Here is a 57671-nt window from a genome sequence, read left to right as displayed (position 1 = left end):
GAAGAAGCGGTGATCGGCCTCGTCCAGACCCGGGTCGATCAACGCCGACTCCGCGCGCAGGCCGAACGAGCCGAGCAGGGCGCCGCCGATCAGCGCCACCAGACCCATTGCGGTGAACGTGATGGGCAGGATGCGGCCCCACAAGGCGACCCGGTCCCGTTCGTCGCGCGCGCCGGCGACCTGGGATTCCACGGTCTGCTCGTTCGTGGTGACCTTGAAGTCGACGAACGTCACCTCGGGCTTGAGCGGTTCACGCGCGTAGTAGTGGTAGCCGTGCTCTTCCTTCTTCACGATCGTGCCCGACACCGGATCGACCCAGAGCGTGCGCTGCGCCGCGTAGTAGCGGGTCATCGTGATGGACTCGTCCGGGTCGCCCGGCAGGCCCCACAGGGAGGCGCGCGCGGTCACGGTGCTGTCCGCATCGTCGTCATAGAGCGACGAGTACTTGACCGGCTCCACCAGTTTGCCGTCAGCGTCGTAGCCGACGTTCTGGGTGAAGCGGTAGGTGGTCAGCCCGTTGACGTCTTCCTCGCCGTCGTAGTTCGCGTCGAACGCCTTCTGCGCGATCGGGTCGAACATCGGGTACGTCCGCTTCTCGGTGTCGAACGGGAACCGGTAGGTGAGCCCCTCGTGGGGCAGGGCGATGTTGGTCGGCGGGTTCTCGTCTTCGATGGCGCGTGGCTTCTGCACCGCTCCGCCGGGGTTGCTCTCGCTGGAGACAGCCATCGCGGACTTGCGGTTCATGGTCACGGTGTCGACCAACGCGAGCAGAAGCCCGTTGTCCTGTTGCTGATCGGTGCGTCGCAGCGTGCTGCCGACCTGCAGCGTCACCACGTCGGCGTTCGACGGGGATTCCACCGAGACCTGCTCCTGAAGCGCAACCGGGACGTTCTTGCTGACGACGAATTTGTCGGCGTTCAGTGACTCCGGGTCGAATGCGGTGCCGGTGCCTTCACTGACGAGCGTGGCGTCCACGTTCAGCGGGACCTTGGCGATCTTGCTCTTGGTATAGGTGGACAGCAACAGCGCGGCGATCAGCAAGGCAGCGCCCAGCCCCATGATCCCGCACGCCGCGATACGCAGCGCCACTGCGCGGTTCAAGCCGTGCCTCCTTCGGTCCAAAGACCCCATTTACAGTGCGTACACATGCCCCGACCAGGGCAGTGGACGCAAACCCGTTCGACCCTAACAGCAGAAACTAAGGCCATTGTTTACTACGAGTGCATCCACCGACGCCCGCTGACTACCCCATTTCCATGCGGTTTGATGCGCCCGGCACACTGGTCGGCGTGACGGAATCCGCGGTCGGTGGGACACGTAACTTCCTGCCCGCACTCGAGGGCATGCGCGCCTGCGCGGCCGTCGGCGTCGTCGTCACCCACGTCGCTTTCCAGACCGGGCACACGGGCGGACTCGCGGGCCGGTTCTTCGGCCGGTTCGATCTCGCCGTTGCGGTGTTCTTCGCCCTGTCCGGTTTCCTCTTGTGGCGCGGCCACGCCGCGGCGGTGAGGGGTTTGCGATCCGTGCCCCCGACCGGGCACTACCTGCGGTCGCGGATCGTGCGGATCCTGCCGGGCTATCTGGTGGCCGTGGTGGTCATCCTGACGTTGTTCCCCGACGCCAAGGCGGACCTGACGGTCTGGCTGGCCAACCTGTCGCTGACCCAGATCTATGTGCCGCTGACCTTGACGGCGGGCCTGACCCAGATGTGGAGCCTGTCGGTCGAGGTGACCTTCTATCTGGCGCTCCCGCTGCTGGCGCTGCTCGCCCGGCGTATCCCGGTGCGTGGCCGCATCCCCGCGATCGCCGCCGTGGCTGTCGCCAGCTTCGCGTGGGGTCTGATCCCGTTCGATGCCCCGGCCGGGGTGAACCCCTTGAACTGGCCGCCCGCGTTCTTCTCGTGGTTTGCCGCGGGCATGCTGCTCGCGGAGCTGACCGTGAGCCCGGTCGGATGGCCGCACCGGTGGGCCCGGCGCCGCCTGCTGATGCCCGCCGTCGCCATTGTCGCGTTCGCGGTGGCCGCATCGCCGCTGGCCGGTCCGGAGGGGCTGACGCCGGGCACGGTCGGCCAGTTCATCGTCAAGACGATGATGGGCGCGGTGCTCGCGGCGGCCCTCATCGCCCCACTCGTGCTCGACCGTCCCGACACCCCGCACCGGTGGCTGGGCAACACGACGATGGTGACGCTGGGCCGCTGGTCTTACGGCCTGTTCGTCTGGCACCTCGCCGCGCTGGCAATGGTGTTCCCGATGATCGGCGAGTTCGCGTTCAATGGGCACATGCCCGTCGTGCTCGTCCTGACGGTGGTCTTCGGCTTCGCGATCGCGGCGGTCAGCTACGCCCTCGTCGAGTCGCCGTGCCGGGTCGCGTTGCGGCGCTGGGAATATCGTGTACAACGCCCGGTGCCGCCCCTGGATAGTGCGGTCAGGAGTGTGCCCGAGCCCGTCGCTCGATGATCTCGTCGCGTACCGCGGAGCGGCGGGCCTTGCCTGCGTCATCGCGCAACGGCCGGTCGGTGAACTCGACAGTGCCCGGCTGCTTGTAACCGGCCAGCCGCCCGGACAGGAACTCGATGACGGCCGCCTCGTCCAGTCCGTCGGCCTGCACAATCGCATGCGGAACCTGACCCAGGTCTCCTTCTTCGTCGGGCACGCCGACCACCAAGCAGGACAGCACCTTTGGGTGTGCCGACAGTGCCGACTCAACCTCGGCCGGATATACGTTGCGGCCCCCGACGGTGAACATGTCCACCCGGCGGTCGTTGAGATAGAGGAAGCCGTCCTCGTCGAAATAGCCGAGGTCTCCCAGAGAATCCCAGCCGTCGCGCTGCCTCGCCGTCGCCCCGATGTAGCGGTAGGTGGGCGCGCTGCCCGGCGACGGCCGCATGTAGATCTCGCCCACCGCACCGGGCGGGCACTCGTTGCCGTCGTCGTCGAGCACCTTCATCTCGCCCGAGACGACGACGCCGACCGATCCGGGATGGCTCAGCCACTGGGCGCCGGAGATGAAAGTGAGCGCCTGTAACTCGGTGCCGCCGTAGAGTTCCCACACCACGTCCGGTCCCAGAATATCGATCCAGGCCTGCTTGATCACCGGTGGACACGGCGCGGCGAGGTGCCAGAACCGGCGGATCGACGACAGGTCGTAGGCCTCCGGATGCGCCCGGTAGACCGGCAACAGGCGTTGCATGATCGTCGGCACGGTCGCCAAGAAGGTGATGTGGTCCTCGGTGACCAGCCGCAGGAATTCCTGCGGTTCGAATCGTGGCATGAGCACCAGATGGTGGCCCTGCAGCAGGCCGATGGCGAACGTGGTGAACCCCGTGTTGTGACTCAACGGCACCGACATCAGGCTGACGTCACCCTCCTGCGCGCCGAGCGGGTAGCCGGCGGCGGCGGGCACCCGGCTGTCGCCGCCCGACTCGATCAGCTTGGGTCTGCCGGTGCTGCCGCCCGACGCCATCGACTTCCACACCGGCGACACCGCTTCGGGCAGCGGGCCGTCAGATAGTTCCGGTCCGGGAGCGAAATGCCTTGCCAGGCCCTGGATCCGACCAGTGGGATCGTCGCGCCCGAACAGCAGCTTGGGTGGGTGCAGTTCGAGCAAGGCATGGAGTTCGGCATCGGGCAGCCGCGCCGACAACGGCTGGGGCACGGCACCCAGCTTCCAGGCGGCGAGCACGGCCTGGACCCATTCGATCGAGTTGGGCAGCACGATCGTGGCGTAGTCGCCGACGCCGACACCGCGCTCGGCGAACGCGCGGGCCAGCCGGTTCGTCGACGCGTCGAGCTCAGCGCGGGTCAGCGTGCGGCCCTCGCAGGTGACGGCGGGCGCATCCGGTGACTGCGCGGCCAGGCGGGACACCTGCGTGCCGATCGGCGGGACCAGGCCGGTCATCTCAGTAGGCGCCCTCGTGCTCGAAGACTCGCCGCGGATTGTCGACGAGCATCGTGCTCAGTTGTCCGTCGGTGACGCCCCGCTGCTTCAGTGCCGGGATGACGTCGTTGTGGATGTGCAAGTAGTGCCAGTTCGGTACCGCAACCGGGACCAACTCCTCGGGCAGCCAGTCGATGAAGCACGACGCATCGTGAGAGAGCACCATCTTGTCGGCGTGGCCGCGTTCGCACATCCGTGCCACGGTGTCCACCCGATCCTCGAACGGCAGCATCAGATCAAGGCCGAACCGGTCCATGCCGATGAACGAGCCGTTGCCGATGATCTCCTCCAGATAATCCACATCGGTGCTGTCACCGCAATGCCCGATGACCACACGGGTCAGGTCGACGCCCTCCTCGGCGAAGATGCGCTGCTGCTCGAGTCCGCGGCGGGTCGGGGCGTGGGTATGGGTGGAGATCGGGACGCCGGTCCGGCGGTGCGCCTGGGCGACGGCGCGCAGCACCCGCTCGACGCCCGCGGTGACACCAGGTTCGTCGGTGGCGCACTTGAGGATTGCAGCCTTGATGTCGGTGCCGGCGATGCCCTGCTCGATGTCGCGCACGAACATCTCGACCATCGGCTCCGGGCCGTCGAGAAGCGTTCCCGGACCACTGAAGTGGAAGTGCATCGGCACGTCGTTGTAGGTGTAGACCCCGGTGGCCACGACGATGTTGATGTCGGTTTCCGCGGCGATCCGCGCGATGCGCGGGATGTAGCGTCCCAGGCCGATCACCGTGAGATCCACGATGCTGTCGACGCCACGGGACTTGAGTTCATTCAGCCGTGCGATCGCGTCGGCTTCCCGTTTGGCCTCGTCGCCCCAGACGTCGGGGTAGTTGTCGGTGATCTCGGGGGACAACACGAAAACGTGCTCGTGCATGAGCGTGACGCCGAGATCCGCGGTGTCGATGGACCCGCCGGCTGTGTTGAGTTGAGGCACTCCGCCGATGCTAGGCCGGATCTGCGGACGCATCCGCCGAATCGAGCAGAGCCGGCTCCGAAGGTGCCGCGGCGGGCGGGCGCACCGTGGCCACGTTCACCACCGACGCCGCGAGGGCCGCCACCGAGACCAGTGCCAGCAGCTGCACTCCCACGGAATGCCCGACGTAGCCGTCGACCGATCGCCATGGATTCTGGCTCAGCACCGCTCCGGCAAGGATCAAGCCACCCGCGGCAGATCCGACCGTGATTGCTTCCCTGAGCTTTTCGCGTCGGCGCAGGAGATGGCGCACGCCCACCGCCACACCGACCACCACCACGCCCGCGACTCCGGCGATGACGGCGCCCGTCGCCGCCGTCGCGACGCCCGCCGCCGCGGGGCCGGGTTGCCACGGTCGCGCCATCGCATCCGGCGGCCGCCGACGCCGGACGGGCAGGAACGCGAACAATCCCAGCAGCGGCAACAGGGCCAAACCGCCGATGAGTCCGGTGCGATAGAGCGTGTTGGAGGTGAATGCCAGGGTAACGGTGCCCGAAGTACCCGGCGGGAGCACCCAACCCTGCTGCCAACCGTTGACCGTCACCGGAGTCAACTGTGAACCGTCGGCCAGGCGGGCCGTCCAGCCGGGGTTGATGCTCTCCGGCACGACGAGCAGCCGCGATGCCGATGATGCGGGCACGGTCAGTTCACGGTGGTCTGCGCTCCACGTCCCGGTTTGCGCGCGAACTGTTGCCGCCGTAGGCAATTGACCGGCGAGCGGCCCCGCCAACTGGACGCCGTCCACGACGAATGCGGCGCCGGGGCTGACCAGCAACTCCTGTTGACCGGCGGGCAGGGTGATCGGCTCGGTGCGGCACGGGTGGGCGGGCACCGGATCGCCGTCGAGCAACGCCCGCACGGTGGTCTGCACCGACGTCTGCACGAACTGTCCCGCGACGCCGATGATCGGTCCCCGCCCGCATGGCAGGTCGATCGTCCTGGCCAGGTTCCGGGCGTTGTCGGCCGCGGCGATCGGCGCCCCACGCGAATCGAGGGCCGCCACCTCGGCCAGGCCCGGCGGCTTGAGCTGGTCGAAGCCGAGTGCAGTGCGGTCGATGACGTTGTTCCAGTCCAGCAGCGACACCTTGATGGTGTCGGTGACCAGCGGCTTGAGATCGATTCGCTGCGGTCCGCCGTCGGCGGTGAGCCGGCGTACCTGCGGGCCGTTGCCGAGATCCACCGCCAGCATCGTCGGATGTGCGGGCAGCTCAGCGGAACTCGGCGTGATCCGTAATCCGCCAACCTCGGTCGGGATGGGTAGTTTCAGCGTCAGGGTCGGTGGAGTCCGGTGCTGCACGACGCTCTGCGGTGCGGTCCACGCGGTTTCCGGATCGCCGTCGGCGGCGGCGTATGCGGAGCCCTGCACATCGATCGGATCGGCGTCGCCGGTGGCCCGCGCGGCTCCGGGCGCGGCGACGAGGTCGGCCAGGTTCGGTCCCTGCCGGGCCCGCACCCACACCGTCGGCGTGACGGCCGTCGGCTCGGAAACGTTCAGTGTGCGGCTGAAATTCACCGGCTCCTCGGGTGACAGCGCCATCGACGCCGCGCACCGGATTCCGTTCGGGCTCTCCGCGCACCCCTGCCGCCCCAGCAGCTCCGAGCCCAGATCCCATTGCACGACAGCAGATTTCGGCGGCGGTGCGGGAACCCGGACGGTGTGGCGCAGATTGACGGGATGGGCGAACCCGTTCGCGTCGTACTGCGTGATGGTGAAGTCGGTGATGCCGAACTGCACGCCGGGCGATCCGTCGTCGGTGCCGACCGCGGTGATTCGGACCCACGGCGTCTCGCCGTAGGGCAGTGCCGCGGTGAGCGGTTTGCCGGCCTGGTCGAATCGCAGCGTGCTCGTGCCGTTGACGGTGGCCACCTCGAGGCGGCGGACCTGAGCGCCGACGGCGGTGGCGCTGGGCGTGATGGTGATCGTGGCGTTGGTGACCGGGTGGTCGAAATCCACCTGCAGCCACTGACCGACAGCGGCCTGCAGCGCATTCGACACCCAACTCGTCGATGGATCGCCGTCGACGGTGGCCGGCGGCCCGGCGGCGGGGGAGACGTTGGGCAGCGCCGTCGAATCCGACGCCGAACTCGACACGCTTATCCGTCCACCGTTCCACTGGCCGGCGACGATGTCGCCGCCGGCTGCGGGATAGTCGAGCACCCGGTTGAACGTGTGCCGGGGATCGTCGGGTGCCCGGATCGCCGACGAGTGGTCGTCGACGCGGCCGTAGTCGGTCTCGCGGGCCAGCGGCGTATCGGTGACGGTGACAACCGGGACCAGCAGGCCGGCCCGTTGCGCGTCGGGGGTCAACAGCATCGGCCCCAACGGGGGTTGCCCCAATAGCCTGCGCCGTTCGTCGAGCCGCAGCAGCGCCTCCGGCCCGCCGTCGACGCGGGACATCGCATCGGTGTCGACGAGATACGGTGCCATGGGTTTTTCGGCGGTGTCCACGCGGTAGATCTCGACGGCCGGATACCGCGGCCGCAGCCCGCTGTCGGTGATGAATCCGGCCAGGGTGCCGGGTCCGACCGGATCGCCGAACTGCGCGACCTTCGACAGCCCCGGTGATCCCTCGATGGCACGGTGCACGAGTACCGGCCGTGCCGACCGGGATGTTTCGGGGTCAAGGTCGTTGCGGACGACGACGTACGAAATGCCCTCTCGGGCAAGTGTATCCGCGAGTCCGGCGGACGGCCGGCCCGCGGCGAACAACCGCTGCACCGAGTCGAGCGCGCGGATCGTCGCCGGCGGTGTTAGGGGAATCGAGTCCCGGACGCCCCATGCGCTGTTGCCGAGCACCTGCAGCGGCTCGTCGTGGCTGGTGCCCCACACCTGGGTGGCGAAAGGAGCGCCCGGAGCCACCAGTACGCGCCCGTCGGTGTTGTGCTCGTCGAGCCAGCCGGCGGTGTCGTGCCAGTACTGCGGGATCGCGTCGAAGGCACCCGGCGGGGTCAGCCGCCCGGTCCAGGCCAGTGACGAGGCGGCGGTCAAGGCCGCCAGCACGATGATCCCGACGGCCACCCGCTTGTCCTGTTCGGGGTGAGCGAAGGCGTGCAGCCACACCGGCCGCGGCGCGCTGCCCGGAAGCGGGATGCGGCCGAGTAGATGCGCCAGTCCCAACGCCAGCGGGATTCGCAGCAGCGGTTCGAGCTTGTGAATGTTGCGCAGCGGCGTGCCGCCCGCGTCGAGGAACGCCTGCACCTGATGGGCCAGCGGCGAGCCGAGTCCGCCGGAGTATCCGGCGGCAAGCAGCACGACGCCGATCAGAAGAATGGTGATGAGGCGACCGCGCGACGGCATCGTCCGCAGTGCGAGCCCGGCCAGACCGGCAGCCGCAACCAATGTCGTAGCCAGCACCGCGACCGAGCCGGTCACCAGCGGGGCGCCCGCGGTGGCGTTGGGCGCCACGAACGGTGTCCACGCGTCGGTGCCCCGCAGCATCTCGGTCAGCGACATCCATCGAGTGGTCACCCCGGACGACTCGATGAAGTCGAGGAACGGCGGGCTGATGCGGCCCAGGAGGAACAGCGCCACCACCCACCACAGCACGGCCAGCACCGAGCACGACAGCCACCACGCGATGAACCGCCACCAGAGCCGGTTCGGTCGATGACAGGCCAGCCAGATCACCGCGGCCAGACAGCCGGTCAGCGTCGCGACCGCGTTGACCGCGCCCATCAATGCGATCGCCACCGCGGAACGGGCGGCGAGCACGCGGACGGAGCCCTGACCCCGCAGCGCCACGATCACCGGCAGCAGCACCCACGGCGCCAGCATCATCGGCAGCGTCTCCGAGGAGATCGCGCCAAGGGTGGTCAGTACCCGAGGCGACAACGCGAACGCGGCCGAGGCGATGACCCGTGAGGTCGGAGTCCCGATGCCCCGGCCATCGTTCAACGCCTCGGCGACCCGAAGCAGCCCCCAGAACCCCACCACCAGCAGCAGTGCCCACCACAACCGCTGGGTGACCCAGCCGGGCACGCCGAGCTCGTTACCCAGCACGAAGAAGGCGCCGTGCGGGAAAAGGTAGCCGTATGCCTGGTTCTGCGCCTGCCCGAACGGCAGCTCGCTGTTCCACAAGTTGAACGCGCGGGTCAGAAACCGCAGCGGGTTGGCGGTCAGATCCAGCTTGGTATCAGGCGAGATCTGCCCGGGCGACTGAGCGAAGGCCAGGGTCAGTGCCGCCGCCGCGACCGCCCACAGCCAGCGCCGTGACAGTGGCAAATCCAACGCCTGCCGCGGCAGCGGCAAGTCCACGTTAGGTGCGGTCGCCGTACTCGACCCGGTTGAGCACGGATGACGCCGGGTCGCCCGCCTGCAGTGGAGGCTTGTTGTCCTGCTGCACCATCAGCGTCACACCGAAGATGGCCGCCGCGCCCAGCAGCAGGCCGACGACAATACTGGCCGCGGCGGGCACGAGGAACCGGTCCATCGGGCCAAGGTAGCAGACCAGGATGGGCGTGACGTTCCACGATGCGCACCCCCGGTGCCGGGTCCGACGTGCTTGACCTGGTGTGCACGCGCGTCGACCACCACGGGATAGGACCAGGCTTTCACTGCTATTACTGTCGAGGCCCATGGCACTGTCCCGAGCCCTGTTAGCGCTGGCGGCACTGCCGGCCGTCCTGCTGGCCTGTTCGCCCGCCGCTGAGCATCCGGCCGCCCCGTCGTCGCCTGCGCCCGCGATGGCCGGGGGAACCGCCGCTCCAGCCCCCCTGGAGGCCGGGCCCGCGATGCCGGCGTGCGGTGACGGGCCGGCGCTGCTGGCCGGCATGTCCACCCGTGACAAGCTGGCCCAGCTGCTGATGGTCGGCGTGACCGGCGCCGACGACGCCCGCGCCGTGGTCGGCAACCATCACGTCGGCGGCATCTTCATCGGCAGCTGGACGGATCTGTCGATGCTCACCGACGGCTCGCTGACCGGCATCGCCGCCTCGGCGGGCCCGCTGCCGCTGGCCGTCAGCGTCGACGAGGAAGGCGGCCGGGTGTCGCGGCTGGCCGGGGTGATCGGCAGCCAGCCCTCGCCCCGGGTGCTGGCCCAGACCCACACCCCCGACGAGGTGTACGCGATGGCGCTGGAACGCGGTCGCGCGATGAAGAACCTCGGCATCACCATCGACTTCGCGCCCGTCGTCGACGTCACCGACGCGCCCGACGACACCGTGATCGGCGACCGGTCCTTCGGCGCGAACCCGGCGACGGTCACCGACTATGCGGGCGCCTATGCGCGCGGCCTGCGCGATGCCGGCCTGCTGCCGGTGCTCAAACACTTTCCGGGCCATGGCCACGGCTCCGGCGATACCCACACCGGAAGCGTCGTCACCCCGCCCATCGGGGATCTGCAGAACGACGACCTGATCCCCTATCGGACGCTGGACACGCAGGCGCCGGTCGGTGTGATGGTCGGGCACATCGAGGTGCCGGGCCTGACGGGCAGCGATCCGGCCAGCCTGAGCCCCGCGGCCTATGCGCTGCTGCGGTCGGGGGAGTACGGGGGCCCGCCGTTCAACGGGCCGGTGTTCACCGACGACCTGTCCAGCATGCAGGCCATCAGCGACCGCTTCGGGGTCGCCGAGGCGGCGCTGCGCAGCCTGCAGGCCGGCGCCGACACCGCGTTGTGGGTGACCACCGATGAGGTGCCCGCAGTGCTGGACCGGCTGGAGAAGGCGCTGGCGGCGGGCGAGTTGACGATGCCGCAGGTCGACGCGTCGGTGCTGCGGATGGCGGCGGTGAAGGGCCCGAACCCGCGGTGCGGACGCTGATCGGGCACCCATTGCTTACTCTTGAGTAAGTACACGGTCGGTATCTGTTCTCGGAGGGCGCGCGCATGGCAGGTGGAAGCAAGCGGTTACCGCGCGCCGTCAGGGAGCAGCAGATGCTCGATGCCGCCGTGCAGATGTTCTCGGTCAACGGCTATCACGAGACGTCGATGGACGCCATCGCCGCGCAGGCCCAGATCTCCAAGCCGATGCTGTATCTGTACTACGGCTCCAAGGAGGAGCTGTTCGGTGCCTGCCTGAGCCGAGAGCTGGGCCGGTTCGTCGAAACCGTGCGCGCCGACATCGATTTCACGCAGAGCCCAAAGGACCTGCTGCGCAACGCAGTTCTGTCGTTCCTGCACTACATCGACACGAATCGGGCGTCGTGGATGGTGTTGTACACGCAGGCCACCAGCTCGCAGGCGTTCGCGCACACGGTGCGCGAGGGACGCGAACGGATCATCGAACTGGTCGGCGGCCTACTTCGGGCCGGCACCAGACACCCGGAACCGGACACCGATTTCGACACGATGGCGGTCGCGCTGGTGGGCGCGGGTGAGGCCGTGGCGACGCGGGTCAGCACCGGCGACGCCGATGTCGACGAGGCGGCTGAGCTGATGATCAACCTGTTCTGGCGCGGCCTGAAGGGCACGCCGTCCGATGCTCCGGTGGTCGCGGGTCCCGGCTGAGAGGTCTTCAGCGGCCGATCTGTTCGAGGACGGCGTCGGTGAACTCCTTGGTGGTGGCGGTGCCGCCCAGGTCGGCCGTGCGAACCTGCGCCGACGCCAGCACCGACGCGAACGCCGAGAACACCTCCGCGCCGGCTTCCGGGTGGCCGAGGTGGTCGAGCATCATCGACGCCGACCAGATGGCGCCGAGGGGGTTGGCGATCCCTGTCCCGGCGATGTCCGGCGCGGAACCGTGCACCGGCTCGAACATCGACGGGTACTCGCGCTCGGGGTTGAGGTTGGCGGCGGGTGCGATTCCGATGCTGCCGGCGACCGCGGCGGCGAGGTCGCTGAGGATGTCGCCGAACAGATTCGATCCGACGATCACGTCGAAGGCCGCCGGATCGAGCACCACCTTGGCGACGAGCGCGTCGATGTGTTCCTGGCGCCACGACACCGCGGGGAAGCCGGCGGCGGTCTCTTTCACCAGTTCGTCCCAGAACGGCATGGTGTGCATGATGCCGTTGGACTTGGTGGCCGACACCAAATCGCCGCGCCTCGAGCCCGCAAGATCGAAGGCGTACTTCAGGATTCGCTCGGTGCCGGCGCGGGTGAAGACCGACTCCTGCACCGCCATCTCGTCGGGAAAACCGCGATTGAAACGGCCTCCGATCTCGGAGTACTCGCCTTCGACATTTTCCCGGACCACCACCAGGTCGACGTCCGTGGTGGCCCTGGTGACCGGACTCGGCACACCCTCGAGCACCTTGATCGGTCGAAGATTCACGTACTGGCGGAACTGGCGGCGGATGGGGATCAGCAGACCCCACAACGACACGTGGTCGGGTACGCCGGGCCAGCCAACGGCCCCGAGCAGAACAGCGTCGTGGAAACGGATTTGCGCCAGCCCGTCCGCGGGCATCATCGCGCCTTCGGCGACGTAGCGCTCGCAGGACCAGTCGAACGCGTCGTAGGTGAAGTCGATGCCGTGCCGGTGACCGACCACATCGAGGACGGCACACGCGGGCGGGATGACCTCGGTGCCGATGCCGTCACCGGGGATCAGAGCGATGCGAAAGCGGGTGGTCATGCTCGCCATTGAACGGGTGCGGACCGGGCGATGTCCAAGACCCAGATGGAAGCGGTTCGATAGAAAATCCCTATCGGTCCGTGGGCGACAAGTTCAGGAATGCTTTCGCCGCGGGACTGAGTCGGCTGTGCTGCCACACCAGAGCCACGTGCAACCTCTCGGTCGAGGCCAGTTCGCGCACGGACAACCCGACCGCGTCGGCGAGCGGACGCCAGGAGTCGGCGACGACCGCGACGCCGACGCCGGCGAGCACCAGGGGCAGCAGCGCCTCGCGGTGTTCGATCTCGATGGCCAGCCGGCAGTCGGTGGCGGCCAGGATCGCGTCCGCGACACGGCGCATGCCGGTGCCTGGTTGACCGACGATCAGCGGCAGGCCCGGCAGGTCGGCGATCTCGAGCGGTTCGTCGTCGGGTAACCCGGCATCGGCCCGTGCGACCAAGACGAAGCGGTGGGTCTCGAGGCGCCGCACCCGCATGCCATCGAGTCCGTGCAAGCCGCCAGGCATGGCCAGGACGCCCAGCTCGGCGGCGCCGGTCCGCAGCGCCTCGCGTACATCATCGGGTCGGTCGCTGGCCACGACCGCGACCTCGACGTCGGGATAGGTTCGCGTGAAGTCGGCGATCAGCCGGGTCAGCGGGCTCACCGCCTGCGACGGCATCGAGGCGATCGTCAGGCGACCGCCGCGGAGTCCGTCGACGGTCTCGACGGTGGCGCGCGCCACCTCCAGCAGATGCACCACGCCGCGGGCCGGCTCGACCAGCGCCCGGCCCGCCGAGGTGAGCACCAGACCGCGTCCCCGGCGCAGGAACAGCTCCGCGCCGAGTTCCTTTTCCAGCCGCCGCAGCGAATGCGAGATCGAGGGCTGGGCCACATGCAGCAACTCGGCGGCCCGATGGACGGTTCCATGGTCGACGACGGCGAGAAAGTAGCGCAGCTGCCGAACGTCCATAGCATCGGTGCCCGCTACAGCGGTGCCACGGTGCCGATCAGATGGGGGTCGCCCTTGCTCAGGTGGCGCAGCGTGAGCTCCCATCCGTCGGAGCCCCGGTCGACGTACAGGCCGGCGCTGGCCGGCAGTACCACCGGCTTCGCGAACTTCACCGAGTAGCGCACCCCATCGGGCAGCCGCCCTTCGATGTTCGCTAAAACTGCTGCTGCACTGAACATTCCGTGCGCGATCACGGTCGGAAATCCGAATAGTTTCGCCGCGATCGGATTGGTGTGGATCGGGTTGTGGTCACCGCTGACCGAGGCATAGTGACGGATCTGGCCCGGCGTGATGTGCAGCACCGCATTCGGCGGGCGGAGCTTGGGCTGTTTCTGCGGCGGCGCCTTCGGCTCATCGGACAGGCTGGTCTTCTGCTGATGCAGAAAAGTAGTCACCTGATGCCACGCCGTCTCGTTGCCGACGTTCACGTCGGTGACGATGTCGACCAACAGACCGCGCCGGTGCTCGCGCAGGTTCGCTGCGTGCACCCGCACCGCCACCGTGTCGGTCACGAGGATCGGCCGGTACTGCGTGACGTGGTTCTCGATGTGCACCGAACCCATTGCGGCGAAAGGGAAATCGAAACCGGTAACCAGCGACATGACCGACGGGAACGTCAACGCGAACGGATACGTCAACGGTACGGCATCGCCGAACCGCAGGCCGGTCACCTTGGCGTAGGCGGCGACATTGGCCGCGTCGATGGCCAGGTCCTCGACCGTCAGCGTGCGCTCGGGCAGCGTGTCGCCGCGCGGCACGAAGGGAAGTGCCCCGGCCGTCGCGCGAATCAGATTTTGCAGCCCGGAGGGCTGGCTCCCCGTGCTCAACCTATGCCCCCAACATGGCCTGGCCGCAGACCCGGATAGTGTTGCCCGTGACGGCATTCGACGCCGGGCTGGCGAAGTAGGCGATGGTCTCGGCCACGTCGACGGGCTGGCCGCCCTGATACAGCGAGTTGAGCCTGCGACCCACCTCGCGGGTAGCGAGCGGGATCGCCTCGGTCATCTTGGTCTCGATGAAACCGGGGGCAACGGCGTTGATGGTGATGCCCTTCTCGCCCAGCTTCGGGGCCAGCGCCTCGGTCAACCCGATCATCCCGGCCTTGGTGGCGGCGTAGTTGGTCTGCCCGCGGTTGCCCGCGATGCCCGCCATCGAGGACAGGCCGACGACTCGACCGTTCTCGGCGAGCACGTCGTTGTCCACGAGGCCCTCGGTAAGCCGCAGCGGGGCAAGCAGATTCACCGCGACGACGGAATCCCAGCGGGACTCGTCCATATTGGCCAACAACTTGTCCCGGGTGATGCCTGCGTTGTTGACCAGAATGTCCAGCCGAGAGCCGTGGTAGTGCTCGCGTACGTGTTCGGTGATCCGGTCCACGGCGTCTTCGGCCGTCACGTCGAGCGTCAGCGCCGTCGCACCCAATTTCGCGGCGGTCGTGCCCAGCGCCTCATTCGATCCCTCTGGGCCTTCGATGTCGACGCACACCACACTGGCGCCGTCACGCGCGAAGACCTCGGCGATGGTCGCACCGATGCCGCGCGCCGCGCCTGTCACCAGCGCGATCTTGCCGTCCAGCGGTCTGTCCCAGTCGGCCGGCGGCGCCGAGTCGGCCCCGCCGACGTGGAAAACCTGTCCGTCGACGTAGGCCGATTTGCCCGACAGGATGAACCGTAACGTCGACTCCAGGCCCGTCGCCGCGGGTTTCGCGTCCGCCGACAGGTACACCAAGTTCACCGTCGCACCGCGGCGCAACTCCTTGGCGAGCGAGCGCGTGAACCCCTCGAGCGCGCGCTGCGCTACCTGCTCGTGCGCACTGCCCGTCTGCTCCGGCGGGGTCCCGATGACGACGATGCGCCCGGACGGACCCAGATTGCGCAGGAGCGGCGTGAAGAATTTGTACAGCTGCTTCAGGCCGGCGGGTTCGGTGATGCCGGTGGCGTCGAACACCAGGCCGCCGAACTGGTCGGCCCAGCGTCCGCCCAGATTGTTCGAGACGACGTCATAGTCCTCGGCCAGTGCGGCGCGCAACGGCTCGACGACGCGACCCTCTCCGCCGATCAGCAGGGTGCCGGCCAGCGCAGGTTCGCCGGGCCGATACCGGCGCAGTGTCTCGGGTTGCGGGATGCCGAGTTGCTTGGCCAAGAAGGATCCGGGCGCCGAGTGGACGATTTGCGAGTACAGATCGGAAGCCATGAGACTGAACTTACTCCAGAGTAAGTACCGTGGGTAGTATGGCCCCTATGGCTGACACCACACCACGCCGACGCGTCGCAGTTCTCGGTGGCAATCGGATTCCCTTTGCGCGATCGGACGGCGCTTACGCCAACGCGTCGAACCAGGACATGTTCACCGCTGCGCTCGGCGGGCTGATCAACCGCTTCAATCTGGACGGCGAACGGCTCGATGCGCTCATCGGCGGCGCCGTGCTCAAGCACAGTCGCGACTTCAACCTGATCCGTGAGTGCGTGCTCGGTAGTGCGCTGTCGTCCTATACACCGGCGTTCGATCTACAGCAGGCGTGTGGCACCGGGCTGCAGGCGACGATCTCGGCGGCCGACGGCATCGCCGCGGGGCGCTACGAGGTGGCCGCGGCGGGAGGGGTGGACACCGCCTCCGACGCACCGATCGCGCTCGGCGACGACCTGCGCCGCGTGCTTCTCGGGCTGCGACGGTCGAAGTCCAACGTCGAGCGGCTCAAACTCGTCGGCAAGCTGCCCGCATCGTTGGGTGTGCAGATCCCGGTCAACAGCGAGCCGCGCACCGGGCGCTCGATGGGCGAGCATGCGGCCATTACCGCCAAGGAGATGGGCATCAAGCGCGTCGACCAGGACGAGCTCGCCGCCGCCAGCCACCGCAACATGGCGGCCGCCTATGACCGTGGCTTCTTCGACGACCTCGTCACGCCGTTTCTCGGCCTGTACCGCGACAACAATCTGCGGCCCGACTCGACTCCCGAAAAGCTGGCGTCCCTGAAGCCGGTCTTCGGCGTCAAGGCCGGCGACGCGACGGGAACCGCGGGCAACTCGACGCCGCTCACCGACGGGGCCTCGGTGTCCCTGCTGGCCTCCGACGAGTGGGCGCAGGCGCACTCGATCGAGCCGCTCGCCTACTTCGTCGACTCCGAGACCGCGGCGGTCGACTACGTCAACGGCAAGGATGGCCTGCTGATGGCGCCCACCTACGCGGTGCCGCGCCTACTCGCCCGAAATGGGTTGAGCCTGCAGGACTTCGACTTCTACGAAATCCACGAGGCATTCGCGTCGGTGGTGCTCGCGCACCTGCAGGCGTGGGAGTCCGAGGAGTACTGCAAGGAGCGGCTGGGCCTGGACTCGGCGCTCGGCGCGATCGACCGCGCGAGGCTCAACGTCAACGGCTCGTCACTGGCCGCCGGCCATCCGTTCGCCGCCACCGGCGGCCGGATCGTCGCTCAGATGGCCAAACAGTTGGCCGAGAAGAAAAGCGAGAGCGGTCAGCCGGTACGCGGCCTGATCTCGATCTGTGCGGCGGGGGGGCAGGGCGTCACCGCCATCCTGGAAGCCTGAGTCCGCCGGGGCTTGTCAGGGCTTTCAGGCCCAGCGTTGCGCTTCCACGTCGGGGGCCAGCGGCGGGTGCAGCGGCACGTCGAGGCCGTCGTAGATCCCGGGCTTCTGCGTGGCCAGCCAGTCGATCGCACCCAGCAGCCGGTTAGCGGCGGTCGTGTTGCCGCCGTCGGCCCGGGTGCCGCCGGACACGTCGGCGCGGCTCACGATGGTCAGCTGGGGGTCGCCGTCGACGATGACCCGGTGGTCGCCGACGCCCTGATCGGACTGCGGCCAGTCCGGGCCGCACGACGGGTGGATCCGCGTGATGTGGTCGATGACGATCCGTTCGTTTCCACCCGACTTGCCGATCACTTGAGCCAGAAGGCGCCCTGCGTGCCCTTCTCGAACGGGCCCATGACGGTGTCGACCGATTCGGTCAGCGGCAGCCGCTCGACCTCCTCGCGGATCTCGTCGATCTCGAGCCCCAGGCCCCGGCCGATCAGCCGGATGTTGCCGCCCCACACCATGGTCGGGACGGACGGCAACAGCATCATCGGAGTCTCGTCCATCGACCCACCGAAACCGCACAACACTTTGACCGCATGCGGCTGGTCGTAGGTGGAGTAATCGAAGATCTCCTGGCAGTGAACGGACCGGACGCGGGTGCACAGGCCAGCGGCGATGACGGCCAGGGCGTCGTTCCCCCAGCCCGGGTCGACACCGCTGACGAGCAGTGTGGCCCCGCCCTCCTCGGCGGCGTTGGTGAGGCGCTCGACCCACTCCGGCGGCGCCGAGCGAGGGTCGTAGAGCGAATACAGCGACGGCGTGACGACGTGTCGGCCCGCGCGCAGGCATCGCTCGATGTCCGCTATCGCCTCCTCGGGGCGGATGTCCCCGGACGCCATGTAGGCAACCGCATCACAGCCGGCGAGCACGGCGTCGACATCGGTGCTGGCGGTCACACCGGTGACGGCATCGAGGTTGGCGAACGTCGCGGCGTCCCTGCCCGCTTTGTGCTCCGACGATGTGATGACACCGCTCAACCGCAGCCCGGGGAACGCGATAGCCGACCGGATGGAGGTGGCCCCCATATTGCCTGTTCCCCACACCGCGACACGGAGCATCCGCCCACCCTAAACGGGCGCGTCGTGACCATCATCACAGCAGCGCAAAACCCCTGCTCAGCTATGGAGAGGGCGGCCCGACCAACCACTGAGTTGCTTAGGCAATGGAAATTGCTCGCGGAGTCTTTGCGTTGAAGTTACTGAACGGTATAGTCGGCGCCAGTTACTGGTGGGTAACTTTCCTGAGTACCCAACCGCAAGTGGCGTTCTCGATGAGGAGGAAACGTGAGCCACTACAAGAGTAACGTTCGTGACCAGGTATTCAACCTGTTCGAGGTGTACGGCCTGGACAAGGTGCTCGGTGAGGGCGCATACGCCGACCTCGATGCCGACACCGCCACCGAGATGCTGGGCGAGATCGCCCGGCTGGCCGAGGGCCCGATCGCGGAATCGTTCGCCGACGCGGACCGCCACCCGCCGATGTTCGACCCGAACACACACACCGTCACCCTGCCGGACTCGTTCAAGAAGTCGGTGCGCGCGCTGGTGGACGGCGGCTGGGACAAGATCGGCGTGCTGGAGGAACTCGGCGGTGTGCCGGTGCCCCGGGCGCTTCAGTGGGCACTGGTCGAGCACGTTCTCGGCGCCAACCCCGCGGTCTACATGTACGCCATGGGCGCTGGCTTCGCGCAGATCCTGCACCACCTCGGCACCGACGAGCAGAAGAAGTGGGCCGTGCTGGCCGCGGAACGCGGCTGGACCTCGACCATGGTGCTGACCGAGCCGGACGCCGGCTCGGACGTCGGCGCCGGCCGTACCAAGGCCGTCCAGCAGGACGACGGCTCCTGGCACATCGACGGAGTGAAACGCTTCATCACCTCCGGTGACGCCGACGACCTCGGCGAGAACATCCTGCACCTGGTGCTGGCGCGCCCCGAGGGCGCCGGACCGGGCACCAAGGGACTGTCGCTCTTCTTCGTGCCGAAGTTCCTGTTCGATCCGGAGACCGGCGAACCCGGCGAGCGCAACGGTGTCTTCGTCACCAACGTCGAGCACAAGATGGGTCTTAAGGTTTCCGCCACCTGCGAGTTGTCACTGGGACAGCATGGCGTGCCGGCCAAGGGCTGGCTGGTCGGCGAGGTCCACAACGGCATTGCGCAGATGTTCGACGTCATCGAGCAGGCCCGTATGATGGTGGGCACCAAGGCTATTGCCACCTTGTCCACCGGCTACCTGAACGCGCTGGACTATGCCAAGAACCGCGTGCAGGGCGCCGACATGACGCAGATGACGGACAAGACCGCCCCGCGGGTGACCATCACACACCACCCCGACGTACGCCGCTCGCTGATGACCCAGAAGGCCTACGCCGAGGGGTTGCGCGCGCTGTACCTGTACACCGCGACATTCCAGGACGCGAAGGTGGCCAAGGCGCTGCACGATGTCGATCCGGAACTGGCGGTCAAGATCAACGACCTTCTGCTGCCGGTCGTGAAGGGGGTCGGCTCCGAGCAGGCCTACGCCAAGCTCACCGAGAGCCTGCAGACCTTCGGTGGTTCCGGCTTCCTGCAGGACTACCCGATCGAGCAGTACATCCGTGATGCCAAGATCGATTCGCTCTACGAGGGCACCACGGCCATCCAGGCGCAGGACTTCTTCTTCCGCAAGATCGTCCGCGACAAGGGTCAGGCGCTGGCTTACCTGGCCGGGCAGATCGGGACGTTCGTCAAGAACGAGTCGGGCAATGGCCGACTCAAGGCCGAGCGGACGCTGCTGGCCACCGCACTGGAGGACGTGCAGGGCATGGCCGCCACGCTGACCGGGTATCTGATGGCGGCACAAGAGAATCCGGCCGAGCTCTACAAGGTCGGACTGGGTTCGGTGCGCTTCCTGATGAGCGTCGGAGACCTGATCATCGGCTGGCTGCTGCTGCTGCAGTCCGCCAAGGCCATCGAAGCGCTCGACGCCGGAGCGGGGACGCCGGCGACATCCAGCACAAGTGCCGGCATCGACCGCCCCTTCTACGAGGGCAAGATCGCGGGAGCGTCGTTCTTCGCGAAGAACTTCCTGCCGCTGCTGACCAGCACCCGCCAGGTGCTCGACACCCTCGACAACGAGGTCATGGAACTGGACGAGGCGGCGTTCTAACCTTCTCGCGCCGCTTCGAACCAAAAGGCCCCCGGTCTCTTCCCGGGGGCCTTTTGCATCTTCCGTCGACTTCGGCGCTCCGCCCGGGCTCTGTGGGTGTGACGGGTCGCCACCAAAGCCTCGCGGACACGGCCGGATCGATGGAGTGACGGGGCCTGCAGAGACAAAAAAGGCGGGTTCGGGAGGACAACAAGGGCGTCACGTTAGTCTCGCGCGGTCGGCTTTCACCTCTTGCCGACTCTTCGGATAGGTCACTCCCGAACCCGTCGTGCGACCGATCGTACGCCTGTGATTGCTGCCACACCAGACCTATTCTCGGACATTCCGCGCTGACCGATCAGCGGTCCTTCGACCTCAGCAGCGCGCGCGTCCGTGCGCCGACCTCGGGAGAATCGTCGAGAATCCACGCGACGAATTCGTCGACGCCCGCCGCGTTCAATTCGTCGAGGCGATCGGACACGGTCTGCTCATCACCGATGATCGCGGCGTCCTCGGGCCGCGGATATCCCTCCCGGTCCAGCATGGCGCGGTAGGACGGCAACGTTCCGTACACGGCGAAATCGTTGGCGGCCCGGGCACGCGCCGCGTCGACGTCGTCGGTGACGCTGACCGGGAGCGCCGCCGCCACCTGAACGGCGGTCTCTGCCCGCCCGGCGTCGACGGCGGCCGCCCGCAGGGTCGGCACGATGTGGTTGGCCAAGGTCTTGGGGCCTGTCATCCAGGTCAGCGTTCCCGCGCTGCGGCGACCTGCGAGCCGCAGCATCTGAGGCCCCAGCGCGGCAAGGTACACCGGCGGTGTCGGAGCGCCAGGAAGCTGAAGGGCGGCGCGGGCCGTCCAGAACTCCCCGGCGGCGTCGGCGCGCTCGCCGGCCAACAGCAGTTGCAGGCCGTCGAGGTACTCGCGCATCTGGCGCACCGGTTTCTCCCAGGCCGCGCCCCACATCTCGCCAGCAAGCGGCCGATGGTTCATGCCGATGCCGAGGATGAATCGGCCGCCGGTGATCGCGTTCAGCGTGAGCGCCCGCGGGCCGGCTGCGTCGGGTGCTGTACCTGGATCGGGATGACACCGGATGCGACTTCGATGGTGTCGACATCGCGCAGCGCGGCCGCGAGCAGCGTCGTGAGATCGGCGTCCCACGGCAACTGGGCCATCCACACCCGGCTGAATCCCTCGTCGCGCAGTTGAGCGAGGCCATCGCGGGTTGTCTCGAACAGCGAACGGCTGTCGCTCCCGGTGACCGATGAGCTGAAGATGACGCTGATGCGCATGCGGCTCATCGAAGCACGCGACGCGCAATGGTGAGAGCCCCGTGTTGACGTCGGGTCGGGGGGTCAGACGCCAACACGGAGCTATCCCCTGTATCGGACGGTTGCGACGGGTCGTTACAGCCGCACCAAAACTTTTTCAGGGCGGCGCCGACCGCTCGGGAACCCGGTGTGTTCGTCACTTGCCAGACCAACGCGCGCGCGAATCGAATCCGTCCACCTGGCGGTCGGGCACGGCGGCGCGGTGCGATGCCAGCGTTGGGAGTGTCGGAGCCGCGAGGAAACGCAGCCGTCCGGACGCGTCCCAGCTGTGGTGATTCTGGCAAACGCCAAGCGTGGCGATGCGGGCCCGGCCCACGCCGTCGACTAGCATCGCTGCACCATGACGTTCGGGTACCAGGATTTTTGGCTACCACAGCGAAAGGCCTGCGCGTCGCAAATCGCGCAATTTCCCAGTCGCAGCGGAGATTTCGAGCAAAATTGACGACTTGGTTAACGAGCCACTTACAGTTTGAGTCGCTAAGCTAACGCTTCAGATTGACATTAATGCCTAAAAACCCGAATGCACGGAGGATCTCCTGGGCGCCCGCGCCTCGGGGCTTTTCTGTGTTCAGACAGCAATCGACGGCCCGATATCACGGCCGAGAGTGGGGAGTGAACGCATAGTGCCCGCTGGAACAGCTACACCCGTTGCCATCATCGGTATGGCCTGCCGCCTTCCGGGGGGGATCGATTCGCCGCAAGGTCTGTGGGAGGCGTTGCTGCGCGGTGACGACTTCGTCGACGAGATTCCCGCGAACCGGTGGGATGCCGACGTTTACTACGACCCAGAACCCGGTGTACCCGGCCGGTCGGTGACGCGGTGGGGCGCCTTCCTCGACGACGTCGGGGGCTTCGATTCGGATTTCTTCGGGATGACGGAGCGCGAGGCCACCGCCATCGACCCCCAGCATCGCCTGCTGCTGGAGGCGTCCTGGGACGCCCTCGAGCACGCCGGGCTCGATCCGGCGTCGCTGTCCCAGACTCAGACGGGCGTGTTCGTCGGGCTGACCCACGGCGATTACGAGCTGTTGTCGGCCGACACCGGCGCCGCCGAGGGACCGTACGGATTCACCGGCACCAGTAACAGCTTCGCGTCCGGTCGGGTGTCTTACGCGCTGGGACTGCACGGTCCCGCGGTGACCGTCGACACCGCGTGCTCATCGGGTCTGATGGCCATCCATCAGGCCTGCCGCAGCCTGCACGACGGCGAAAGCGAGCTCGCCATCGCCGGCGGCGTCGCCGTGACACTCGAACCGCGCAAGTCGGTCTCCGGATCGCTTCAGGGCATGCTCTCGCCGACCGGTCACTGTTATGCGTTCGACGTCCGCGCCGATGGTTTCGTATCGGGCGAGGGCTGCGTCGTGCTGTTGATGAAGCGCCTGCCCGACGCCGAGCGCGACGGCGACCGGATCCTGGCCGTCGTGCGGGGCACCGCCGCCAACCAGGACGGCCGGACCGTGAACATCGCGACCCCGTCGGAGCCCGCGCAGGTCGCGGTGTATCAGGCCGCACTGGCCGCGGCCGCGGTCGACCCTGCCACCGTCGGTCTGGTCGAGGCGCACGGCACCGGCACCCCGGTCGGTGATCCGATCGAGTACGCCAGCCTGGCCACTGTCTACGGCACGGCGGGCCCCACCGCGCTGGCGTCGGTGAAGACCAACTTCGGACATCTGCAGTCGACATCGGGCCCGCTGGGGATGATCAAGGCGATCCTCGCACTGGAACATGGCGTCGTCCCGCAGAACCTGCACTTCACCGCGCTGCCCGACGAACTCGCGGCGATCGACACGCAGCTCTTCGTGCCGCAGGAGACCACGCCATGGCCGACCAACGGTCACCATCCCCGTCGCGCCGCGGTGTCGTCGTACGGATTGTCCGGAACCAACGTGCACGCCATCCTGGAACAGGCTCCGGTGCAGGATCATTCGACGACTGTCGACACCGAGACGCCCAGCACTCAAGAGCCCCTGCTGTTTCCGGTTTCGGCGACGTCAGCTGAGCAACTGCGCGTGACGGCCGCCCGGTTGGCGGACTGGGTGGACGCGCGCGGCGACCAGAAGGGTGAAGGGTTCTGGGACCTCGGCTACACGCTGGCGCGCCGCCGTGCACACCGGCCGGTACGCACCGCGGTGGCGGCCGCAGGCCTGCAGGGACTGAGCGCGGCCCTCCGAGAGGTTGCGGACAGTGAGATTCCGTACGAGCCCGCGGTCGGGCAGGGTGACCGCGGACCGGTGTGGGTCTTCTCCGGGCAGGGTTCGCAGTGGGCCCGGATGGGCGCCGAATTGCTGGCCTCTGAGCCCGTATTCGCCGGTACCGTGGCGAGGATCGAACCGATCATCGCCGAAGAGTCCGGGTTCTCGGTGACCGAGGCGATGTCGGCCGCGCAGACGGTCACGGGCATCGACCGGGTCCAGCCGACCATTTTCACGATGCAGGTCGCGCTGGCCGAGACGATGAAGTCCTACGGTGTCCGACCGGGCGCCGTCATCGGACATTCGCTGGGTGAGGCGGCCGCAGCCGTTGTGGCCGAAGCGCTGTCGTTGGAGGACGGGCTGCGCGTCATCTGCCGCCGCTCCCGCTTGATGTCGCGCATCGCGGGCAGCGGTGCCATGGCATCGGTGGAACTGCCTGCGCAACAGGTACTTTCGGAACTCTCTGTTCGGGGTGTCACCGACGTGGCACTCTCCGTCGTGGCGTCCCCCACCTCCACCGTGGTCGGCGGCGAGACCGAGGCGATCCGCGAACTGGTGGCGGCATGGGAGCAGAAGGATGTGATGGCGCGCGAGGTGGCAGTGGACGTCGCCTCGCACTCACCGCAGGTCGATCCCATCCTCGATGATCTGATCGAGGCGCTGGCCGACATCGAACCGATGACGCCGAAGGTGCCGTACTACTCGGCCACCCTGTGGGATCCGCGTGACCGGCCGGCGTTCAACGGTGACTACTGGGCTGACAACCTGCGCTACACGGTGCGCTTCGCCGCGGCCGTGAGGGCGGCGCTGGAGGATGGCTACCGGGTGTTCGGCGAGCTGTCCCCGCACCCACTGCTGACCCATGCCGTGGAACAGAGTGCAAGCAGCCTCGACATGCCCATCGCTGCGCTGGCCGCGATGCGGCGTGAGCAACAGATGCCCTTCGGATTGCGGTATTTCGTCGCCGATGTGCACAGTGCGGGCGCTGCGGTCGACTTCTCCACGATGTATCCCGGCGGACGCCTGGTGGACGCACCGTTGCCGACGTGGACCCACCGCAACCTGATGCTCAGCCGCGAGAACCAGGACCAACAGGCGCACGGCGCGGCCCTGCTCGCCACGCATCCACTGCTCGGCGCGCACGTGCACCTTCTGGAGGAACCCGAGCGGCACGTCTGGCAGGGGGAGGCAGGCACCGCCGCACACCCGTGGCTCGCCGATCATCAGATCCACAATGTGGCAGCCCTTCCCGGTGCGGCCTACTGCGAGATGGCACTGGCCGCGGCGCGCGCGACCCTGGGCGAGGACTCTGAAGTACGCGACATCCGCTTCGAGCAGACGCTGTTGCTCGACGAGCTGACGATGGTGTCTGCGGGGGCCACCGTGGCGGCGCCGGGCATCCTCGAGTTCGAGGTGAACACCCACGAGGAGGGCGAACGGGTTCGTCGGGCGGCCGCGGCCCTGCATGCCGTGGAGGACAGTCAGGAGCCGCCCGCACACGAAATCGACGCGCTGATGGCCGCCCATCCCGTGCGGCTGGACGGCGACGAATTGCGAAAGGTGTTCGACAGCGTCGGAATTCAGTACGGTCCGGCGTTCTCGGGCCTCGCGGCGACACATACCGCCGACGATGGCGTCACCACCGTGCTCGCCGAGGTCGCCCTGCCGGGCGCGATCCGCTCGCAGCAGGCGGCGTATGCGAGCCACCCGGCACTACTCGACGCGTGCTTTCAGTCCGTGGTCGTTCACCCCGATGTCCAGAGTGCCGCCGGTGGCGCCGGTCTGCTGCTCCCCGTCGGGGTTCGTCGACTGCGTTGCTATCACCCGACCCGCAACGCCCACTACTGCCTCACGCGCGTCACGGCCACCCGGCCGGGCGAATGCGAGGCCGACCTCGAGGTGCTCGATCAGTCCGGAACGGTGCTGCTGTCCGTCGAGGGTCTGCGGCTCGCCGGGGGAGGCTCGGAAAACGAGCACGCCGACCGGGTGCTGAACGAGCGTCTGCTGGCCATCGAGTGGGAGCAGCGCGACCTCGACGCGCCGCACAGCGAAGCGGGATCCTGGCTGCTGCTGAGTGTTTCGGACGCTGCCGACCCGCTGACCGCCGGGTTGGCCGAAGCGTTGACTGCCCAGGGTGCGCGGAGCACGACGGTTTCCTGGCCGGTGGGTGCGGGCAATCTGGTCGACGCCACCCCGCTGGGCAATGCGATGCAGGTACTGACGGGTGTGATCGTGGTGACGGGCCCCCCGGACGGCGAGCCGAGGGAACGGCTCACCCGGCGCGGCCAGGACCATGTGGCACACCTGGTGGGGATCGCCCGTGAGATGGCCGAACTCCCCGGCGACGCCCCGCGACTGTGCGTGGTGACCAGAAACGCCGCCAGTGTGCTGGCCGGGGATCTGGCCAACCTCGAGCAAGGTGGGCTGCGCGGCCTGATGAGGGTGATCGACTCCGAACATCCACACCTGAACGCCACCCAGATCGACCTCGACGACGAGACCGAGATCGCCAAGGTGGCACAGCAACTCCTCAGCCGATCAGAGGAAGACGAGACGGCGTGGCGCAACGGCGACTGGTACACCGCACGCCTGCGGCCGGGACCGCTGCGGCCGGCTGAACGCCGGACCACCGTCGTCGAGCACGAGCGCGACGGCATGCGGTTGCAAATCCGGACACCCGGTGACGTGGAGTCCCTCGAATACACCGCGTACGACCGTATCCCGCCCGGCCCGGGTGAGATCGAGGTGGCGGTGACGGCATCCAGCGTGAACTTCGCCGACGTTTTGGTCGCCTTCGGCCGGTATCCCACGTTCGAGGGGTACCGCCAGCAGCTGGGTATCGACTTCGCCGGCGTGGTGACGGCGGTCGGCCCCGACGTCACCGGACACCGGGTAGGCGACCGGGTCGGCGGCATGTCGGCCAACGGTTGCTGGAGCACATTCGTCAACTGCGACGCCCGGCTGGCGATCACTCTCCCCGCCGAGATACCGCTGGAAGAGGCCGCCGCGGTGCCGACCGCGCATGCGACGGCGTGGTACAGCCTGCATGATCTGGCCAGGATCTCCTCGGCAGACAAGGTCCTGATCCATTCGGGCACCGGCGGGGTCGGCCAGGCCGCGATCGCCATCGCCCGCGCCGCGGGAGCCGAGATCTTCGCCACGGCGGGCAGCGAACAGCGACGACAGTTGTTGCGCGACATGGGTATCGAGCATGTCTACGATTCACGCAGTGTGGAGTTCGCCGAGCAGATCCGCCGGGACACCGACGGATACGGCGTCGACATCGTGCTCAACTCGCTACCCGGCGCCGCCCAGCGAGCCGGTCTGGAACTGCTGGCGTTCGGTGGACGATTCGTCGAGATCGGTAAGCGCGATATCTACGGCGACACCCGACTCGGCCTGTTCCCGTTCCGCCGCAACCTGTCGCTGTACGCCGTCGACCTGGCATTGATGACGCACAGCCACCCGGAGACCGTTCAGCGCCTGCTGACCACGGTGTATCAGCGCACCGCGGAAGGCGTACTGCCACTGCCACAAACCACCCACTACCCGATTCGTGACGCGGCCACCGCCGTGCGGCTGGTCGGCGGTGCCGGGCACAGCGGAAAGGTGGTGCTCGACATCCCGCGCGAGGGCAAGAGCGTGGCCGTGGTGCCGCCCGCGCTGGTGAGGGTGTTCCGGCCGGACGGCTCCTACATCATCACCGGCGGCATCGGCGGTCTCGGCATCTTCCTTGCCGGCGAGATGGCGGCGGCGGGGTGCGGGCGAATCGTGCTCAACTCGCGGTCGGCACCAAGCCAGGATGCGCAGGAGGCCATCGCACGCATCCGCGCCACCGGCGCCGACGTCCGGGTGGAATGTGGCGACATCTCCGATCCCGAGGTCGCGGACCGGCTGGTCGCGGTGGCCGGCGAGTCGGGGCTGCCGGTGCGGGGCGTGCTGCATGCCGCGGCGGTCGTGGAGGACGCCACGCTCACCAACGTCACCGATGAACTGGTCGGGCGCTGCTGGGTGCCGAAGGTCGACGGGGCTTGGAACATGCACCAAGCCACCATCGCGGAGCCACTCGACTGGTTCTGCTCGTTCTCCTCGGCGGCGGCGCTGGTGGGTTCGCCGGGTCAGGGCGCGTATGCGGCGGCCAACAGCTGGCTCGACGCGTTCGCGCACTGGCGCAGGGCCCAGGGACGTCCGAGCACTGCCATCGCGTGGGGCGCATGGGGTGAGGTCGGGCGGGCCACCGCGCTGGCCGAAGACGCCGGCGTCGCGATCGCGCCGGCCGAGGGCGCGCACGCCTTCCAGGCGATGCTGCGTCACGACCGCACCTACACCGGGTACGCCCCGCTGATCGGAACCCCCTGGCTGACCGCGTTCGCGCAACGCAGCCGATTCGCCGAAGGATTCCAGTCCATGGGCGGGGACCGCACCGACACGGGGAAGTTCCGCGCCGAGCTCATGGCGCTGCCGCGTGACGAATGGCCGAGCGCGATTCGGCGGCTGGTGTCCGACCAACTCAGCCTGCTGTTGCGCCGCACCATCGACCCGGACCGACCGCTGTCGGACTATGGTCTGGACTCGCTGGGCAACCTGGAGCTGCGGACCCGCATCGAGACGCAGACGGGCATCCGCATCGGTCCGACACACATCACCACGGTGCGTGGGCTGTCCGATCACCTGTGTGAGCAGCTAACCAGCAAGGAGGCGGAGGCATCGGCCACCTGATGGCAGACTGCCGGGTGGACACCGCCCTGTCGAGGGCGTATCGATCGAGGAGGAGCGTTGCGTGTAGGGCCATTGATAGTAGGAACACCCGCGGACTGGACGCCGGCCGCGGGATCGGTCACCACGTGGCACCCGTCGCCCGCGGCGCGTGAGGCGGCGTCGCGCGCGCCCGTGAGTGACGTGCCGGTCAGCTACATGCAGGCGCAACATCTGCGCGGCTACTGCGATCAGCTGGAGAAGGGGCTCGACTATTCGCGGCTGATGGTGGTCAGTTGTGACGCCCCCGGGCAGTGTGATGTACGGGCGATGGGCTTCGTCATCAACACGCACCTACGGCGGCACGACACCTACCGCAGCTGGTTCGAATACACCGACGACGCACGTTTCATCCGGCACACGATCGAGGATCCCGCCGACATCGAATTCGTGCCCAAGCGTCACGGCGCGATGACAGTGGACGAGGCGCGCGAACACTTGGTCAACACCCCCGATCCCCTGCAGTGGGATTGCTTCCGCTACGGGGTCATTCAGGGCACCGACCATTTCACGTTCTACGCGAGCATCGACCACGTGCACGTCGACGCGATGATCGTCGGCACCACGCTGACCGAGTTCTACATGAACTATCTCGCGCTGACGGGCGGCGATCCTCCGCTGGCGCTGCCCGCTGCGGGTAGCTACGACGAGTTCTGCGTCAAGCAGCGGTCGTTCACCTCCGCGCTGACCCTGGAATCCCCCCAGGTGCGGGTGTGGACCGAGTTCGCCGAGAACAACCGCGGCAGCATGCCCGACTTCCCGCTGCCCCTGGGTGACCCGTCGGTGTACTGCGAGGCCGACATCGTCACCATGACGATGATGGATGCGGAACAGACTCACAGGTTCGAATTGGCGTGTACCGCGGGGGGCGCCCGCTTCATCGGCGGTGTGCTGGCGTGCAGTGGTCTCGCCGAATACGAATTGGTCGGCGCCGAAACGTATTACGGGCTCACGCCGAGCGACACCCGGCGCACGCCGACGGATGCGTTGACGCAGGGCTGGTTCACGGGGCTCGTTCCGATCACCGTCCCCATCGCCGGATCGACATTCGGTGACGCCGCGAAGACCGCACAGGTCGCGTTCGACGGGGGGCTGAGCCTGGCGGAGGTGCCGTATGACCGCGTGCTGGAACTGGCGCCCGCACTGGTCAAGCCGCGGCCCAACTTCCCGGTGGTGAACTTCCTCGATGCGGGCACCGCTCCGCTCTCGGTCTTGCTCACCGCCGATCTGGACGATTTGAACATCGGCATTTACAGCGACGGCCGGTACTCGTATCAGCTGTGCATCTACGTCATGCGCGTCGCCGAGCAGACCGCGGTCGCGGTGATGTTCCCCGACAACCCGATCGCACAAGAGTCCGTTGCCGTGTACCTGGCCGCGTTGAAGTCGGTATTCGAACGTGTTGCCGAGAACGGACATTGGCGAAATGTCGCCTGATTGTGGACTGTTCCTCGACCTGATCGTCCGGAGGTGAGCGCATCTTCGGCCGGCTAGGCAAGATCATCACCCGGTGGCCAGGGGTGGTCATCGGATGCTGGGCAGTGCTCGCACTGCTGGTGCCGCTGATGCTGCCGTCGCTGACGGATATGTCGCAGCGGAACCCGGTTGCGCTGCTTCCGGCGGATGCACCCTCGACGGTCGCCTCCAAGCAGATGACCGAGACCTTCCACGAATCGGGGTCCGACAACGTACTCGTGGTCCTGCTGACCGACGAGAAGGGGTTGGGGCCCGCGGACGAGCAGGTCTACCGCACGCTGGTCGACCGGCTGAAGATGGACACCCGGGATGTCGTGATGCTCCAAGAGTTCACGACCACACCGCAATTGCGCGAGGTGCTCGGCAGCAAGGACGGCAAGGCGTGGATTCTGCCCGTCGGCCTGGCGGGCGGGGTGGGCACACCGGAGGCCTACACCGCATACAGCAACGTCGCCGACATGGTGAAGCGGACTGTCGACGGCACGTCGCTCACCGCGAACCTGACCGGACCGGCGGCCACCGTCGCCGACCTGACCGAGGCCGGCGCGAACGACCGGATGCCGATCGAGTTGGCGATCGCCGTCATGTTGTTGATCATCCTGACGGTCATCTACCGCAATCCGGTCACCATGATGCTTCCGCTCCTCACGATCGGCGCATCGCTGATGACGGCTCAGGCGGTGGTCGCCGGAGTCTCGCTGATGACCGGGCTGCCGATCTCCAACCAATCGATCGTGCTCTTGAGTGCGATGATCGCCGGTGCGGGGACGGATTATGCCGTCTTCCTGATCAGCCGTTATCACGACTACCTGCGGCTCGGCGAGGATCCGATACGAGCGGTGCAGCACGCGCTGGTCTCCATCGGCAAGGTGGTCGGCGCGTCGGCGGCCACCGTCGGCATCACCTTTCTCGGCATGGGCTTCGCGAAGCTCGGGTTGTTCTCCACGATCGGTATCGCGTTGGCGTTGGCCATCGGTATCGCGTTCCTCGCCGCGGTGACATTGCTGCCCGCCATCCTGGTGCTGGCCGGCCCGCGGGGCTGGGTCCAACCGCGCAGTGAGCGCACCGCCGTCTTCTGGCGCAAGACCGGTATCCGGATCGTGCGAAAGCCGGTGCGCCACCTCGTCGCGAGCCTGGTCGTGTTGATCGCCCTGGCCAGCTGCGCCGGTCTGGTCCGCTACAACTACGACGACCGTAAGGCGCTGCCCGCCTCGATGGAAAGCTCCGTGGGGTATGCGGCGCTGGACCGCCACTTTTCGGTGAATCAGGTTATCCCGCAGTACCTATTCATCCAGTCGCCGAACGACCTGCGAACGCCGCGGGCCCTTGCCGATCTGGAGCAGATGGCCCAGCGCGTCAGCCAGGTGCCCGGGATCGCCTCGGTACGCGGAATCACGCGACCGAGCGGCGAATCGCTGGAGCAGGCCAGGGCCACCTATCAGGCGGGGGAGGTCGGTAACCAGTTGGGCGGCGCGTCCGACATGATCACCGGACGAACCGGCGATCTCAACCGGTTGGCCTCCGGCTCCGACCAATTGGCCGACAGCCTGGGAGACGTTCGCGGCCAGATCACCAAGGCCATGTCCAACGTCGGTGGCCTGGTGGATGCGCTGACCTTCATTCAGACCATGACGGGCGGCGGCAAGGCGCTCGGCGATCTCGGTAGCGCCGACCGCCTGATCTCCGGGATGCGCTCGCTCGGCGACACAATGCAGACGACATTCGGCACCATGGCGACCGATTTCCAGTGGATCGACCCCGTCGTGGTCGCGCTCGACGCCAGCCCGTACTGCGACAACAGCGTCATCTGCAGTAATGCGCGAGGACAGTTCCACAAGCTCCAGATCGCCAGGGACGACGGAACACTCGACCGGCTTTCGAGCATGGCCAAGCAGTTGCAGTCCGCGAATCCCCTTTCAAGCCTTGCGTCGATGGTGACCGGACTGACCAAATCGATGAATTCCATTTCCGGCTCGCTGCATTCGCTCGGGTTGGACACTCCGGGCAGCGCGCGAACGCGACTGGTCACCGTGCAGAAGGGCGCGAACGACCTGGCCGGCGCGAGCCGGCAGATCGCCGACGGGGTGACGATGCTCGTCGACCAGACCAAACAGATGGGCGCCGGTCTGTCGCAGGCCTCGGAGTTCTTGATGGCGATGGGCCAGAACGCATCCGAGCCGTCCATGGCGGGGTTCAACCTTCCGGCCGAGGTGCTCGACACCGACGAGTTCAAGAAAGCCGCCCAGATCTTCATCTCACCGGACGGCCATGCGGCGCGGTATTTCATTCAGACCAATCTCAACCCGTTCAGTACCGAGGCGATGGACCAGCTCAACGAGGCCATCGATGCCGCCCACAGTGCACAACCGAACACCACGCTCGCTGGTGCGAAGGTCTCGATCTCGGGCTATCCGGCGACGCTGCGCGACACCCGCGACTATTACCAGCATGACCTCCGGCTGATCATGGTCGTGACCGTGGCCGTGGTGTTGCTGATTCTCATGGCGCTGCTCCGCGCGGTAGTCGCGCCGCTGTATCTGGTGGGAAGCGTGATCCTGTCCTACCTGTCGGCGGTCGGCATCGGTGTTCTTGTGTTCCAATACCTGCTTGGACGCGAACTACATTGGAGCGTTCCCGGTTTGGCGTTCGTGGTACTGGTTGCCGTCGGCGCGGACTACAACATGCTGCTCGCCTCACGACTGCGCGACGAAGCCCCTAACGGCCTGCGCTACGGCGTGATTCGCACCGTGCGTTACACCGGCGGGGTGATCACGGCCGCGGGTCTGATATTCGCCGCGTCGATGTCGGGCTTGCTGTTCTCCAGCATCGACACGGTGGTGCAGGCCGGCTTCGTCATCGGCGTCGGAATCCTGCTCGACACCTTCGTGGTGCGCACCACCACGGTGCCCGCGATCGCCACGCTGTTGGGCCGGGCCGGCTGGTGGCCGGCACGCCCATGGCAGGGAAAGCGGTCGATCGAGGACCCGCCGAAGAAGAAAGAGACCGTCTTCGACAAGGTGTGACCGTGACGGTCTCCGACCTCAGATGTCCGTGGTCGCGTACCTCGTTTTGACCGCGGGCGCGGCCAGCAACGGCGGAAGTTCGGTCAGGCGCCCTTCGCCGGCGCGAAAGCTACGGTAGGCCTCGTCGTGCTCGACGGTCTCCCAGAGCTCGTAGATCAGCCAGTGCGCTTCGTCGTCCTCATCGACGAGCACGTCCGTGCCGAGGTTTCCTTCGAACGCCCGGGTGACTTGCAGCGCGCGGCCCATGACATCGCGTGCCGCAGCGACGGATTCGGGCTTGAGTCGCAGTTCCAATGTCACTGTGACGGGCATGGTGGTCTCCTCACTTGGGCATCAAGGATCGCGCAGGCAACCAGCGGGTCAGGGCAGCGGCGGCATGAAACTGCGCACCGTGGCGAACGTGTCCTCGATGGTGCCGCGGGTAGCCGGATCGAGGCTGCCGATCGGGTCCATCCCGCGGACCGGATCCACCGAGGTCGGCCGGTTCAACGGATTGTCATAGCGGGAGTAGCCGGCATCGACCTGAGGTTGCAGCACGGCGTCGATCGAATCGACGAAACCCGGCGACAGGCCCAGATAGCGCAGCGGCAGTGTCAGGGGCAGATGGTTGACCGGGATCAGATAGGTCGTCTCCGTGGCGCCCTTGGAGTTGACCGTCGTCTTCATGTTCTGCGGCGGCACCATGTCCGGTCCGGTGAATGCAGCAGGAGTGTGCACGATCGCCGACGCGGCGAGCGCGTTGGCGTCGGCCCACAGGTTGTCCGGCCGGTCCGGGAAGTCGGAGAGGCCGTCGTAGGTCGCGATCACCCTGTTGCTGTTGTATTGGCTCTCGACCGGTTTCGGCATCGTGTAGTCGATGAACGGGATGTAGCTGCCCGGCGGGAAGAGGCCTGCCAGGAAGCTCTGTCCGAAGCCGTGATGTCCGGTCGGGTCACCGATCGTGGTGAACTGCAGTTTGTCGGGCGGCGGCGCCTTGGGATCGTTGGCCAGCCTCGCCTGCTCCTGATCGAGGGCGAGCGTGCCCTGGGACAAGCCGACGGCGGCGGCGGGGGCGCCGTTGCTGCGGATCGCCTTGTCGAGGCTGGTCGTCGCGTCCTTCGCGGCCACCCCGATGGTGACGTTGTCTCGGGGGCCCGGCGGCAGGAACATGCTCGGCACCCAGCTGAACGGTGCACCGGCGGGATAGTCGATGAGGTCACGTTTGGCGTGGGGGAAGTAGTCCGAACCCGCCCGCATCGTGTAGTCGTACCAGGGAATGCCCGGCGCCCGGGCGCCGCCAAGGGCGTAGACCACCTGTGCGGTCGACTGGTCACCCACCGGTGACGGGGCCGGAGTACCGGAGGTGTTGTTCCACGGAAGCGCGGGTTCGGCGATCGCGATGCCGAGCCCGAGTCCGCCCGAGGCGGCAACGACCCCCACTGCGACGGCTCCCGCGAGTAGTCGTCTCATCTAGTCTTTCGCCTCCGGTGCACGAAAACCTCGATCAAATCCCGGTTTACGGCCGCTACGTTACCGCGCCTTTCTGGGAAGCGGGCGGCGGCAACGCATGTTCTGCCGGTCACAGACCCGCGATCCCGGCGATCAGCAGGACAAAGCCGACCACAGCCAGCAGCGAGGCCACCTCGCGGCGACGACGTGCCCGGATCCAGTCGTGCAGCGAGGCCGTCAGCGCCCGCGTCCGCTCAGGAGCCACGAGGTAGGCGAGCAGTGGAATCTCCACGAGTGCAAATGCCACGATGTTGAACGTCAACAGCGCGGCGACCTGTGTCGAGGCGACCGCCCCGGAGGCCATGATGACCGCCAGCGCCGCCAGGTAGTCGACGGACGGCAGCGCGATGCCCAGGCCGGCCACTCCTGCGACCCACAGCGACCGTCCGGTCCGCAGTCGACGCGCCCGTGCCGCCAGTTTGCCCTTGCGCTCGGCGCGTCCGCCCAGCACTTCGGTGGCCACCACCACCGCCGCGACCAGTGCCACCACCCCGATCACGATCTGCACCTTGGGCAGGGTGAAGTGCGTCGCACTCGGCAGCACCGGGCGGAACACGAAGAGCACCGCCAGGCCGACGGAGGTGCCCATGACGAAGCCGCCGGCCAGGAAGGCGAGCAATTGCAGCATCGGCCGCGGCCTGTTCAGCATCACGACAGTCATCCCGATGCGGAACGGTTCCAGGCTCACCGCGATGGCCATCACCAAGACGGTGATCCACATGGATAAGGCCGGCGCGGCCCTAGACGTCCAACCGGGCGAACTGTTCGGCCCGGTACAGCTCGACGCAGGAGGCGCGGCGGATCTTGCCGCTCGTGGTGGTGGGAATCGTGCCGGGGGCCACGAGCACCAGATCGGCGGGGTTCAGCCCGTGCGATGTCAATATCGCCGAGCTGACGTCCTTTTTGACGACGCTGAACTGCTGCTTCACCTCGTCGTCGGACGCGCCGCGTTTCTTGAGCTCGATGATGGTGACCAGTTTCTCGGTGTGGTCGACCGGAATCGAGATCGCGGCGACCCGGCCGTGGGTGATCTCTTGGACCGTGGCCTCGATGTCCTCGGCGTAGTGGTTGCGCCCGTAAACGATCAGCAGATCCTTGATCCGGCCCACGATGAACAATTCGTCGTCGGACATGAAGCCGAGGTCGCCGGTGCGCAGCCACGGTCCTGCGGGCGTGCCCGGTGACGGGTCCACGATCATGCCGCCGAACGTGCGGGCCGTCTCCTCCGGCTTGTTCCAGTAACCGGCGGCGACATTGTCGCCGCGCACCCAGATCTCGCCGACCGTGTTCGCCTCGCATTCGACACCCGTGTCGGGGGCGACGATCCGCACGATCGGCGACTTCGGCACGCCGTAGCTGAGCAGCGGGCTGCCGGAACCCGTCGCCACCCGTGCCGCCGTACCGGCGGCCAGCTTCTCCGAGTCGAAGTCGACCACCTGCGGCGCATCGCGGGTCTCCCGGGTCGCCACATAGACCGTGGCCTCCGCCATCCCGTAGGACGGCGTCATCATGCTGCCCCGGAAACCGAAGGGGGCGAACCGGTCGCCGAACCGCTTCAGGGTGGCCGGGTGTACCCGCTCGCTGCCACTGACGATGGTCAGCACATCGGACAGGTCGTATCCGATCATGTCGTCGTCGGAGGTCTTCCGGATGGCGAGTTCGAAGGCGAAGTTCGGTGCGGCCGAGTAGGCGCTGCTGGCTTTGGCCATCGCCTGGATCCACCGGGCCGGGCGCTGCAGGAAAGCCATCGGGCTGGTGATCTCGGTGTGGAAGCCGCCGAGGATCGGGGCGATGACCCCGAGCATCAGCCCCATGTCGTGGTAGAAGGGCAGCCAGGTGACGAGCGTGGTGTCGGGCGGCGCCATGCCGCCGCGCTCGGGAAAGTAATCGGTCATCAGCTGCTTGAAGTTGGCCGCGAGGTTGTCCTCGGAGATCATCACGCCGGCCGGGACCCGGGTCGATCCCGACGTGTACTGCAGGTAGGCGGTGGCAGGCGCATCCCTGAGGCGGGGGGCCGAGCCGTTGCGGCCGTCGAGGTCGAGGGCATCGACCGCGATGACGACGGGTGCTGTGGAGGACGACTTCAGCTCCGCCACGTACTCGGCGACACTGGGTGCGACCTCCGACGTTGTCAGGATGACCGACGGTGTGGTGTCGGCGAACACGGCACTCACGCGTTCGTCGTGGGATCCGACCTGCGGGACCGACAGGGGGACGGCGATCCGCCCCGCCTGGATCGCGCCGATGAACGCCACGATGTAGGACAGTCCCTGCGGAGCCAGGATCACGGCGCGGTCGCCGATCGATCCCTGCTTGCTGATCTCCAGCGCGACGTTGACCGCCCGTCGATAGGCTTGCGACCAGGTCAGGCTCTCGGGAACGCCGTCCCAGTCCCGGTCGTAATCGGTGTAGGTGAAGGCGATGTCATCGGGTTGCAGACCGGCGCGCTCGCGCAGCACGGAGAGGATCGACGGCAAGGGCATGCGCGTCAGGTTACCGCCCGTCCTCTGGCGGTGGTCTTGGCGACGTCGAGGGCTGCCGCCGGGCAATCGACTTGTATTCACAGCGATTCCAAAGGTGCACGGCAGGTCGGTGGTCAGTGTCGAACCGGGCGGCCATCACGCACGTGGTCGGGTCGGCAGACCCGTGTGATGATGGAAGTGATGAACAACGACCGCACGAATCTCCAACCCTCGTCGCTCCGGGATGCTTTCGGATATTTCCCGTCCGGCGTCATCGCGATCGCCGCCGAGGTGGACGGAACCCTGGTGGGATTGGCCGCCAGCACCTTCGTGCCCGTGTCTCTCGAGCCGCCGCTGGTGTCGTTCTGTGTGCAGAACACCTCGGAGACCTGGCCGAAGCTCAAGGACGTGCCCTCGCTGGGGATCAGCGTGCTCGGGGAAGCCCACGACGAAGCCGCTCGCGCGTTGGCGGCCAAGACCGGCGACCGGTTCGCGGGCCTGGAGACAGTCTCGCGGGAATCCGGTGCGGTGTTCATCGCCGGAACCAGCGTCTGGGTGGAAAGCGCTATCGAGCAGCTGGTGCCAGCGGGCGATCACACCATTGTCATCTTGCGCGTCGACGATATCGTCGTTCATGCCGATGTGGCGCCAATCGTGTTTCACCGCAGTACATTTCGCCGACTCGGTGCCTGACGGAACCGCGATTACGGACGGGCGCTGAGCTCTTCGCGGTAGCCCTGAACGCGGCGCTCCAGTTCGGCAGCGTCGTCGGGCCGCCCTTCCTTGCGGGCCAGCACGGCCCGTGCGCTCAGTTCGCGGATCGCCGTGCGAATGTCGCTGATGCTGTGAGACCCTCGCATATTCACAGTGCTGCCTTTCGCCGTTGATTGGCCGCAGTTGTCAGCTGCCGATCGGACCGGCAACTCCAGACCGAGGGTACCCGCGGAACGGCGTCGTCTACACGGTCTTCTAGTCCCTTCTGAACAGCTTGTTCCCGAGCCAGACCACAGGGTCGTACTTGCGGTCGACCGCCCGCTCCTTCATCGGGATCAGCGCGTTGTCCGTGATCTTGATGTGTTCGGGGCATACCTCGGTGCAGCACTTGGTGATGTTGCAGAAGCCGAGGCCGTTCTCGTCCTGGGCCTGTTCGGGGCGTCGATCGAGGACGTCCAGCGGGTGCATGTCGAGCTCGGCCTGCCGCATCAGGTAGCGCGGGCCGGCGAACGCCTTCTTGTTCTCCTCGTGGTCGCGCACCACATGGCAGGTGTTCTGACACAGGAAGCACTCGATGCACTTACGGAACTCCTGCGACCGGTTCACGTCCTCTTGCATCATCCGGTACTCGCCGGGCTGCAGATCCTTCGGCGGGGTAAAAGAGGGTATCTCCCTGGCCTTTTCGTAGTTGAAAGAGACGTCGGTGACCAGATCGCGGATCACCGGGAACGCCCGCAGCGGCGTCACCGTGATGGTCTCGGCCGGTTCGAAAGTCGACATCCGCGTCATGCACAGCAGCCGCGGCCGTCCGTTGATCTCGGCCGAGCACGACCCGCACTTGCCCGCCTTGCAGTTCCACCGCACGGCCAGGTCACCGGTCTGCGTCTGCTGCAACCGGTGGATGATGTCGAGCACCACCTCGCCCTCGTTGACCTCGACGGAATAGTCCTGCAGTGCACCGCCGCTGTCGTCGCCGCGCCACACCCGCATATTCGCCTGGTAGCTCATCAGCTTCTCCTTGCCGGGTGGTTGGCGAGTTCTTCGGGGGTGAAGTACTTCTCCAACTCTTCGATGTCGAGGATCTCGAGCAGATCGTCCCGCATCGGCACCTGATCCTCTTTTGTCACGCTGACGTCGGGGACGACCACGTCACCGGACCCGTCGGTCCCATGGTCGGCGGTCCGGCATACGAGCAGCGTCCTACGCCACTGCGCGTCCATCGACGGGTAGTCGTCGCGGGTGTGTCCGCCGCGGCTCTCGGTTCGTTCGAGGGCGGCCTTGGCCACGCACTCGCTGACCAGCAGCATGTTGCGCAGGTCGATGGCCAGGTGCCAGCCGGGATTGAACAGCCGGTGGCCCTCCACCTTGACCCTCTTGTAGCGTTCCCGCAGTTCCACGAGCTTGTCCATGGCCTCGGTGATCTCCTCGGCCTTGCGGATGATGCCGACCAGCTCGTTCATCGTGTCCTGCAGGTCGAGCCACACCGTGTACGGGTTCTCCGGCGCGTCGCCGTTGCTCGGACCCTCGAACGGCGCGAGCGCAAGCCTCGTGGCGTCCTCGACGGCCGATTCCGGCACCGTGGGGCGATCGGTGAGGCCGCGCACGTAGTCCGACGCTCCGAGACCCGCCCGTCGTCCGAATACCAACAGGTCCGACAGCGAGTTGCCGCCGAGGCGGTTGGAGCCGTGCATGCCGCCCGAGCACTCACCCGCCGCGAACAGACCCGGCGTCTTGGCCGCGCCGGTGTCGGGGTCGACCTCGATCCCCCCCATGACGTAGTGGCAGGTCGGCCCGACCTCCATCGCCTCCTTGGTGATGTCGACCTCGGCCAGCTCCATGAACTGGTGATACATCGACGGCAGCCGCCGCTTGATCTCCTCGGCGGGCAGCCGTGACGCGATGTCGAGGTAGACGCCGCCGTGCGGGGAGTTGCGTCCGGCTTTGACCTCGGAGTTGATTGCGCGGGCGACCTCGTCGCGGGGGAGCAGGTCGGGGGTGCGGCGCGCGGAATCGTTGTCCTTGAGCCACTGGTCGGCCTCGTCGATGCTCTCGGCGTACTGGCCTTTGAACACCTGCGGGATGTAGTCGAACATGAACCGCGTGCCCTCGGAGTTCTTCAGCACTCCGCCGTCGCCGCGCACACCCTCGGTGACGAGGATGCCCTTGACGCTGGGCGGCCAGACCATTCCGGTGGGGTGGAACTGGATGAACTCCATGTTGATCAGCGTCGCGCCGGCCCGCAGTGCCAGCGCATGCCCGTCGCCGGTGTACTCCCAGGAATTCGACGTCACCTTGTAGGACTTCCCGATGCCGCCGGTGGCGAGCACGATCGCCGGCGCCTCGAACACGATGAAGTTGCCGTTCTCGCGCCAGTATCCGAAGGCGCCGGCGATTCTTTTCTCGCCGCCGATCTCGTCCACCATCAGATCGGTGACCGTGCACTCGGCGAACACCTTGATGCGCGCCTCGTAGTCGCCGAGCTCGGCCTTGTCCTCCTGCTGCAGCGAGACGATCTTCTGCTGCATGGTGCGGATGATTTCCAGGCCGGTGCGGTCACCGACGTGGGCCAACCGCGGGTAGGTGTGACCGCCGAAGTTGCGCTGGCTGATCCGGCCGTCCTGGGTGCGGTCGAACAACGCGCCGTAGGTCTCCAGTTCCCAGACGCGGTCCGGCGCCTCCTTGGCGTGCAGTTCGGCCATCCGCCAGTTGTTGAGGAACTTGCCACCGCGCATGGTGTCGCCGAAGTGGACCTGCCAGTTGTCCTTCGGGTTAGTGTTGCCCATCGACGCCGCGCAGCCGCCCTCGGCCATCACGGTGTGCGCCTTGCCGAACAACGACTTGCAGACCACCGCGACCTTCAAACCGCGCTCGCGTGCCTCGATGACCGCACGCAGACCCGCGCCGCCGGCACCGATCACGACCACGTCGTATTGATGCCGTTCGGCTTCCGATGAGCCGCTTGCGCGAAGAGCCTCCGGCTCAGTCATATATCCTCGCTTGCCCGTATCGCCCCGATGTTGTGAAAACGTTTGCCAGCCAGCCGATCAACCGATGAATCTCAGGTCGGAGATGGTTCCGCTGGCCACCAGCATGATGTAGAAGTCGGTCAGCATCAGGGTGCCGAGCGTGACCCACGCATACAGCTTGTGCCGGGTGTTCAGCGTGCTCACCTGCGTCCACATCCAGTATCGGACAGGGTGTTTCGAGAAATGCTTGAGGCGGCCGCCGACAATGTGGCGGCAGGAGTGGCACGACAACGTGTACACCCAGAGCATCACCACGTTGACGACGAGAATGACGTTGCCCAAACCGAATCCGAAACCACTGGGTGAGTGGAAGGCCACGATCGCGTCGTAGGTGTTGATCACCGAGATGATGCCGGCGATGTAGAAGAAGTACCGGTGTGTGTTCTGGATCACCAGCGGCAACCGCGTCTCACCGGTGTACGTCGCATGAGGTTCGGCCACCGCGCACGCGGTCGGGGACTGCCACACCGACCGGTAGTAGGCACCGCGGTAGTAGTAGCAGGTGAGCCGGAACAACAGCAGGAACGGCAACGACAGCGCCGCGTAGGGAAGCCACCACACGTCGGGCAGGATTTGGGGCCAGAAGTGGCTGGCCTCCGGCGTGCAGCCCGTGCTGATGCACGGCGAGTAGAACGGCGTCAGGTAGTGGTACTCGGCGACGTAGTAGTTGTTCTGCAGGAACGCCCGAACCGTCGCATAGATCACGAATGCGGCGAAGCCCAGGTCGACGATCAGCGGCGACTGCCACCAGCGGTCGGTGCGCAGGGTGCGCTGCGGGATCTGGGCACGGTTCGGTGAGAAGACGCCGGTCGCTTTGCGGTCGGCGGTGGGTGCGCTCACTGTTCCCTTTCGGTGTGATGGTGTCCCGGTCTGTATAGCCGCTGGGCTAGCCGGTGACACCTCGGTCGTCCTCTTCGCCCCAGAAAGCGGTGTCGTACGGGGTGTCCGGGATCGAGATCTTCTCCCCGACGTGGTGGTGATGGGTCAGCCCCCGCCCGAGTTCCAACTCTTCGGCGTCGATGTCGAGCCGATCAATATCGTTGAGGATGCGTTCGGCGTCGTTGACGATGCGCCGGGTGGCGGGAGTGTTCCCGTACCTCGACGCCAACGAAGTCACGCACCGCCGCAGACTGCCGATTAGCTCGTGCAGTTCGGCGAGTTCGCTTGTGCTGGACAATTGACCTCCTTGGGCTGAAGGGTGTCATGGATCACAGTACGACACCCGATACTCACCACAGTATGGAGTCAGGACGTGAAACAGATCACGTCAAAGATGCGGAGGTAGGCCGATGTCCAACAAAGTTCTGCAGGATCAGGCGCAGGCCCTGCTGACGTTGCACCGGCCTGGCAACCCGGTAGTTCTGCCCACGGTCTGGGACGCGTGGTCGGCGCGGCTTGCTGTGGCAGCGGGGTTTGCCGCGTTGACTGTCGGCAGCCACCCGCTGGCCGAGTCGATCGGCAAGAGCGACGGCGAGGGCATGACATTCGACGACCTGCTCGCTCGCGTCGGGCAGATCACCGCGGCGATCGACGTGCCGCTGTCGGTCGACATCGAATCCGGCTACGGGCAGACGCCCGGCCGCCTCATCGAGGGGTTGCTCGACGCGGGCGCCGTCGGGTTGAACGTCGAGGACACCGTTCACAGCGAAGGAGGCCGGCTGCGATCGTCGCGCGAACACGCCGAACTCGTCGGGGCACTGCGGGCGGCCGCGGACGCGGCGGGCGTGCACGTCGTCATCAACGCCAGAACGGATCTGTTCCTCGGGCAGCACGGGGATGAAGCCGACCGGGTCGACCGCGCCATCGCGCGGCTCGTGGAGGCCGCCGAGGCCGGCGCCGATTCGCTGTATCCGGTCGGACGGCACGATCCGGCCACGCTTCGCCGCCTGGCAACCGAGCTGCCGTTGCCGATCAACGCCATTGCTCTGCCGGATCAGGATGACCCGGCATCCTTCGGACCACTGGGGGTCGGCCGGATCAGTTTCGGGCCGTTCCTGCAGTCCGTGCTGGCGGCCCGCACCAAGGAGGTACTCGGCCGCTGGGCCTAGCATTTCGGCCGTGAGTGCTGACCGCGACGATGACGACGATCCGAGTTGGCACAACCAGAAGGGCATCGTCTTCGCGGCCGGGGCGGCCGGTCTGGTTCTGGCGGGCCTGTTGGTGTGGGCGGTGATCCACAGTTCGCGCGGCTCGGTGCCGTCCGATTCCATCCCGCCCGAAACCTCGTCGAGCGGATCGTCGGTCTACACCACGTCGAGCACGTCGAGCACCAGTTATTCAGTGCCCACGGTGCAGACGAGCGAGGACGACACGGACACCGGCGCACCCGTCAGTTCGACGCCGGGGCAGCCCGGCGACGCCGCGACGACGGCACAGTCCGGGGAGACCACGACCACCACCAACCCGTACGGGACAACCACGCCGACCAACGCGGGCCACATCTGAGCGTCAGGCCCGGGCGCTCTCAATCGGTTCCAGTAGTCGATGCGGCCGCTGCAGCGCGTTCGGCAGCCGGGGAATCGACGCGGTGACCGACGTCGGGGCCCGAACAACATGAGTCGACCCCACTCAAGTTCCGACGGCGCGTTCGCCCTTGGCGAACGGGCGAAACGCGCTCACATGTGCCCGGCCGCGTCCGTGAGCACACCGTGATGGGCGCTTCACACGGGGCGACATTGCGGCAATATCGGCTGCCTAGCCTCGGCACATGCAGTCAGGAAGGAACGTGGTGGTGGTCGGCCACGGCATGGTCGGTCACCGGTTCGTCGAGGCGCTGCGCTCACGCGACGCCGAGGGGACGTGGCGGGTGACGGTGCTCGCCGAAGAGTCCGACGCCGCTTACGACCGGGTCGGATTGACCGGTTACACCGAGCACTGGGAGCGGGGCCGACTCGCTCTGGCGGGCAACTCCTACTCCGGTGACGACCTTGTTGAACTGCGGCTCGGCAGCCGCGTGACCGAAATCGACCGTGCGGGCAAGTCGGTGGTGACCGCGCACGGTGACCGCGTCGGGTATGACGCGCTGGTGCTGGCCACCGGCTCGTCTGCGTTCGTGCCGCCGGTACCCGGCCATGACCTGCCGGCCTGCCACGTCTACCGCACGCTCGACGACCTCGATGCGATCCGGGCCGACGCCAGCCGGACCGGCGGACCGGCGGCCGGTGTGGTCATCGGCGGTGGCCTGCTGGGCCTTGAGGCCGCTAATGCATTGCGCCAGTTCGGGTTACGCGTCCACGTGGTCGAGCGCGCACCGCGCTTGATGAACACGCAGCTGGACGAGGCCGGGGGTGCGCTGCTCAACCGGATGATCGGCGCCCTGGGGATCGACATACATCTCGACGTCACCACCGACTCGATCGAAACCCGCGACGGCGGCCTCCGCGTCACCCTCGGCGACGGCTCGACGATCGACGCGCGCCTGGTGATATTTGCGGCCGGGGTGCGCCCGCGCGACGAACTCGCCAGCGCCGCAGGCCTCGCAGTGGCCGAGCGTGGCGGTGTGCTGACCGACCTGTCCTGTGCCACCAGCGATCCCAATATCCACGCGATCGGTGAGGTGGCCGCGATCGAGGGCCGGTGCTACGGCCTGGTCGGTCCCGGCTACACCAGCGCGGAGGTGGTGGCCGACCGGCTGCTGCGAGGCGGCGCCGAGTTCCCGGAGGCCGACCTGTCCACCAAACTCAAGCTGCTCAGTGTCGACGTAGCCAGCTTCGGCGACGCGATGGGCGCCACCGCCGGCTGCCTCGAGGTCGTCGTCAACGACGCGGTCAACCAGACCTACGCCAAACTCGTGCTCTCCGACGACGCCTCGACACTGCTCGGCGGCATCCTGGTCGGCGACGCCTCGTCGTACGGCCTGCTGCGGCCGATGGTCGGTGGACCACTGCCCGGTGACCCGCTGGCACTGATCTCGCCGGCCGGGTCCGACGGCGGCGCCGGTGCGGCCCTGGGGGTCGGCGCCCTTTCGCCGGGCGCACAGATCTGCTCATGCAACAACGTCACCAAGGGTGACCTCAGCGAGGCCATCGCCGGTGGCTGCTGCGACGTCGCCACGCTGAAGAAGTGCACGCTCGCCGGCACCTCGTGTGGCTCGTGCGTGCCGCTGCTCAAACAGATGCTGGAATCCGAGGGCGTCGAGCAGTCGAAGGCGCTGTGCGAACACTTCAGCCAGTCCAGAGCCGAACTGTTCGAGATCGTGTCGGCGACCGCGATCCGAACTTTTTCCGGGCTGATCGAGCGTTTCGGCGCCGGAAAGGGCTGCGACATCTGCAAACCCGTGGTGGCCTCGATACTCGCATCCACCAGCTCCGAGCACATCCTGGACGGCGAGCAGGCCTCACTGCAGGACTCCAACGACCACTTCCTGGCCAACATCCAGCGCAACGGCAGCTATTCGGTGGTGCCGCGGTGCCCGGGGGTGACATCAGCCCGCAACACCTGATCCTGATCGGCGAGGTCGCCAGGGATTTCAATCTCTACACCAAGATCACCGGCGGGCAACGCATCGACCTGTTCGGGGCGACGGTGGACCAGCTGCCCGAGATCTGGCGCAGGCTGGTCGACGGCGGCATGGAGTCCGGCCACGCCTACGGCAAGGCGCTGCGCACCGTGAAGAGTTGCGTCGGCAGCGACTGGTGCCGGTACGGGCAGCAGGATTCGGTGCAGATGGCCATCAACCTCGAGCTGCGCTACCGCGGGCTGCGTGCACCGCACAAGTTCAAGATGGGCGTCTCGGGGTGCGCCCGGGAATGTGCCGAGGCCCGCGGCAAAGACGTCGGCGTGATCGCCACCGAGAACGGCTGGAACCTCTACGTCGGCGGCAACGGGGGAATGACGCCCAAGCACGCGCAGCTACTGGCAGGCGATCTCGACGATGAGACGCTCGTGCGCTATATCGACCGGTTCCTGATGTTCTATATCCGGACCGCCGACCGCCTGCAGCGGACCGCGCCGTGGGTCGAGCAGACAGGGCTCGAGCATCTGCGTGAGGTCGTGTGCGACGACTCGCTGGGCCTGGCGGCGGAATTCGAGGAGGCCGTCGCTCGCCACGTCGAGGGATACGCCTGCGAATGGAAGCGCGTACTCGAGGATCCGGACAAACTCTCGCGGTTCGTCTCGTTCGTCAATGCCCCCGAGGTCGCCGACCCCACTGTCACATTCACCGAACGGTCGGGCCGCAAGGTTCCCGCACCGACCCACATCGGAATGCCGAAGGTGCCCCAAAGATGACTCTGCTCAACGATATCCAGCTCTGGACCATCGCCTGCCCTTACGGCCACCTGATTCCGGGCCGCGGGGTCGGAGTACTCCTGCATGACGGGTCGCAGGCGGCGCTGTTCCGGCTCGACGACGGCTCACTGCACGCGGTCGGCAACATCGATCCGATCTCGGGGGCGGCGGTGATGTCGCGCGGCATCGTCGGTGACCGCGGCGGGCGAGTCACCGTCCAGTCGCCGATCAACAAACAGGCGTTCGCCCTCGACGACGGCACCTGTCTCGATGACCCCGGCGTCGCGGTGCCGGTCTACTCGGTGCGCGTGGTGGACGGCAGAGTCGAAGTCAGCGGCTGACCTTCGCGTGACTACGCCGCCGCAGGCATCAGCGCCCGCCGGAACCGACTCGCGATCAGGCGGACCAATCCAGGATGTGTGCCAAGTGGTGCCGTCACGATGTCGGCGCCGCTGACCCGCAGCCGATCCTGGAACAGTCCATCGGACAACAGATAGGACGCCACCACGACGCGTCCGCCGCGGTGACGCCGCAACGCCGACACCGCGTCGGGCACTCGGGGCAGCCCGGTCGCGGCGAACGCCGGCTCGGCCCGGGAACCGGTGGTCGCCGACAGCCAGGTCGCCATGGTGTGGAGGTCGCGCCCGGCGACGGGGTCGGAGGTACCCGCTGCGGCGAGTATCACAGAATCATCCGGGCGCCAACCGAATTGGACCAGGCGCTGGGCCAGCACCCGAACCAGCTGCGGGTCGGGTCCCAGCGCCTGCGTCACGGTCACCTCGGGATGGCCGCTCGCGGCGACGTGGGCCGGCACGTCGACGCCGACGTGGTAGCCGCGGGAGAGGAACGCCGGAACCAGAACCACGTGCTCACCGCGCATCTGCCGCAGTACCTCGGCCGGGGTCGGCCCGACCACGTCGACGAACGCCACCCGAACCTGGTGTCCGACTGTCGCCGAAACACGCTCGGCGATGTCCCCGATCAGCTCGACGCCGGACGGCTTGCGGGTGCCGTGCGCCACCAGCAGCAGCCTCATGGCGCGGATGCCGGTTGATCGGCCGGTTCGTCGATCGGCAACCGGTAGCCGCGTTTGACCACGGTGGACACAATGCGTTTGTCGCCCAACGCTGTTCGAAGCCGCAGCACCGCGGTTTCGACCGCATGGGTGTCGGTGCCCGCGCCCGGCAGCGCACGCAGCAGATCGGTCCGCGACACCACCGCCCCCGGGCGGTGCGCAAGCGCCCGGATGGTCGCCATCGCGGCCGGTGACAACGCCTTGACCACACCGTCGACCAGCACGCAGGTGCCGCGGATCTCCAGCAAGTGTCCCGCCACCGGCACTGTGCGAGCCTGTAGCAGCGGCAGTTCGTCGGTGATGTGGCGGGCCAACGCGCCCAACCGCATCCGCACCGGCGACGACGTCGGCACCCCGACCCGCACCAGCGGCCGTGACGTCACCGGCCCGACGCACATCGCGTGCACCCCGGTCCGCAACGCGGTCAGCACCCGGTCTTCGATGCCCATCTCCGCGGCGCGCATCAGCACCGACGCCACCGCCGGCGCCGACGTGAAGCTGACCGCGTCGAACTTCTCCTCGGCGATACCGGCGATCAGCAGGTCGAAGTCACCGTTGCGCGGCGCCGGATGCCAGCGGTACACGCGGATGGGAACCACCTCGGCGCCCGCGGTGCGCAGCTCGTCGAGGAACTCGGGGAACGGGTCCCACTCATCGGTGGCGCCGTGCAGTTGCACCGCGATGCGCCGGCCGGCGATACCGCCCTCGACCAGGTAGTGCACCAGCTCGCGCGACGATTCCGAATCGGGCGACCATTCCTCCGGCAGGCCCGCCGCCCGCAACGCTCCGGTGGCCTTGGGGCCGCGCGAGACGATGCGTGCCTTGCCGAGCGCGATGAGAAGGTCGGTGGCCAGCCCCCAGCCGTCGGCCGCTGCCACCCAGCCGCGGAAGCCGATTCCGGTGGTGGCGATCACTACGTCGGGCGGCACCTCGATCAACGCTTCGGTGTGTTCGCGCAGCTCGTCGTCGTCGGGCAGCGGCACCATGGCGATCGCCGCCGCGCACGTCACCGCCGCACCCCGGCGTTTCAGCAGGGCACTCAGTTCGTCGGCGCGCCGCGCCGAGGTCACCGCCACCCGAAAACCGGTGAGCGGTGACCAATCGGGCTCACTCATGCCACCTGTGTATTCAGTCCGTGTTTCCACCCGATTACCCGGCCGTTGCCACGTCGTGGCCGTTAGGCCTGGGCCAGGTCGGGGTGGGCGTCGGCGACGGCCACCCCGGTGGACGACGGGCGTCGCACGTACATCGCCCAGGTCACCACCGAGGCAAACGCATAGAACACCAGGAAGATCCAGAACGCCGAGGTGGCCGATCCACTGCTGAGGTAAGACTGCCGCAGCGCCAGGTTGATGCCGACACCGCCGAGCGCGCCGATCGCACCGGCGAACCCGATCAACGCGCCGGACATCGCGCGCGACCAATGCCGGCGCGCGGCCTCGTCGACGTCCAGGGAGCGGCTGCGGGCCTCGAAGATCGACGGGATCATCTTGTAGACCGAGCCGTTGCCGATCCCGGACAGCAGGAACAGCGCGATGAAGCCGATCACATAGCCGGCCATCGTGGTGGCGGTGGCGGCGCCCCGGGTGTGGTCGTCGGCCGTGCCGACGGCAACCAGGATCCCGGCGGCCAGGATCATCCCGGCGAAGACGGCCAGCGTGACCCGTCCGCCGCCGACCCGGTCGGCCAGCTTGCCGCCGTACACGCGCGATAGCGAGCCCAGCAGCGGTCCGACGAACGCGATCTGCGCGGCGTGCAGCGACGCTTGCGCCGCGTTGTGGCCGCCCGCCGCGAAGTTGATCTGCAACACCTGGCCGAACGCGAACGCGAAGCCGATGAACGACCCGAACGTGCCGATGTAGAGCAGTGAGATCACCCAGGTGTCGCGATGCTGCAGGATCGCAGCCATCGCGGTCAGGTCGATCTTGTGCTGTTCGAGGTTGTCCATGAAGGCCGCGGCGCCGATTCCCGCGACCGCGAGCGCCACCAGATATACCGCGCACACCCAATAGGGCGCCCGGTTACCCGCGGTGGCGATGACGAGCAGACCGACGAGCTGGATCATCGGCACGCCGATGTTGCCGCCGCCCGCATTGACGCCGAGCGCCCAGCCCTTGAGCCGCTGCGGATAGAAGGCGTTGATGTTCGTCATCGAGGAGGCGAAGTTGCCGCCGCCGAATCCGGTCAGCGCCGCGCACACCAGGTACGGCCACAGCGGCAGCCCGGGGTGGGCCAGCAGCCACCAGGTGCCGACAGTCGGTATCAGCAGCACGAACGCCGAGAGCACCGTCCAGTCACGGCCGCCGAACGTCGCCGTGGCCAGCGTGTAGGGGATGCGCAGGCAGGCGCCGACGAGTGTCGCGGTGGCGGCCAGCAGGAACTTGTCGCCCGCGGTGAAGCCGTAGACCGTCTCCGGCATGAACAGCACCAGCACCGACCAGATGGACCAGATCGAGAAGCCGATGTGCTCGGCGGCCACCGACCAGATCAGGTTGCGGCGGGCGACGCGCTTGTTACCGGCTTCCCACGCGACGACGTCCTCGGGGTCCCAGTCGGTGATGCGATGTGACATGCGGCCAACGCTAAGAAAGCATTATTTCCGAGGCGCTGCCCGCGATGACCCCGCCGTGAAATTCCGCTCACCCGTACCGTGCGGGCGGTGTGAGGTCGGCCTAGTCGACGCGATGCGCGTGCACGACGGTGAACGGCATGTGGATTCGGTTGCCGTCGAGCAGTTCGGCGATCTTGGCGTACCTCGCGGCCACGTCCTTCATCCGTTCCACTGCCTCCGGAGGAAACTGCTCGGTCATCTCCGGTGGGATCTCATCACCGGACATCCTGACCGCGTTACCCAGATATGTTGTGGGGCCGAGGAAATCGATGCGCCATCCGTTGGCGGTCAAGGTATCGCGGATATTCGCCTCCGGCACCGCGGCCATCGGTGCGATCACCCCGTTGACGTTGCCGTCGGCGAAACACATCAGGTGCAGCCTGGCGCCGGATCGGGTGGCCCGGTAGAGCCCTGCCATGTAGGCCTGCCGTCCCTCGTCGTCGAGGCAGTGGTAGAGCGCACTGTCGATCACCGTGTCGAACCGGCCGTCATATCCGGTGAGCTTGGTGGCGTCGGCGACGCCGAAGGTCACCGCGACGCCGGCCTCCGCGGCACGTCGGCGAGCCTGCTCGATGGCGGCGGGCGATCCGTCGAGCCCCGTCACAGAATGACCGCGCGATGCCAGGAAGATGGCGTTGTCGCCGGGGCCGCACCCGATATCGAGCACCTCGCCCGAAATGCCGCCGAGCGCTTCGAGTTCCATCAGTCGTGGTTGGGCCGCACCGATATCCCACGGAATACCCGCCGGTGCGGGACCTCCCTCGAATCGGGGCTCGCCGCGGTAGACCCTGTCGAACATCTCGGGGTCGGGGCGAAAGGAGGCTTCACTGGTCATCTTCCCCAAAGTACGCCGCTCACCACACGTCGCCGTCGCGCCAATCACAGGTGATCTCGGCGGCCGGATCGACGTCGACGGTAACGGGCAGGACGAACAACGAGCGGTCGTCATCCGGTGTCCGGGTCACCCCAGTGGGGGCCAGGACCGACGTCGGCCCCTGCCACGCCAGCCAACCGCGTGAGGTGTACATGTCCCTGCCCGCCTCCGACGCGCTCAGCGCGCCGAGGTGGTAGGCGCCCCGCAGCACCTGTTCGGCGGCGTCCATCAGGGCATGGGCGAGCCCCTGCCCGCGCCGGTCCTCCCGCACCGCCACACCCTCGACGTAGCCGCAGCGCAGCACCGTGTCGCGGTACAGCAGTCGGCGCTGAACGACCGCGGCGTGGGCGATCAGCGCGCCGTGATCGCAGATCAACGCATGCATGCCGCCGAGGGCGTGCTCCCAGTCCGCGTCGGTGAACTCGCCGCCGAACGCTTCGTTGACCATTCGCCGCGCGTCCTCGCGGGTCTCGGCGTCGAGATCGGAAGTGTGGATCAGGCGGGCGGTGTGGACGCCGCGCACATGAGGAGCACGGATTTCCTGGCTGTGCACATCCTCGTTCTACCAGCCGTGGCGGCCCGGAGTCACCGAACCGGATGTCGTGGACGCGCCCAGTGCAGCCGAACCGTCTGGCCGGGCCGGATCTGGGCAACCTTGTCGATGTCGTCGTCGATCACCACCCCGATCACCGGATAGCCGCCGGTGACCGGATGGTCGGGTCCCAAGATCACCGGAAAGCCGTTGGGCGGCACCTGAATCGCTCCTCGGGTGGCGCCCTCACTGGGCAGCTGCCGGTCCGGCCAGCGGTAGTCCAGTGGCATGCCCACCAGTCGCATTCCGACGCGGTCGCTCTTGTTGGTCACCTGCCAGTTGGTGCGGACCAGCACGTCGGGATCCACGAACCAGTCGTCGCGCGGTCCGGGCACCACCTTGAGGTCGAGCACATCGCTTTCGATTGCGGCGACCGGCGCCTGGTCCAGTTCGGGGAACTCGGTACTGTGCACCCCGACGGGAAGGACATCACCCGGCCGCAGCGGGAGTGGGCCGATCGCCGACATCACGTCGTAGGACCGCGAGCCCAGCACCGGCGACACGTCGATGCCACCGCGCACCGCCAGGTAGCTGCGTAACCCGGAATGCGGTGCACCCAGTGAGATCACCTCACCGTCGTGGGCGTAATGAATGCTGTTGGTGCCGAACGGCACACCGTTGACGGCCGGATCGGTGTCGGCACCGGTCACCGCGATCGCGATGTCGCCGCCGGCCACCCGCGCCGAGAACCCACCGAACGTGACCTCGATGGTGGCCTTGTCGCCGGGGTTGGCCACCAGCCGGTTGGCCAGCTTGTGCGAGCGGCGATCGGCGGCGCCCGAACAGGTGACGCCCATCTCGGCCCGCCCCGGGCGGCCGAGGTCTTCGATCAACGCCAGCGGACCCGTGCGCAGCACCTCCAAGGTGACGCTCATCAGCGCACCTCCCGGAACTGGACCCACAGGCCCGGCGTCAGCAGCGCGGGCGGGTCGCGATCGACATCCCACAGCACCGATTCGGTGCGTCCGATCAGCTGCCAACCACCGGGTGACTCCCGCGGGTAGATCCCAGTGAACTCACCGGCCAGCCCGACGGATCCGACCGGCACCTTGGTGCGCGGCTCGGATCGGCGCGGCACGGTCAGTCGTTCGTCGCCGCCGATGAGGTAGGCGAAACCCGGTGCGAAGCCACCGAATCCGACCCGCCACGGGGTGCCCGTGTGAGCGGCTACCACTTCTTCGGCAGTCATCCCGGTGAACCGGGCCACCTCGTCGAGATCGGCGCCGTCGTAGACGACATCGATCTGGACGTCGGGGCGTCCCTCGACCGGTGCGGCGGCGTCCGACAGGGCATCCGGGGTCACGCGCAGCTTGCCGAGCCGTTGCCGGGTCGGCGCCTGGTACCGGGGTCCGGCCAGCTTGACCAGCACCGTCCGCGACGCCGGCACGATGTCGACGACCCCGAGTAGATCGGCGTAACGCAGTGCCTCGGTCCACGTCAATACCTCGGCGGTGCTGTCGAACTCGAGTAGCAGGGCCTGGTCGCCATAGTCACGGATAGTGATGCGGCCGGCGCTCGGGCCGGTGTCCATCACGTCTGTTGCCACACTCATAGCCAGAACCTACCCGCGAGTAGCTAATAACTAACCAGCTCTGTGAGCCTTGCCAAAAAACATTTAATGCCTGCTCAGACAGCGACTCCGTATGTCGGCTCGCGGCGTTTGATGTAGCCGATCACGCGGTAGGTGACCGGCAGCATGACCACCTCGACGGCGGTCTTGTAAAACCAGCCCAGGGCCGTATATGTCGCGAAGTCACCGAAGGTGGTGATGCCGATCGCGCCGGCGGCGATGCTGCAGAAGACGAGCGTGTCGCCCAGTTGTCCGGCGAACGTCGAGCCGACCAGTCGGGCCCACAGGTGCTTCTCCTTGGTGCGCTCCTTGATGAGAACCACCACCCATGCGTTGATGGTCTGCCCGACGATAAACCCCGCGAGGCCCGCGACGATCAGCTGGGTGTAAGCGTGCACGATGTTCTCGAAGTGCTCCTGATTGGTGTAGAAGTCAGCGGCCGGCAGGTAGACCGTCACCCAGAACGCAAGGGCGGCCAGAGCGTTCATCGCGAACCCCAGCAAGATCGCGCGCCGCGCGGCCTTGAAGCCGTACACCTCGGACAGCACGTCACCGATGACGTAGGTCAGCGGGAAGACGATGAATCCGCCGTCGGTGATGATCGGCCCGAACGCGACGCCCTTCGTCGCGGTCACGTTGGAGATGATCACCAGCGCCGTGAAGACCGCGATGAGAATCGGATAGTAGGCCGACCCCACCTGGGCGAACGCGGCGTGCTGTGTCCTGGTAGCGGTCTGGTCGCTTGTCACCCGGATATCTTGTCAGGCCAGCGCGCTCGCGAGCATCGGCGGCAGCGAGTCGGCCACCACCGGATACGACAGCGGGGAGCCGAACGCGATGGCGCCCGCGAGGTCCTTGCCCGTGAATATGTTGCGGCGCTGGGTCGTCGCCCTGAGTTTGGCGACCGTGGGGTCGGCCAGCAGCGCGGCCTGTTCGTCGTCGCTCTCGGTGGTCCAGATCAGCAGGTCGACACCGTCGAGTACCGATGCCATCCGGTCACGCGAAATCTGCGCACCGCCGGTATCCGGGATCACCATGCCCATCTGGGTCAGGAACTCCGTGCGCCATCCCGGGGCCACCACCTCGGCGCCGTCACCGGAGAGTGTGCCGCCGAGCAGCAGAACGCTCTTGCCCGCCAATTGGGGGTTGTTCGTCCCCGCGGTTGTGAACTTGTCGTCGACACCGGTGATCAACTTCTGCATGTCGTCGGCCTTGAACACTGCCTGACCGACGATCGTCGCCTGCTCCTTCCAGGGCTCGAAGAACGCATCCGACCCGGACTGCGCGACAGTGGGCGCGATGGCGGCGAGCTTGGTGTAGGTGTCCTGGTCGAGCCCGGCGTTGGTGGCGACGATCAGATCGGGCTTGAGCGAGGAGATCTGGTCCACCTGGATGCCGTCGGCGAGGCTGAGGACGACCGGCTGCGCAGTGCCGAGCCTGGACTGCGCCCACGGCCACACACCGAATGGCTGGCCACCGAACCAGTCGGTCACCGCGATCGGGACGACGCCGACCGCCAGCAGATCGTCCTGCTCGGTGTAGCCCGCGCTCACCACGCGCTTGGGCGGCGCCGCGATCTTGGTCTCGCCGAAGAGGTGCTTGACGGTGACGGAGCCGTCCTTTGCGACGGCGCCTGGCTTTTCCGGACTGCAGGCCGCGGCGAGCGCGGCTCCCGCCGTCGATGCGAGGAACCCTCGCCGGGACCACCTGATGGGCACCGAGCGAGCCTAGCTAATTGATCTGGAGGTGCCCGAACCGCGAACCGAACAATCAGATGGTGAAGCCGGTCGATTCGATCGGTGGCGCTTCGCCCGCGGCGGTCAGTACCGCCCCGCGACCGAGTTGATCCTGCTCGACGTTCCTGAACAGGACGCCGATGTTGTCGCCGACGGTCGCCTCGTCGATCGACTTCCGGAACACCTCGATGGCGTCGACCCGCGCTTCGCCGACACCGTCGATCGCCACCACGTCGCCGACCCTCAGCACGCCGCTTTCGACCCGGCCGGTGGCGACGACCCCGCGATTGCGGATGACGAACACGTCCTCGACGGTCAACCTGAACACGGCAGGAGTGTGCCAGCGTCACTTGAGCGGCATGCCCGCTTCCATGAATTCCAGCGCCCGCTTCATCCGCCCGGCGACGTCCTTCGGGCGGTCGAGCACCGCCATCAGCCCACCGGCGAGCGCGCCGAAAAAGACCCTCACCTCGAGGTCGTCGGCGTCGCGACCGAGTCGGACGCACTCCGCCTCCACCAGCATCGCCACCGTGCGGCGGTACTCGTCGAACTGTGCGGCGAGTAGCTCGGGGATGGTCAGCACCAGCCGCTGACGGTCGCGTTCGAACTCCCACTCATCGCGAGACAGCGTGGCCAGGGTGATCTCGAGTGCGCTGCGAAAGGCCTGCAGGGAAGGCTTGTCCTTGGGCTGTCGCGCGAGCGCGTCGACCGTCACGTGGTCGAGATCGTTGGCGATGAGCACCTGCTCCTTGCACGGGAAGTACCGGAAGAAGGTGCTTGGCGAGACCTCGGCCGCGTCGGCGATCTGCTCGACGGTCGTGTGCGCGTAGCCGTTCTTGTCGATCAGCGTCATCGCGGCGCGGCGGATGGCGTCGCGGGTCTTGATCTTCTTGCGGTCCCGCAACCCGAGTCCGTCAGTGACGTCCCCCATGCCGCGATTGTGTCAGGCCACGGCCAGAAACACGCCGAGCGTGAGCATTGTGACCGCGATCAGTCCGTCGAGGATGCGCCACGTCACGGGCGCGGCGAACAGGCCGGCCAGCCTTCTTGCGCCCAACCCGAGGCTGACGAACCAGACCGCGCTCGCGGTCACCGCGCCCACGCCGAACAGCCACCGTTCGTCGCGCTGCTCGTTGGCCAGCGCACCCAGCAGGACGACGGTGTCGAGATAGACGTGCGGGTTGAGGAAGGTCAGCGCCGCGCAGGTGAGCAGCACATCGATGAGACGGGCGGGGGCGCTTTCCGACGGGGTGAGCGCCGACGGCCGCCACGCACGGCGTGCCGCGAGCAAGCCGTAGCCGGCGAGGAAGGCCGCCCCGCCGAACTTGGCGACGGTCAATGCGCCTGGGTGCGCACCGATGAGTGCGCCGACCCCGGCGATCCCCGCTGCGATGAGCGCGATGTCGGAGACCGTGCACAGCGCCACGACGGGCAACACGTGCTCGCGGCGGATGCCCTGCCGCAGCACGAACGCGTTCTGCGCGCCGATCGCGGCGATCAGCGTGAAGGAGGCGACGAAACCAAGAACCAGGGGTGAACTCATATGTCCGACGCTAGGTACGCTGAGCGCATAAGTACAGCTAATGATTCTTCATCTGCATTAGCAAGGCTTATCGAACCCGGGAGCCGGGCGCCGGATCCGCGGCTTACGGCAAGATCCACGCGCGTCAGGCAGATCGACGCATCGCGTCCTGCGTCCGAGGTTGTGATCGCGGCGTGCGGAGTAGTGCTCCACCGTCGGCTTCCCATCGCTCAAGCGCGATGGGTAACAATGGTCGCTCGTCGGCGCGGCGTGGGATGCCGAGTAGTTGATCGGGTGTGGACGTGTCGGTGATGCTGGCCGCCGCGGTCACCACGTTGTAGGCGTGCGTGGGTTCGGTGTATGGGGGTACCACCAACAGGTCGAGTCTTCCGAACCGGGGCCCGAACAGCGAGATGACGTTCGGCCATTTTTGGTGGGCACTGACGATTACCTGGTCGCCCTGGCGTTTGATGCTCGGGGGTGCTGGGGACCAGTCATTTTCGTGATAGAGCACACCGTCGATCGAGCCGCCTCGTAACGAGAGTGCTGCCAGCAGTGAGGGTAGCTCACTGCCGAGTTCTGTGGATCGTGGCCACCAGGCGCCTTGGACGAACCCGCATGACCGGTGTGCGGGTTTCAACCGTAGGCGCACGGTGCCCATGGTCGGCCGGCGCGCCGGGGGCTCGGCGCTGGTGTCGGTGATTGCCAACATGTGCTGTCCTTCGGTTGTGCGATGTGCCTTCATGATGAGTTCTGTTCGGGCGCCGGCGTGTGGCGGGGACGAGCCACAATATGGCGATGATGAGGAGCCTCGCGCCGATTGGGTCGAGGCCAAACCTGGTGCGATCACGTCGTTTTAGCGCGGTTCGTAGCTGCCGGATGCGCCAGCCGGCGCGAGGTTCTGTGCAGGGATCTGTGACGGCGGCTTACCGAGGTGCTGGCCTGTGGGCTTGCCAATGTCATTGCAGATGCCGAATCCATCACTGCCGTCGTTGGACGACGGGCTGAGTTCGGCGACGGCGAGCGGGTCATCATCGTGACCGAGTTTGATGATGCGCACAGGGTGATGTGGTGGGCGAGAAGCTCAGTTTCGCGGCGTTCGAGTTCGCGGATTCGGCGGTGCGCCTTAGTGAGTCGGTCATTGAGTGTGACGAAGGTGGGAGCTGTTGGAGACACGGGACTTCCTCTTAAATCTGTTGAATCCGCCTGGCCCACGCGCGTGGCACCGCGGTGGCGTTTTCGTCGGTATCCTCAGCGGCGACTCCGGAGAACAGGAACCGTAGGGTGGTCGGTTCGCGGTGCAGCCGCTCGTGGGCTTGCGGTGAAATCCATACCCGGGGCGTTGTGGCCATGTCAGTTCCTTGAGTTCGTAGGTGCAGCAGGAGTGTGCTTGGCGGCGACTTGCGGAGGGGCGCCCTCGCGTCGGCCGGAAGATGCTGTGGCCGAGCGTGATTTGGGCGTATACATTCTGTAGGGCACCGCTTCGAGTAGCGTGACGGGCAGGTTGGCTCCGCTGGGGATGGAGTAGGTGCGCTGTTCGCCGATGTGTGCGCCGGCGATCGCGCTGCCCAATGGTGATTGCATCGAGTACACGTCGATGTCGGTGTCTTCGACGACACGCACACCCAACAGGAATGTTTCCGTCTCGCCGGTGTCGTCGTAGCTGACGGTCAGCACCATTCCCGGTTCGGCGATGCCCTCATCGGGTGGGTCTTCACCGACCACGGCACTGCACAGCAGGTGTTGAATTTGGCGGATGCGGGCTTGTCGCGCGGTGTAGTTCGCGACGAAGTTGTCGTCGTAGTCCATGAACTCTTCGGGGACTGCTGTGTGGGGACGTGAACGCAGCGCATCCCGTTCGGCCTGC

46 protein-coding genes and 3 pseudogenes (2 of these 49 cut by a window edge) are annotated in these 57671 nt (G+C 67.2%); 13 read left to right on the top strand and 36 right to left on the bottom strand.

Going from position 1 to position 57671, the window contains the following annotated elements:
* A protein-coding gene (locus ACVWWN_RS40355; protein ID WP_457148892.1) for a DUF3068 domain-containing protein crosses the window boundary here: on the bottom strand, positions 1–1101 show its 5' portion. Its footprint begins 105 nt before the window's first position; the window shows 1101 of its 1206 coding nt (coding positions 1–1101); it begins with the start codon at positions 1099–1101; its stop codon lies off the left edge, out of view.
* 155 nt (positions 1102–1256) lie between these two features.
* Here ACVWWN_RS40355 and ACVWWN_RS40350 point away from each other — a divergent pair, with 155 nt between their 5' ends.
* Positions 1257–2456 carry an acyltransferase family protein gene (locus ACVWWN_RS40350; RefSeq protein WP_457148891.1) on the top strand — a complete coding sequence of 400 codons (1200 nt, stop codon included), beginning with the start codon at positions 1257–1259 and terminating at the stop codon, positions 2454–2456.
* On the opposite strand, the gene ACVWWN_RS40345 is transcribed toward ACVWWN_RS40350, so the two are convergent.
* Genes ACVWWN_RS40345 through ACVWWN_RS40330 form a run of 4 tightly spaced genes read right to left on the bottom strand, consistent with a single transcriptional unit; the run spans position 2425 to position 9345 of the window.
* Positions 2425–3897 carry an AMP-binding protein gene (locus ACVWWN_RS40345; protein ID WP_457148890.1) on the bottom strand — a complete coding sequence of 491 codons (1473 nt, stop codon included), beginning with the start codon at positions 3895–3897 and terminating at the stop codon, positions 2425–2427. The two genes, ACVWWN_RS40350 and ACVWWN_RS40345, sit on opposite strands and share 32 nt — an antisense overlap.
* 1 nt (position 3898) lies before the next feature.
* Positions 3899–4876 (bottom strand): phosphotriesterase family protein, encoded by a 978-nt coding sequence (locus tag ACVWWN_RS40340; protein WP_457148889.1) that lies wholly within the window; start codon positions 4874–4876, stop codon positions 3899–3901.
* Positions 4877–4886: 10 nt separating this feature from the next.
* A complete protein-coding gene (locus tag ACVWWN_RS40335) occupies positions 4887–9170 on the bottom strand; it encodes an alpha-(1->3)-arabinofuranosyltransferase domain-containing protein (RefSeq protein WP_457148888.1) in 4284 nt (1427 codons plus the stop codon).
* A gap of 1 nt (position 9171) precedes the next feature.
* The gene (locus ACVWWN_RS40330; RefSeq protein WP_457148887.1) at positions 9172–9345 is read right to left on the bottom strand and encodes a DUF2613 domain-containing protein; all 174 of its coding nucleotides are present in this window, start codon (positions 9343–9345) and stop codon (positions 9172–9174) included.
* 145 nt (positions 9346–9490) lie between these two features.
* Between ACVWWN_RS40330 and ACVWWN_RS40325 the strand changes: the two genes are divergently transcribed.
* Both ACVWWN_RS40325 and ACVWWN_RS40320 read left to right on the top strand, forming a co-directional pair.
* Entirely contained in the window at positions 9491–10675 is a 1185-nt protein-coding gene (locus tag ACVWWN_RS40325) for a glycoside hydrolase family 3 N-terminal domain-containing protein (protein WP_457148886.1), read from the top strand.
* 65 nt (positions 10676–10740) lie between these two features.
* Positions 10741–11361, top strand: coding sequence for a TetR/AcrR family transcriptional regulator (locus tag ACVWWN_RS40320; protein WP_457148885.1), 621 nt, complete (start codon positions 10741–10743; stop codon positions 11359–11361).
* Positions 11362–11368: 7 nt separating this feature from the next.
* Here the strand turns inward: ACVWWN_RS40320 and ACVWWN_RS40315 are convergent, their stop codons facing one another.
* The 4 genes from ACVWWN_RS40315 to ACVWWN_RS40300 form a co-directional block, all read right to left on the bottom strand.
* Positions 11369–12430, bottom strand: coding sequence for a tartrate dehydrogenase (locus ACVWWN_RS40315; protein WP_457148884.1), 1062 nt, complete (start codon positions 12428–12430; stop codon positions 11369–11371).
* 70 nt (positions 12431–12500) lie between these two features.
* Positions 12501–13379 carry a LysR family transcriptional regulator gene (locus tag ACVWWN_RS40310; RefSeq protein ID WP_457148883.1) on the bottom strand — a complete coding sequence of 293 codons (879 nt, stop codon included), beginning with the start codon at positions 13377–13379 and terminating at the stop codon, positions 12501–12503.
* A 14-nt stretch (positions 13380–13393) separates the two neighbouring features.
* Positions 13394–14245: a MaoC/PaaZ C-terminal domain-containing protein gene (locus ACVWWN_RS40305; protein ID WP_457148882.1), complete on the bottom strand. Its 852-nt coding sequence runs from the start codon at positions 14243–14245 to the stop codon at positions 13394–13396.
* A gap of 1 nt (position 14246) precedes the next feature.
* On the bottom strand, positions 14247–15611 hold the full coding sequence (locus tag ACVWWN_RS40300) for a 3-oxoacyl-ACP reductase (protein WP_457148881.1): 1365 nt from the start codon (positions 15609–15611) through the stop codon (positions 14247–14249).
* Positions 15612–15658: 47 nt separating this feature from the next.
* On the opposite strand from ACVWWN_RS40300, the gene ACVWWN_RS40295 reads away from it, so the two are divergent.
* Positions 15659–16960 carry an acetyl-CoA C-acetyltransferase gene (locus ACVWWN_RS40295; protein ID WP_457148880.1) on the top strand — a complete coding sequence of 434 codons (1302 nt, stop codon included), beginning with the start codon at positions 15659–15661 and terminating at the stop codon, positions 16958–16960.
* Between the two features lie 24 nt (positions 16961–16984).
* Here ACVWWN_RS40295 and ACVWWN_RS40290 read toward each other — a convergent pair.
* Positions 16985–18063 (bottom strand): annotated as a pseudogene (locus ACVWWN_RS40290) (NAD(P)H-dependent amine dehydrogenase family protein).
* Positions 18064–18288: 225 nt separating this feature from the next.
* On the opposite strand from ACVWWN_RS40290, the gene ACVWWN_RS40285 reads away from it, so the two are divergent.
* On the top strand, positions 18289–20151 hold the full coding sequence (locus ACVWWN_RS40285; protein ID WP_457148879.1) for an acyl-CoA dehydrogenase: 1863 nt from the start codon (positions 18289–18291) through the stop codon (positions 20149–20151).
* Positions 20152–20488: 337 nt separating this feature from the next.
* Here the strand turns inward: ACVWWN_RS40285 and ACVWWN_RS40280 are convergent.
* A pseudogene (locus ACVWWN_RS40280) lies at positions 20489–21420 on the bottom strand (TIGR03564 family F420-dependent LLM class oxidoreductase).
* Positions 21421–22064: 644 nt separating this feature from the next.
* Here ACVWWN_RS40280 and pks2 point away from each other — a divergent pair.
* The 3 genes from pks2 to ACVWWN_RS40265 all read left to right on the top strand — a co-directional run bounded on the left by pks2 (position 22065) and on the right by ACVWWN_RS40265 (position 32905).
* Positions 22065–28370 carry a sulfolipid-1 biosynthesis phthioceranic/hydroxyphthioceranic acid synthase gene (pks2, locus tag ACVWWN_RS40275; RefSeq protein ID WP_457148878.1) on the top strand — a complete coding sequence of 2102 codons (6306 nt, stop codon included), beginning with the start codon at positions 22065–22067 and terminating at the stop codon, positions 28368–28370.
* A gap of 57 nt (positions 28371–28427) precedes the next feature.
* Positions 28428–29843: a condensation domain-containing protein gene (locus ACVWWN_RS40270; protein ID WP_457148877.1), complete on the top strand. Its 1416-nt coding sequence runs from the start codon at positions 28428–28430 to the stop codon at positions 29841–29843.
* Between the two features lie 128 nt (positions 29844–29971).
* Positions 29972–32905: an MMPL/RND family transporter gene (locus ACVWWN_RS40265; protein WP_457149461.1), complete on the top strand. Its 2934-nt coding sequence runs from the start codon at positions 29972–29974 to the stop codon at positions 32903–32905.
* A gap of 18 nt (positions 32906–32923) precedes the next feature.
* On the opposite strand, the gene ACVWWN_RS40260 is transcribed toward ACVWWN_RS40265, so the two are convergent.
* The 4 genes from ACVWWN_RS40260 to ACVWWN_RS40245 form a co-directional block, all read right to left on the bottom strand.
* Positions 32924–33217, bottom strand: coding sequence for a putative quinol monooxygenase (locus ACVWWN_RS40260; protein WP_457148876.1), 294 nt, complete (start codon positions 33215–33217; stop codon positions 32924–32926).
* A 48-nt stretch (positions 33218–33265) separates the two neighbouring features.
* Positions 33266–34354 carry a PE-PPE domain-containing protein gene (locus tag ACVWWN_RS40255; RefSeq protein ID WP_457148875.1) on the bottom strand — a complete coding sequence of 363 codons (1089 nt, stop codon included), beginning with the start codon at positions 34352–34354 and terminating at the stop codon, positions 33266–33268.
* A 109-nt stretch (positions 34355–34463) separates the two neighbouring features.
* Positions 34464–35114 carry a GAP family protein gene (locus ACVWWN_RS40250; protein ID WP_457148874.1) on the bottom strand — a complete coding sequence of 217 codons (651 nt, stop codon included), beginning with the start codon at positions 35112–35114 and terminating at the stop codon, positions 34464–34466.
* 19 nt (positions 35115–35133) lie between these two features.
* Positions 35134–36876 carry an AMP-binding protein gene (locus ACVWWN_RS40245; protein WP_457148873.1) on the bottom strand — a complete coding sequence of 581 codons (1743 nt, stop codon included), beginning with the start codon at positions 36874–36876 and terminating at the stop codon, positions 35134–35136.
* 180 nt (positions 36877–37056) lie between these two features.
* On the opposite strand from ACVWWN_RS40245, the gene ACVWWN_RS40240 reads away from it, so the two are divergent.
* Positions 37057–37548 carry a flavin reductase family protein gene (locus ACVWWN_RS40240; RefSeq protein WP_457148872.1) on the top strand — a complete coding sequence of 164 codons (492 nt, stop codon included), beginning with the start codon at positions 37057–37059 and terminating at the stop codon, positions 37546–37548.
* Positions 37549–37559: 11 nt separating this feature from the next.
* Here ACVWWN_RS40240 and ACVWWN_RS40235 read toward each other — a convergent pair whose 3' ends face one another.
* The 5 genes from ACVWWN_RS40235 to ACVWWN_RS40215 all read right to left on the bottom strand — a co-directional run bounded on the left by ACVWWN_RS40235 (position 37560) and on the right by ACVWWN_RS40215 (position 41772).
* Positions 37560–37715 (bottom strand): hypothetical protein, encoded by a 156-nt coding sequence (locus ACVWWN_RS40235; RefSeq protein WP_457148871.1) that lies wholly within the window; start codon positions 37713–37715, stop codon positions 37560–37562.
* Positions 37716–37824: 109 nt separating this feature from the next.
* Entirely contained in the window at positions 37825–38577 is a 753-nt protein-coding gene (locus ACVWWN_RS40230) for a succinate dehydrogenase/fumarate reductase iron-sulfur subunit (protein WP_457148870.1), read from the bottom strand.
* Positions 38577–40556 (bottom strand): fumarate reductase/succinate dehydrogenase flavoprotein subunit, encoded by a 1980-nt coding sequence (locus ACVWWN_RS40225; RefSeq protein WP_457148869.1) that lies wholly within the window; start codon positions 40554–40556, stop codon positions 38577–38579. Before ACVWWN_RS40225 ends, ACVWWN_RS40230 begins: the two co-directional genes overlap by 1 nt.
* Before the next feature lie 57 nt (positions 40557–40613).
* Positions 40614–41435, bottom strand: a complete 822-nt coding sequence (locus tag ACVWWN_RS40220) for a hypothetical protein (RefSeq protein ID WP_457148868.1) — start codon at positions 41433–41435, stop codon at positions 40614–40616.
* Between the two features lie 46 nt (positions 41436–41481).
* The gene (locus ACVWWN_RS40215) at positions 41482–41772 is read right to left on the bottom strand and encodes a hypothetical protein (protein ID WP_457148867.1); all 291 of its coding nucleotides are present in this window, start codon (positions 41770–41772) and stop codon (positions 41482–41484) included.
* 112 nt (positions 41773–41884) lie between these two features.
* On the opposite strand from ACVWWN_RS40215, the gene ACVWWN_RS40210 reads away from it, so the two are divergent.
* The 4 genes and pseudogenes from ACVWWN_RS40210 to nirD all read left to right on the top strand — a co-directional run bounded on the left by ACVWWN_RS40210 (position 41885) and on the right by nirD (position 46165).
* Positions 41885–42643: an isocitrate lyase/PEP mutase family protein gene (locus tag ACVWWN_RS40210; RefSeq protein ID WP_457148866.1), complete on the top strand. Its 759-nt coding sequence runs from the start codon at positions 41885–41887 to the stop codon at positions 42641–42643.
* Positions 42644–42653: 10 nt separating this feature from the next.
* Positions 42654–43040 (top strand): hypothetical protein, encoded by a 387-nt coding sequence (locus ACVWWN_RS40205; RefSeq protein WP_457148865.1) that lies wholly within the window; start codon positions 42654–42656, stop codon positions 43038–43040.
* 262 nt (positions 43041–43302) lie between these two features.
* A pseudogene (gene nirB, locus ACVWWN_RS40200) lies at positions 43303–45824 on the top strand (nitrite reductase large subunit NirB).
* A complete protein-coding gene (nirD, locus tag ACVWWN_RS40195) occupies positions 45821–46165 on the top strand; it encodes a nitrite reductase small subunit NirD (protein WP_457148864.1) in 345 nt (114 codons plus the stop codon). The pseudogene nirB and the gene nirD overlap by 4 nt, the downstream one beginning before the upstream one ends.
* A gap of 11 nt (positions 46166–46176) precedes the next feature.
* Here nirD and ACVWWN_RS40190 read toward each other — a convergent pair whose 3' ends face one another.
* The 16 genes from ACVWWN_RS40190 to ACVWWN_RS40115 all read right to left on the bottom strand — a co-directional run.
* On the bottom strand, positions 46177–46860 hold the full coding sequence (locus ACVWWN_RS40190) for a sirohydrochlorin chelatase (RefSeq protein ID WP_457148863.1): 684 nt from the start codon (positions 46858–46860) through the stop codon (positions 46177–46179).
* The gene (locus tag ACVWWN_RS40185) at positions 46857–48014 is read right to left on the bottom strand and encodes a uroporphyrinogen-III synthase (protein WP_457148862.1); all 1158 of its coding nucleotides are present in this window, start codon (positions 48012–48014) and stop codon (positions 46857–46859) included. The genes ACVWWN_RS40190 and ACVWWN_RS40185 overlap by 4 nt, the downstream gene beginning before the upstream one ends.
* A 62-nt stretch (positions 48015–48076) precedes the next feature.
* Complete coding sequence (locus ACVWWN_RS40180) at positions 48077–49471, bottom strand: nitrate/nitrite transporter (RefSeq protein ID WP_457148861.1); 1395 nt, start codon at positions 49469–49471, stop codon at positions 48077–48079.
* Positions 49472–49571: 100 nt separating this feature from the next.
* On the bottom strand, positions 49572–50345 hold the full coding sequence (locus tag ACVWWN_RS40175) for a class I SAM-dependent methyltransferase (protein ID WP_457148860.1): 774 nt from the start codon (positions 50343–50345) through the stop codon (positions 49572–49574).
* A 19-nt stretch (positions 50346–50364) separates the two neighbouring features.
* Entirely contained in the window at positions 50365–50937 is a 573-nt protein-coding gene (locus ACVWWN_RS40170) for a GNAT family N-acetyltransferase (RefSeq protein WP_457148859.1), read from the bottom strand.
* A gap of 32 nt (positions 50938–50969) precedes the next feature.
* Positions 50970–51851, bottom strand: a complete 882-nt coding sequence (locus tag ACVWWN_RS40165) for a 5-oxoprolinase/urea amidolyase family protein (protein WP_457148858.1) — start codon at positions 51849–51851, stop codon at positions 50970–50972.
* Positions 51851–52528 carry a 5-oxoprolinase subunit B family protein gene (locus ACVWWN_RS40160; RefSeq protein ID WP_457148857.1) on the bottom strand — a complete coding sequence of 226 codons (678 nt, stop codon included), beginning with the start codon at positions 52526–52528 and terminating at the stop codon, positions 51851–51853. The genes ACVWWN_RS40165 and ACVWWN_RS40160 overlap by 1 nt, the downstream gene beginning before the upstream one ends.
* A gap of 74 nt (positions 52529–52602) precedes the next feature.
* Complete coding sequence (locus tag ACVWWN_RS40155; RefSeq protein WP_457148856.1) at positions 52603–53295, bottom strand: queuosine precursor transporter; 693 nt, start codon at positions 53293–53295, stop codon at positions 52603–52605.
* Positions 53296–53307: 12 nt separating this feature from the next.
* Complete coding sequence (locus ACVWWN_RS40150) at positions 53308–54264, bottom strand: ABC transporter substrate-binding protein (RefSeq protein WP_457148855.1); 957 nt, start codon at positions 54262–54264, stop codon at positions 53308–53310.
* 52 nt (positions 54265–54316) lie between these two features.
* Positions 54317–54610 carry an EF-Tu/IF-2/RF-3 family GTPase gene (locus tag ACVWWN_RS40145; RefSeq protein ID WP_457148854.1) on the bottom strand — a complete coding sequence of 98 codons (294 nt, stop codon included), beginning with the start codon at positions 54608–54610 and terminating at the stop codon, positions 54317–54319.
* A gap of 18 nt (positions 54611–54628) precedes the next feature.
* The gene (locus ACVWWN_RS40140) at positions 54629–55213 is read right to left on the bottom strand and encodes an acyl-CoA-like ligand-binding transcription factor (protein WP_457148853.1); all 585 of its coding nucleotides are present in this window, start codon (positions 55211–55213) and stop codon (positions 54629–54631) included.
* A gap of 12 nt (positions 55214–55225) precedes the next feature.
* Positions 55226–55825 carry an L-lysine exporter gene (gene lysE / locus ACVWWN_RS40135; protein WP_457148852.1) on the bottom strand — a complete coding sequence of 200 codons (600 nt, stop codon included), beginning with the start codon at positions 55823–55825 and terminating at the stop codon, positions 55226–55228.
* A gap of 124 nt (positions 55826–55949) precedes the next feature.
* A complete protein-coding gene (locus ACVWWN_RS40130) occupies positions 55950–56516 on the bottom strand; it encodes a DUF5994 family protein (protein ID WP_457148851.1) in 567 nt (188 codons plus the stop codon).
* 144 nt (positions 56517–56660) lie between these two features.
* Positions 56661–56864 (bottom strand): hypothetical protein, encoded by a 204-nt coding sequence (locus ACVWWN_RS40125; protein WP_457148850.1) that lies wholly within the window; start codon positions 56862–56864, stop codon positions 56661–56663.
* Positions 56865–56991: 127 nt separating this feature from the next.
* Entirely contained in the window at positions 56992–57156 is a 165-nt protein-coding gene (locus ACVWWN_RS40120; RefSeq protein WP_457148849.1) for a hypothetical protein, read from the bottom strand.
* 1 nt (position 57157) lies between these two features.
* A protein-coding gene (locus ACVWWN_RS40115; protein ID WP_457148848.1) for a GreA/GreB family elongation factor crosses the window boundary here: on the bottom strand, positions 57158–57671 show its 3' portion. 50 nt of this gene lie beyond the right edge of the window; the window shows 514 of its 564 coding nt (coding positions 51–564); its start codon lies beyond the right edge, outside the window — the gene reads right to left on this strand; it ends in the stop codon at positions 57158–57160.

This window comes from Mycobacterium sp. URHB0021 (assembly GCF_054057895.1).
This window is presented reverse-complemented; position numbering and strand designations above follow the sequence as displayed.

Bases quoted from the DNA above. Each gene is read 5' to 3' on its own strand.
- ACVWWN_RS40350 (WP_457148891.1), top strand. From the start codon at position 1,257: ATGCGGTTTGATGCGCCCGGCACACTGGTCGGCGTGACGGAATCCGCG.
- ACVWWN_RS40345 (WP_457148890.1), bottom strand. From the start codon at position 3,897: ATGACCGGCCTGGTCCCGCCGATCGGCACGCAGGTGTCCCGCCTGGCC.
- ACVWWN_RS40330 (WP_457148887.1), bottom strand. From the start codon at position 9,345: ATGGACCGGTTCCTCGTGCCCGCCGCGGCCAGTATTGTCGTCGGCCTG.
- ACVWWN_RS40325 (WP_457148886.1), top strand. From the start codon at position 9,491: ATGGCACTGTCCCGAGCCCTGTTAGCGCTGGCGGCACTGCCGGCCGTC.
- ACVWWN_RS40320 (WP_457148885.1), top strand. From the start codon at position 10,741: ATGGCAGGTGGAAGCAAGCGGTTACCGCGCGCCGTCAGGGAGCAGCAG.
- ACVWWN_RS40315 (WP_457148884.1), bottom strand. From the start codon at position 12,430: ATGACCACCCGCTTTCGCATCGCTCTGATCCCCGGTGACGGCATCGGC.
- ACVWWN_RS40310 (WP_457148883.1), bottom strand. From the start codon at position 13,379: ATGGACGTTCGGCAGCTGCGCTACTTTCTCGCCGTCGTCGACCATGGA.
- ACVWWN_RS40300 (WP_457148881.1), bottom strand. From the start codon at position 15,611: ATGGCTTCCGATCTGTACTCGCAAATCGTCCACTCGGCGCCCGGATCC.
- ACVWWN_RS40295 (WP_457148880.1), top strand. From the start codon at position 15,659: ATGGCTGACACCACACCACGCCGACGCGTCGCAGTTCTCGGTGGCAAT.
- ACVWWN_RS40265 (WP_457149461.1), top strand. From the start codon at position 29,972: ATGCTGCCGTCGCTGACGGATATGTCGCAGCGGAACCCGGTTGCGCTG.
- ACVWWN_RS40260 (WP_457148876.1), bottom strand. From the start codon at position 33,217: ATGCCCGTCACAGTGACATTGGAACTGCGACTCAAGCCCGAATCCGTC.
- ACVWWN_RS40255 (WP_457148875.1), bottom strand. From the start codon at position 34,354: ATGAGACGACTACTCGCGGGAGCCGTCGCAGTGGGGGTCGTTGCCGCC.
- ACVWWN_RS40250 (WP_457148874.1), bottom strand. From the start codon at position 35,114: ATGTGGATCACCGTCTTGGTGATGGCCATCGCGGTGAGCCTGGAACCG.
- ACVWWN_RS40245 (WP_457148873.1), bottom strand. From the start codon at position 36,876: ATGCCCTTGCCGTCGATCCTCTCCGTGCTGCGCGAGCGCGCCGGTCTG.
- ACVWWN_RS40240 (WP_457148872.1), top strand. From the start codon at position 37,057: ATGAACAACGACCGCACGAATCTCCAACCCTCGTCGCTCCGGGATGCT.
- ACVWWN_RS40235 (WP_457148871.1), bottom strand. From the start codon at position 37,715: ATGCGAGGGTCTCACAGCATCAGCGACATTCGCACGGCGATCCGCGAA.
- ACVWWN_RS40230 (WP_457148870.1), bottom strand. From the start codon at position 38,577: ATGAGCTACCAGGCGAATATGCGGGTGTGGCGCGGCGACGACAGCGGC.
- ACVWWN_RS40225 (WP_457148869.1), bottom strand. From the start codon at position 40,556: ATGACTGAGCCGGAGGCTCTTCGCGCAAGCGGCTCATCGGAAGCCGAA.
- ACVWWN_RS40210 (WP_457148866.1), top strand. From the start codon at position 41,885: ATGTCCAACAAAGTTCTGCAGGATCAGGCGCAGGCCCTGCTGACGTTG.
- nirD (WP_457148864.1), top strand. From the start codon at position 45,821: ATGACTCTGCTCAACGATATCCAGCTCTGGACCATCGCCTGCCCTTAC.
- ACVWWN_RS40190 (WP_457148863.1), bottom strand. From the start codon at position 46,860: ATGAGGCTGCTGCTGGTGGCGCACGGCACCCGCAAGCCGTCCGGCGTC.
- ACVWWN_RS40185 (WP_457148862.1), bottom strand. From the start codon at position 48,014: ATGAGTGAGCCCGATTGGTCACCGCTCACCGGTTTTCGGGTGGCGGTG.
- ACVWWN_RS40180 (WP_457148861.1), bottom strand. From the start codon at position 49,471: ATGTCACATCGCATCACCGACTGGGACCCCGAGGACGTCGTCGCGTGG.
- ACVWWN_RS40175 (WP_457148860.1), bottom strand. From the start codon at position 50,345: ATGACCAGTGAAGCCTCCTTTCGCCCCGACCCCGAGATGTTCGACAGG.
- ACVWWN_RS40165 (WP_457148858.1), bottom strand. From the start codon at position 51,851: ATGAGCGTCACCTTGGAGGTGCTGCGCACGGGTCCGCTGGCGTTGATC.
- ACVWWN_RS40160 (WP_457148857.1), bottom strand. From the start codon at position 52,528: ATGAGTGTGGCAACAGACGTGATGGACACCGGCCCGAGCGCCGGCCGC.
- ACVWWN_RS40140 (WP_457148853.1), bottom strand. From the start codon at position 55,213: ATGGGGGACGTCACTGACGGACTCGGGTTGCGGGACCGCAAGAAGATC.
- lysE (WP_457148852.1), bottom strand. From the start codon at position 55,825: ATGAGTTCACCCCTGGTTCTTGGTTTCGTCGCCTCCTTCACGCTGATC.
- ACVWWN_RS40130 (WP_457148851.1), bottom strand. From the start codon at position 56,516: ATGTTGGCAATCACCGACACCAGCGCCGAGCCCCCGGCGCGCCGGCCG.
- ACVWWN_RS40120 (WP_457148849.1), bottom strand. From the start codon at position 57,156: ATGGCCACAACGCCCCGGGTATGGATTTCACCGCAAGCCCACGAGCGG.